The 57,671-nt window shown below is 71.3% G+C and carries 45 protein-coding genes and 2 pseudogenes (2 of these 47 cut by a window edge); 20 read left to right on the forward strand and 27 right to left on the reverse strand.

Annotated features, from left to right (window positions below; genetic code table 11):
* On the forward strand, nucleotides 1–205 hold the end of the coding sequence (locus ABD841_RS04055) for an acyltransferase family protein (RefSeq protein ID WP_344967972.1). The gene continues 833 nt to the left of window position 1, outside the view; the window shows 205 of its 1,038 coding nt (coding positions 834–1,038); the start codon falls outside the window, past its left edge; it ends in the stop codon at nucleotides 203–205.
* A 191-nt stretch (nucleotides 206–396) separates the two neighbouring features.
* Here the strand turns inward: ABD841_RS04055 and ABD841_RS04060 are convergent, their stop codons facing one another.
* The gene (locus tag ABD841_RS04060) at nucleotides 397–2,385 is read right to left on the reverse strand and encodes an NAD(P)-binding protein (protein ID WP_344967974.1); all 1,989 of its coding nucleotides are present in this window, start codon (nucleotides 2,383–2,385) and stop codon (nucleotides 397–399) included.
* A 641-nt stretch (nucleotides 2,386–3,026) separates the two neighbouring features.
* Here ABD841_RS04060 and ABD841_RS04065 point away from each other — a divergent pair.
* From ABD841_RS04065 to ABD841_RS04075, 3 genes are all read left to right on the forward strand, one after another.
* The gene (locus ABD841_RS04065; protein WP_344967975.1) at nucleotides 3,027–3,227 is read left to right on the forward strand and encodes a hypothetical protein; all 201 of its coding nucleotides are present in this window, start codon (nucleotides 3,027–3,029) and stop codon (nucleotides 3,225–3,227) included.
* A 29-nt stretch (nucleotides 3,228–3,256) separates the two neighbouring features.
* Nucleotides 3,257–4,819 carry an SPFH domain-containing protein gene (locus tag ABD841_RS04070; protein WP_344967976.1) on the forward strand — a complete coding sequence of 521 codons (1,563 nt, stop codon included), beginning with the start codon at nucleotides 3,257–3,259 and terminating at the stop codon, nucleotides 4,817–4,819.
* Between the two features lie 114 nt (nucleotides 4,820–4,933).
* A complete protein-coding gene (locus tag ABD841_RS04075; protein ID WP_344967977.1) occupies nucleotides 4,934–5,206 on the forward strand; it encodes a GlsB/YeaQ/YmgE family stress response membrane protein in 273 nt (90 codons plus the stop codon).
* Nucleotides 5,207–5,591: 385 nt separating this feature from the next.
* On the opposite strand, the gene tgmC is transcribed toward ABD841_RS04075, so the two are convergent.
* The 7 genes from tgmC to ABD841_RS04110 form a co-directional block, all read right to left on the reverse strand.
* Nucleotides 5,592–6,731 (reverse strand): ATP-grasp peptide maturase system methyltransferase, encoded by a 1,140-nt coding sequence (tgmC, locus tag ABD841_RS04080; RefSeq protein WP_344967978.1) that lies wholly within the window; start codon nucleotides 6,729–6,731, stop codon nucleotides 5,592–5,594.
* Nucleotides 6,732–7,040: 309 nt separating this feature from the next.
* Nucleotides 7,041–7,343, reverse strand: coding sequence for a hypothetical protein (locus tag ABD841_RS04085; RefSeq protein WP_344967979.1), 303 nt, complete (start codon nucleotides 7,341–7,343; stop codon nucleotides 7,041–7,043).
* Nucleotides 7,340–7,630 carry a hypothetical protein gene (locus ABD841_RS04090; RefSeq protein WP_344967980.1) on the reverse strand — a complete coding sequence of 97 codons (291 nt, stop codon included), beginning with the start codon at nucleotides 7,628–7,630 and terminating at the stop codon, nucleotides 7,340–7,342. Before ABD841_RS04090 ends, ABD841_RS04085 begins: the two co-directional genes overlap by 4 nt.
* Nucleotides 7,627–8,004, reverse strand: coding sequence for a hypothetical protein (locus ABD841_RS04095; protein WP_344967981.1), 378 nt, complete (start codon nucleotides 8,002–8,004; stop codon nucleotides 7,627–7,629). The genes ABD841_RS04090 and ABD841_RS04095 overlap by 4 nt, the downstream gene beginning before the upstream one ends.
* Nucleotides 8,005–8,184: 180 nt before the next feature.
* On the reverse strand, nucleotides 8,185–9,363 hold the full coding sequence (locus ABD841_RS04100; RefSeq protein ID WP_344967982.1) for a helix-turn-helix domain-containing protein: 1,179 nt from the start codon (nucleotides 9,361–9,363) through the stop codon (nucleotides 8,185–8,187).
* On the reverse strand, nucleotides 9,344–10,015 hold the full coding sequence (locus tag ABD841_RS04105; RefSeq protein ID WP_344967983.1) for an HAD family hydrolase: 672 nt from the start codon (nucleotides 10,013–10,015) through the stop codon (nucleotides 9,344–9,346). Before ABD841_RS04105 ends, ABD841_RS04100 begins: the two co-directional genes overlap by 20 nt.
* Nucleotides 10,016–10,219: 204 nt before the next feature.
* Complete coding sequence (locus tag ABD841_RS04110; protein WP_344967985.1) at nucleotides 10,220–11,029, reverse strand: ion transporter; 810 nt, start codon at nucleotides 11,027–11,029, stop codon at nucleotides 10,220–10,222.
* A 731-nt stretch (nucleotides 11,030–11,760) separates the two neighbouring features.
* Between ABD841_RS04110 and ABD841_RS04115 the strand changes: the two genes are divergently transcribed.
* Entirely contained in the window at nucleotides 11,761–12,786 is a 1,026-nt protein-coding gene (locus ABD841_RS04115; protein ID WP_344967986.1) for a helix-turn-helix domain-containing protein, read from the forward strand.
* Nucleotides 12,787–12,878: 92 nt separating this feature from the next.
* Here the strand turns inward: ABD841_RS04115 and ABD841_RS04120 are convergent, their stop codons facing one another.
* Complete coding sequence (locus ABD841_RS04120; RefSeq protein WP_344967988.1) at nucleotides 12,879–13,424, reverse strand: hypothetical protein; 546 nt, start codon at nucleotides 13,422–13,424, stop codon at nucleotides 12,879–12,881.
* Nucleotides 13,421–13,900: pseudogene (locus tag ABD841_RS40740) on the reverse strand (Atu4866 domain-containing protein); the annotation flags it as partial. The gene ABD841_RS04120 and the pseudogene ABD841_RS40740, both read right to left, overlap by 4 nt.
* A gap of 137 nt (nucleotides 13,901–14,037) precedes the next feature.
* Between ABD841_RS40740 and ABD841_RS04125 the strand changes: the two are divergent.
* Both ABD841_RS04125 and ABD841_RS40745 read left to right on the forward strand, forming a co-directional pair.
* Nucleotides 14,038–14,322, forward strand: a complete 285-nt coding sequence (locus ABD841_RS04125; RefSeq protein WP_344967990.1) for a YiaA/YiaB family inner membrane protein — start codon at nucleotides 14,038–14,040, stop codon at nucleotides 14,320–14,322.
* 22 nt (nucleotides 14,323–14,344) lie between these two features.
* Nucleotides 14,345–14,557 (forward strand): annotated as a pseudogene (locus ABD841_RS40745) (protein kinase domain-containing protein); the annotation flags it as partial.
* Between the two features lie 883 nt (nucleotides 14,558–15,440).
* On the opposite strand, the gene ABD841_RS04135 reads toward ABD841_RS40745, so the two are convergent.
* Nucleotides 15,441–17,498 (reverse strand): glycosyltransferase family protein, encoded by a 2,058-nt coding sequence (locus tag ABD841_RS04135; RefSeq protein ID WP_344967991.1) that lies wholly within the window; start codon nucleotides 17,496–17,498, stop codon nucleotides 15,441–15,443.
* A 224-nt stretch (nucleotides 17,499–17,722) separates the two neighbouring features.
* On the reverse strand, nucleotides 17,723–18,895 hold the full coding sequence (gene wecB / locus ABD841_RS04140; RefSeq protein WP_344967993.1) for a non-hydrolyzing UDP-N-acetylglucosamine 2-epimerase: 1,173 nt from the start codon (nucleotides 18,893–18,895) through the stop codon (nucleotides 17,723–17,725).
* 686 nt (nucleotides 18,896–19,581) lie between these two features.
* Between wecB and ABD841_RS04145 the strand changes: the two genes are divergently transcribed.
* From ABD841_RS04145 to ABD841_RS04165, 5 genes are all read left to right on the forward strand, one after another.
* Nucleotides 19,582–21,216, forward strand: coding sequence for a glycosyltransferase family 4 protein (locus tag ABD841_RS04145; RefSeq protein ID WP_344967995.1), 1,635 nt, complete (start codon nucleotides 19,582–19,584; stop codon nucleotides 21,214–21,216).
* A gap of 129 nt (nucleotides 21,217–21,345) precedes the next feature.
* Nucleotides 21,346–22,608, forward strand: coding sequence for a nucleotide sugar dehydrogenase (locus ABD841_RS04150; protein WP_344967997.1), 1,263 nt, complete (start codon nucleotides 21,346–21,348; stop codon nucleotides 22,606–22,608).
* A gap of 20 nt (nucleotides 22,609–22,628) precedes the next feature.
* Nucleotides 22,629–23,717 (forward strand): glycosyltransferase, encoded by a 1,089-nt coding sequence (locus ABD841_RS04155; protein WP_344967999.1) that lies wholly within the window; start codon nucleotides 22,629–22,631, stop codon nucleotides 23,715–23,717.
* 60 nt (nucleotides 23,718–23,777) lie between these two features.
* The gene (locus ABD841_RS04160) at nucleotides 23,778–25,601 is read left to right on the forward strand and encodes a DUF4434 domain-containing protein (RefSeq protein WP_344968000.1); all 1,824 of its coding nucleotides are present in this window, start codon (nucleotides 23,778–23,780) and stop codon (nucleotides 25,599–25,601) included.
* Between the two features lie 19 nt (nucleotides 25,602–25,620).
* Nucleotides 25,621–26,319: an NUDIX hydrolase gene (locus ABD841_RS04165; protein WP_344968002.1), complete on the forward strand. Its 699-nt coding sequence runs from the start codon at nucleotides 25,621–25,623 to the stop codon at nucleotides 26,317–26,319.
* A 9-nt stretch (nucleotides 26,320–26,328) separates the two neighbouring features.
* On the opposite strand, the gene ABD841_RS04170 is transcribed toward ABD841_RS04165, so the two are convergent.
* Entirely contained in the window at nucleotides 26,329–26,943 is a 615-nt protein-coding gene (locus ABD841_RS04170) for a Uma2 family endonuclease (protein ID WP_344968222.1), read from the reverse strand.
* Between the two features lie 83 nt (nucleotides 26,944–27,026).
* Here ABD841_RS04170 and hisC point away from each other — a divergent pair, with 83 nt between their 5' ends.
* On the forward strand, nucleotides 27,027–28,088 hold the full coding sequence (gene hisC / locus ABD841_RS04175) for a histidinol-phosphate transaminase (RefSeq protein ID WP_344968005.1): 1,062 nt from the start codon (nucleotides 27,027–27,029) through the stop codon (nucleotides 28,086–28,088).
* A gap of 168 nt (nucleotides 28,089–28,256) precedes the next feature.
* Here the strand turns inward: hisC and ABD841_RS04180 are convergent, their stop codons facing one another.
* From ABD841_RS04180 to purD, 5 genes are all read right to left on the reverse strand, one after another.
* Nucleotides 28,257–29,198 (reverse strand): EamA family transporter, encoded by a 942-nt coding sequence (locus ABD841_RS04180; protein WP_344968006.1) that lies wholly within the window; start codon nucleotides 29,196–29,198, stop codon nucleotides 28,257–28,259.
* A gap of 175 nt (nucleotides 29,199–29,373) precedes the next feature.
* Nucleotides 29,374–30,663: a GTP cyclohydrolase IIa gene (locus ABD841_RS04185; RefSeq protein WP_344968224.1), complete on the reverse strand. Its 1,290-nt coding sequence runs from the start codon at nucleotides 30,661–30,663 to the stop codon at nucleotides 29,374–29,376.
* A 225-nt stretch (nucleotides 30,664–30,888) separates the two neighbouring features.
* On the reverse strand, nucleotides 30,889–32,157 hold the full coding sequence (gene murA, locus ABD841_RS04190; RefSeq protein WP_344968008.1) for a UDP-N-acetylglucosamine 1-carboxyvinyltransferase: 1,269 nt from the start codon (nucleotides 32,155–32,157) through the stop codon (nucleotides 30,889–30,891).
* Nucleotides 32,158–32,559: 402 nt separating this feature from the next.
* Nucleotides 32,560–33,597, reverse strand: coding sequence for a hypothetical protein (locus ABD841_RS04195; RefSeq protein WP_344968010.1), 1,038 nt, complete (start codon nucleotides 33,595–33,597; stop codon nucleotides 32,560–32,562).
* 267 nt (nucleotides 33,598–33,864) lie between these two features.
* The gene (gene purD / locus ABD841_RS04200; RefSeq protein WP_344968012.1) at nucleotides 33,865–35,097 is read right to left on the reverse strand and encodes a phosphoribosylamine--glycine ligase; all 1,233 of its coding nucleotides are present in this window, start codon (nucleotides 35,095–35,097) and stop codon (nucleotides 33,865–33,867) included.
* Nucleotides 35,098–35,557: 460 nt separating this feature from the next.
* Here purD and corA point away from each other — a divergent pair, with 460 nt between their 5' ends.
* Nucleotides 35,558–36,676 carry a magnesium/cobalt transporter CorA gene (gene corA / locus ABD841_RS04205; protein ID WP_344968013.1) on the forward strand — a complete coding sequence of 373 codons (1,119 nt, stop codon included), beginning with the start codon at nucleotides 35,558–35,560 and terminating at the stop codon, nucleotides 36,674–36,676.
* Between the two features lie 59 nt (nucleotides 36,677–36,735).
* Here the strand turns inward: corA and ABD841_RS04210 are convergent, their stop codons facing one another.
* The 4 genes from ABD841_RS04210 to fbaA all read right to left on the reverse strand — a co-directional run bounded on the left by ABD841_RS04210 (nucleotide 36,736) and on the right by fbaA (nucleotide 40,695).
* Nucleotides 36,736–37,662 (reverse strand): glycerophosphodiester phosphodiesterase family protein, encoded by a 927-nt coding sequence (locus tag ABD841_RS04210; protein ID WP_344968015.1) that lies wholly within the window; start codon nucleotides 37,660–37,662, stop codon nucleotides 36,736–36,738.
* An 85-nt stretch (nucleotides 37,663–37,747) separates the two neighbouring features.
* Complete coding sequence (locus ABD841_RS04215) at nucleotides 37,748–39,031, reverse strand: adenylosuccinate synthase (RefSeq protein ID WP_344968017.1); 1,284 nt, start codon at nucleotides 39,029–39,031, stop codon at nucleotides 37,748–37,750.
* A 130-nt stretch (nucleotides 39,032–39,161) separates the two neighbouring features.
* Nucleotides 39,162–39,581 carry a DUF3151 domain-containing protein gene (locus ABD841_RS04220; RefSeq protein ID WP_344968019.1) on the reverse strand — a complete coding sequence of 140 codons (420 nt, stop codon included), beginning with the start codon at nucleotides 39,579–39,581 and terminating at the stop codon, nucleotides 39,162–39,164.
* Nucleotides 39,582–39,672: 91 nt separating this feature from the next.
* On the reverse strand, nucleotides 39,673–40,695 hold the full coding sequence (fbaA, locus tag ABD841_RS04225) for a class II fructose-bisphosphate aldolase (protein ID WP_344968021.1): 1,023 nt from the start codon (nucleotides 40,693–40,695) through the stop codon (nucleotides 39,673–39,675).
* Between the two features lie 481 nt (nucleotides 40,696–41,176).
* Here fbaA and ABD841_RS04230 point away from each other — a divergent pair, with 481 nt between their 5' ends.
* Together ABD841_RS04230 and ABD841_RS04235 are read left to right on the forward strand one after the other, a co-directional pair.
* A complete protein-coding gene (locus ABD841_RS04230) occupies nucleotides 41,177–41,590 on the forward strand; it encodes a hypothetical protein (RefSeq protein WP_344968022.1) in 414 nt (137 codons plus the stop codon).
* A 107-nt stretch (nucleotides 41,591–41,697) separates the two neighbouring features.
* Nucleotides 41,698–42,042, forward strand: coding sequence for a hypothetical protein (locus ABD841_RS04235; RefSeq protein WP_344968024.1), 345 nt, complete (start codon nucleotides 41,698–41,700; stop codon nucleotides 42,040–42,042).
* Between the two features lie 103 nt (nucleotides 42,043–42,145).
* Here the strand turns inward: ABD841_RS04235 and pyrE are convergent, their stop codons facing one another.
* Entirely contained in the window at nucleotides 42,146–42,682 is a 537-nt protein-coding gene (pyrE, locus tag ABD841_RS04240) for an orotate phosphoribosyltransferase (protein WP_344968026.1), read from the reverse strand.
* 144 nt (nucleotides 42,683–42,826) lie between these two features.
* On the opposite strand from pyrE, the gene ABD841_RS04245 reads away from it, so the two are divergent.
* Both ABD841_RS04245 and ABD841_RS04250 read left to right on the forward strand, forming a co-directional pair.
* Nucleotides 42,827–45,436 carry a zf-HC2 domain-containing protein gene (locus tag ABD841_RS04245; RefSeq protein ID WP_344968028.1) on the forward strand — a complete coding sequence of 870 codons (2,610 nt, stop codon included), beginning with the start codon at nucleotides 42,827–42,829 and terminating at the stop codon, nucleotides 45,434–45,436.
* 482 nt (nucleotides 45,437–45,918) lie between these two features.
* On the forward strand, nucleotides 45,919–47,208 hold the full coding sequence (locus ABD841_RS04250; protein WP_344968030.1) for an NYN domain-containing protein: 1,290 nt from the start codon (nucleotides 45,919–45,921) through the stop codon (nucleotides 47,206–47,208).
* Between the two features lie 394 nt (nucleotides 47,209–47,602).
* Here ABD841_RS04250 and ABD841_RS04255 read toward each other — a convergent pair whose 3' ends face one another.
* Nucleotides 47,603–48,235, reverse strand: a complete 633-nt coding sequence (locus ABD841_RS04255; protein ID WP_344968032.1) for a response regulator — start codon at nucleotides 48,233–48,235, stop codon at nucleotides 47,603–47,605.
* Nucleotides 48,236–48,238: 3 nt separating this feature from the next.
* A complete protein-coding gene (locus ABD841_RS04260; RefSeq protein WP_344968034.1) occupies nucleotides 48,239–52,414 on the reverse strand; it encodes a HAMP domain-containing protein in 4,176 nt (1,391 codons plus the stop codon).
* Nucleotides 52,415–52,624: 210 nt separating this feature from the next.
* Here ABD841_RS04260 and ABD841_RS04265 point away from each other — a divergent pair, with 210 nt between their 5' ends.
* Nucleotides 52,625–54,097: a PP2C family protein-serine/threonine phosphatase gene (locus tag ABD841_RS04265; protein ID WP_344968036.1), complete on the forward strand. Its 1,473-nt coding sequence runs from the start codon at nucleotides 52,625–52,627 to the stop codon at nucleotides 54,095–54,097.
* A gap of 49 nt (nucleotides 54,098–54,146) precedes the next feature.
* On the opposite strand, the gene ABD841_RS04270 is transcribed toward ABD841_RS04265, so the two are convergent.
* Nucleotides 54,147–55,922, reverse strand: coding sequence for a prolyl oligopeptidase family serine peptidase (locus ABD841_RS04270; protein ID WP_344968037.1), 1,776 nt, complete (start codon nucleotides 55,920–55,922; stop codon nucleotides 54,147–54,149).
* A gap of 174 nt (nucleotides 55,923–56,096) precedes the next feature.
* Complete coding sequence (locus tag ABD841_RS04275; RefSeq protein ID WP_344968039.1) at nucleotides 56,097–56,927, reverse strand: putative RNA methyltransferase; 831 nt, start codon at nucleotides 56,925–56,927, stop codon at nucleotides 56,097–56,099.
* A gap of 242 nt (nucleotides 56,928–57,169) precedes the next feature.
* Between ABD841_RS04275 and ABD841_RS04280 the strand changes: the two genes are divergently transcribed.
* A protein-coding gene (locus ABD841_RS04280; RefSeq protein WP_344968041.1) for an MBL fold metallo-hydrolase crosses the window boundary here: on the forward strand, nucleotides 57,170–57,671 show its 5' portion. Its footprint extends 245 nt past the window's final position; only the first 502 of its 747 coding nucleotides appear in the window; it begins with the start codon at nucleotides 57,170–57,172; the stop codon falls past the right edge of the window.

Genomic DNA, 57,671 nt, shown 5'->3' on the forward strand with positions numbered 1-57,671 from the left:
CCACGGCCTGGTCGTGAAGGTCGCCGAGCGCTTCTACGGCGACTGGGCCGAGACCGTGCCCGGGGTGGTCGCGGTGGCGCTCTTCGGGGTCGGCCTCGCCGCGCTGTTGTGCACCGGACCGGTCAGGAGGGTCACCCGCTGGGCGGTCGAGCCCGAGATGAGCTGGGCCTTCACCAGGATCAGGAGGCCCGCGCGGTCCGGGTGACCGCCCCGGGGCCCGGACCGGGAGCCGGCCCCGGACCGGGGGCCCGGGATGGGCCTGGACCGGGTCGGACCGGAGCGGGACCGGGGTGGGCCTGGACCGAAGCCGGCCCCGGAGCGGGGCCGGGGTGGTCCTGGACCGGGGTGGACCGGGCCTGGACCGGGGTGGGCGGGGCGGGACCGGGACCGAGGCCGTCAGGTCTGCAGTTCGTCCACCGCCCGGTAGGCGGCGGTGATCGCCGCGTCGGCGCGGGGGGCCGGCACGGAGTCCGAGTTGGCGATCGCGATCCGGCCGTGCCGCCGCCGGGCCACGGTGGCCGGAAAGGGGCCGTCGGGGTAGAAGTCGATGTCCCACGGGGTGGCGTACTCGGGCGCGTAGCCGTGGCCCCACCGGTTGACCGTGATCGCCTCGATGTCGCGGGCCGGGTCGAACCCGCCCGGCCCGAGCAACCGGGCGAGCTGCTCGCGGATGCCGTACTCCAGGCGGCTGTACGGGGTCTTGAGCAGCGCGTACCGTCCGGCGATCGAGCCGTGCGCGGGGGACATGCCCGGGACGACCGGCGTGCCGGTCAGGTGGACGAGGATCGGCTCCTCCGGCCGCCGGGGGCTCCGGTAGCGGCCGATGGCGACCGGGTCGTCGAGCTCGGCCACGCACCAGTAGGCGCCGGTGAACCGGGTCCGCCGCACCCCCAGCTCCCGCCAGGCCCGCCAGTCGCGCAGCTGGACCGTCGCGGACAGGACCGGCACCTTGACCGCCCGGTGCAGCGCCCGCCCCTGCGCGGGCGGCAGGTCGTCCACCAGGTACGGGATCATCGCGTTCCAGCAGGCCATGATCACGTTTCCCGCCTGGACGGTCCTGACCCGGTCGCCGTCGAAGTAGCCGACGGTGGCGCCGGTCGCGCGGGCGGGGGCGCCGTCGTTGGCGGCCGAGACCACCGGGCTGGACAGGCGGACGCGCACCCGGTTGCCCGGCCGGTCGAGCGCGCCGTAGTCGAACTCCGCGGTGGTGATCCCCTCCATGCCGGCGGCGGTGGCGAAGCCGGGGACCATCCGGCCGAGCATCATCCGGACGATCGCCTGGTTGCCCTCGGGGAAGTGGTGGACGCGCGGCTCGTCCGCGTCCCAGCTCTTGATCACGGTGGGGGAGTTGTACCGGGACGGTTTGTCGCGGTCGAGGCCGAGCCCCCGGAAGCCGGGGTACAGCCGGCCGCCGGCGCATCCCCAGGCGTCGATCGCGCCGAAGGCGTCCGCGCCGTAGCCCCACTCCTCGACCGGCATGGTCCGGACGAAGGCCAGGACGTCCGGATGCACCTCGCAGACGTCCCGCAGGAAGTCCGCGTAGGTCAGCCGGGCCAGCCGTTCCTGTTTCTCCTCGGCGGACAGCCCGGGGAACCAGTCGGGCGGGTCCTCGTACAGCATGACCAGATCCTTCTTCGCCCGCTCCGCGATCGGCAGCTCGGCGATCCAGCGGCGGGGGCGGGTGCCGGGCGGTAGCACGACCAGCTTGTCCGTCTCGTCCGCCGGGAAGGTCTCCCGGTCGCAGAAGACGGAGTCGTGCATGCCGAGGCGCTCGTACAGCCGCCGGTCGACGCACCTCTCGAAGTGCCGTGGCCGGATCCCGAGCTTGTCCAGCAGGTCCTTGCCCTCGGGGGTCCACACCGAGGGGTCCCGGATCGACCGCGACCCGCCGCACCCGACCAGCGGCCCCGCGCCGGCCCCGGGGGAGAACTCGTTGCGGCGGGCGTGCCCGCCGACCTCGTCGTGGTTGTCCAGGATCAGGATCCGCGCGCGGGGCTCGCGCTCCAGCCACCGGTGGGCCGCGGCGACGCCGCTGATCCCCGCGCCGACCACCACCAGGTCGTAGCGTTCCCCGGTGGGCTCGGGCGTGCCCGCGTACGGCCAGAACCGCCCGTCGCGCAGGGCGTGCGGCACGCCGATCGCCTCCGCGGTGTCGCCGCGCATCCCGGTGAAGGACGGCGGATAGGAGAGGTCGGCGGGGACCTCGAACTCGTCCGCGCCGAGGGGCCCGGGTGCGGCCTCGGCGTCGCCGCACCCGGCCAGCGACCCCAGCGCCGCGATCCCGGCGACCGCGGCCACCCCGTCGAAGAAGTCGCGGCGGGAGATGGGCCGGTCCATGCCGAGTTCCAGGGCCTTACGTCGGTTGATCGCGTGAGGATCGGTCATGGGGCGATCCTCACGATGTGAATGGGTCGCCGCGCCCGCCGCGCTGCTTTCCCGCGAACTTTTTACCCGCGCCTTGGAAACACGGCCGATGGCATCTCCTCCATCGGCTTCATGTCCTGATACATCAGAATTTGAGAGATGGTGAAAGGATAAATCAGCTACGTTTTCCGTGCTTTGTGTGGTATGCGGGAAACGCTCCTCCGGGATGGCCCTGCGGAGGAGTGGCCCCACCTCTTCCCCGGGGTGCGACCCACCTCTTCCCTGGGGTGCGACCCACCTCTTCCCCGGGGTGCGACCCGCTCCTTCCCCGGAGGTTGACGCGGCCCGTCGCCCGTTCCGCGCGGCGCGCCGCGGCGGTCCCCGACCGGGCGGGACGGGATCGGGAGTCCCCGATCGGGTGGTCCCCGGCCGGGTGGGACGGGATTGCGGCGCGTGTCCTCCGAACGCCATGACGTTCTGTGTCCTCCGAACGCCATGGCGTTCCGGCGACCGGTTCGTTACCCGGGCGAGGATGAAGCGCGTGGATTCCCGCCGACGGCGCGGATATCGCTATTCCGTACTTTAAAGGGTGGTAAAGCCTTTCGCGTCGGAGTAGCGTTCGTATTCGGGGTTCTGTCTGACGGTGGGGCGGGGAGTCTCGTGTGATCGGTAAGCAGGGCAGGGTTACCGGAAAGATCGGCCCTGGACTGGTCGGCGAGGTGATGGTGGCGGTTCGCGGGGGCGTCGAGGCGTTCTACGCCCATCCCACGGTCCCCGACGAGGAGATCGCCACCGGTTCGATCGTCGTCGTCGTCGAGTTCTTCCCGCCGCGCACGGTCTACGTCGCCCGCGCGCTCTCCTGATCCCCTCCCTTCCTCCCCTGGAGGCCGTGATGCCTGCTGAGTACCTCGCCATCGGGGGCGCCGTCCTCGCCCTCCTCATCCTGATCCTGTTGTTCAAGACCGTCTGGCGGGTGGCCGAGCCCAACGAGGCGCTGATCATCTCCGGTCTCGGCGCCAAGGGGAAGGCCGAGATGGCCGACAGTCTCGGGTTCAAGATCATCACTGGTAAGGGCACCGCCGTGCTGCCGGGCTTCCAGACCGCCCGGCGCCTCCGCCTGGACAGCCGCGCGGCCAACCTCCAGGTCTCCTGCGTCACCCAGCAGGGCATCCCGGTGGTCGTGCGGGGTGTGGTGATCTACAAGGTCGGCGACGACTTCCACTCGATCGCCAACGCCGCCCGGCGTTTCCTCGACCAGCAGGACTCCATGAACGGGGCCATCCACGAGCTGTTCACCGGGCACCTGCGTTCGATCATCGGCAACCTCACCGTCGAGGACCTCATCCTCAACCGTGAGCGGCTGACCGGCGAGACCCGCGCCTCCGCCGCCGACGAGATGATCAAGCTCGGTCTGATCGTCGACTCGCTGCAGATCCAGGAGATCGAGGACGGGACCGGATACATCACCAACCTCGGCAAGCCGCACGCCGCCAAGATCGCCGCCGCGGCCCGCATCGCCGAGGCCCAGCGCGACCAGGAGGCCACCGAGGCCGAGCAGGTCGCCGCCGCCAACAAGGCCGCCGCCTGGCGCGACTCCCAGATCAAGCAGGCCGCCTACCAGGCCGAGATCGACCAGGCCATGGCCAGGTCACGGCAGGCGGGACCGCTCTCCGAGGCGTCCGCCCGCCAGGAGGTCGTCGTCCAGGAGACCCGCGCCGCCGAGCTGGAGGCGGCACTGGCCGAGCAGCGCCTGCAGGCCCAGGTCCGCAAGCCCGCCGACGCCAAGGCGTACGAGACCGTCACGCTCTCCCAGGCCGAGCGCGACGCCCGCATCGCACGGGCCGAGGCCGAGGCCCGCGAGACCGAGCTGCGCGCCGCCGCCGAGGCCGAGTCGGTCCGGCTCCGCGGTGAGGCGGGCGCCGACGCCACCCGGGTCACCGGCCTGGCCGCCGCCGAGGCCGCCAAGGCCCAGGGCCTCGCCGAGGCGGAGGCCGCCCGCGCGAAGGGCCTGGCCGAGGCCGCCGCGATCCGGGCCCGCTCGGAGGCGCTGGCCGAGAACCAGGAGGCGGTCATCGCCCAGCAGCTCGCCGAGAACTGGCCGCAGATCGTCGGCGCCGCCGCCAAGGCGTTCGGCAACGTCGACCACATGGTGGTCCTCAACGGCGCCCAGGGCATCGAGGACATGCTGGCCAAGGCCCTCACCCTCGGCGGCACCGGCCTCGGCCTGGCCCGCTCCCTGCTGAACGGCGCCGCCCCCGGCACCGTCCAGACCGCCCAGAACGGCACTCCGCCGAACGGCACCGTCCAGAACGCCACCTCGGACGGCACCCGGAGCGCCACCCCGGAGGTCCTCCCCCCGGCCGGCGCCGTGCCCGGACCGTCCCATGGGAAGCCCGGGAATGCCGGAAACCAGGAGAATCACGAGAAGCAGGAGAAGACCACAGAACCCGCCTGATCAGGGACGTCGAGGCGGAACGCGGCGGCTGCGGCATTCCTCATGACCCGTCATGTGTTGACCCCCTTTTCTCGGGCATACGCCTGGCAGCTGAGCAAACAGGGAGTGTGCAACATGACAGTCACCGGTATCCTCACCGCCATCGTCATCGGCGCCATCATCGGAGCCCTGGGCCGGCTGGTCGTGCCCGGCAAGCAGGGCATCCCGATCTGGCTGACCATCGTCATCGGTATCGTCGCCGCCCTCATCGGCACCGCGATCGCCGGCGCGCTGGGAGTCGCGACCACGGCGGGAGTCGACTGGATCGAACTGCTTCTCCAGGTCGCCGTCGCCGCCGTCGGCGTCATCCTGGCCGTGAGCCTCTACCGCAGGCGCGGGCTGCGGTAACCCACCCGCACGGTCCGGGCCCGCAGGCCGTCGCGCCACGGGCCCGCCGACCCGGTAGCGGCTCAGGCCGGACGCGCACGACATCGTGACGGCGTACGGCCCACACGGCGGCGGCCCCGCCCGGACCCCGGGCGGGGCCGCCGCCGTTCAGCGCCCGGCCGGGCCGCCGCCCGCGGACATCCCCGGGCAGGTGAAGCACGGGGAACCCCTGGCCCCCGTGGGATCCGGGGCGGGCAGGGGTCTCCCCAGCGGGACGGCTGCGGACAGCTGAGCCGTGGATGCAACGCCCCCGGTCTCTTGGATGGCCGGCCGTCTTCCCGTCGTGCCGGGCTCAGCCGATGCGGTGCTCCACCCATGCCTGCCCGGCTGCGGTGGCGCGGGTGCGTCAGGCGGGCAGATCCCAGCTCGGCCCGTCGAATTCGCCCAGCCAGACGTGCTGGCGTTCCCTGGTGACGGTGAGACCGAATGCCGACTGATGCGGGGATCCCGCGTCCTGCCAGAGCAAGATGGCATTCTCGACCGCGTCCCACAGGCGCAGCGGGCCGTGCTGGTGAACCGTCCAACCGCCGCTCGGGTCCGGCCGGGTGTCGGCCCGAGAACCGGTGCCGACGTCCAACAGGATCGTCGTCTCGCCGCTCGACGCTCGCTGAGCGGCCGGCGCGGCGAGCTGGGCGACGAACAAAGCGGCCTCGTCGTCCAAGATCCCCGGGTCGATTCGGCTCTCCCGGGCGTCCCCGACACCCGTCGTGACCGGTGGCCGGGGCGGTGGCATGTGGGAGCGGGCCCGCATGAAATACAGATCGTCCCTCAGGAACCGTCCGCTCGCAGTGCCGTCACCGACCATGGTCAGGTGCGCGAACGCGACCCCGCCCATCCACCCCCACATGGGAGTCGTAATGGTCCCACCGGCGCGCACCTGACTCATCCACGCCGGAGGGATGGTCCGCACTGAGCAAGTGCCGATCAACCGGTCGTACGGGGCGTTGTCGTCGTAGCCGTGAAGGCCGTCCCCGACCACAAGGACGGGGGCGTACCCGGCCGCGGTGATGGCCTTCTGCGCGCGCCTGGCCACGGCGAGGTCGTACTCGATCGACGTGACGGCCTCCTGGCCGAGCCGGTGGCACATCAGCGCGGTCGAGTAACCGGTGCCAGTGCCGATCTCCAGCACCCGGTCGCCTTCACTGATATGGGCGGCCTCCAGCATTCGCACGACCAGGCTCGGGGTGGTGGACGACGAACTGGGCGAGCCCGTCACCGCGCTCGTCGCTTCTTCGGCCAGTACCCCGTCGACCTGGGTCACCCATGTCTCGTCGGTGTAGACCAGGGCCAGCCAGTCGTCCTCACCTACGTCGGCGCGGCGTATGGGCGTCCACAGGTCACCCCGGACCACGTCACGAAGGTAGGCGGCGTCGCCGACGAACAACTCGCGAGGCACCCCCTCCAGGGCTGCGCGCCAGCCAGCGGATTCCACGGTGTCCGCCAGCATGTGGCGGAGCTTCGCGGCGGCGTCGCTCACGGCCACCATCCCTTCAAGATCAGATCAGCGAAGGTGCGCGTCATCACGTCGGCATCAGGTAACCAGGCCCACTGGCCGTTGGGGTTGCATTCGATGAAGGTCCACGTCTCGGGTTAGCCGAACTGAACAGAAGATGGCGGTGCCCCCGTCGGCCCTGACGGGGGCACCGCGTTGCGACCGGTGTCCACGGTCCCTCCAGCCCGGGGATCGTCCGGTCGCGCCTGCCCCACGGGTGGCCCCTGGTCTGCGCACCACCGCTCGTGGGAGATGGACGGCGCGGCGACACGGCACGGGGGCGTCCGCGCCGCCGCGCCGGGCTCATGGCCCGAAGGTGTGCGCGGCCCGTGTCCGGTGCACCAGCTCCACCTGGGCGGCCAGTTCCTTCGCGAGTTCTTCGGCCGAGGAGCGGATGAACGTCTCGTGCACTCCGGCGATCCTCTGCCGGTCGGTGGGCGGAGTGCGCGAGATGGCGTACCAGATCGGGACGGCGAGGTCGGTCACGCAGACGATGTCCCACCCGGGGAAGTCCTGCCGCAACGTGGCCAGTTGGCGCTCGGCGCGTTCCGCCGCCTCCTCGCAGAACTGTGGCCGCTTCAGGGCGGGCTCTTCCGGGGACGTCACCGGGGAACCTCCTGCCGGGCCCGTCGTCCGGTGTCGTCGAGTCGGCGGCACAGGTCGCTCGGGCTGGGGGCGTGCAGGGTCCGGGAGCAGCCGCACCCCGGTTGCGGGCACGGGCCGGTCGCGTACCAGATGCGGTGCGCCTGCCAGATCGTCCAGCCCGGGAACGCGCGGCCGATGTACTCGGCGAGCGCGCCGGCCTGCTCCTCAGCCGTCGCCGGTACGGGGGAGGTGGAACCGTCGCCGCGCCTGCTCGCGGGGGTGTCGCATCGCCCCGGGGCCGGGCTCACGCGATGGCCTCTCGCCGGTACGGCTCGCGTCGCCGCGGTGGGAAGGTGTCCGGTGAGCGGCCCCGGCCGGGGGCGGCGGCCGTCATGGGCCGTGCGTGACGTCCGGGCCGCGCCTGGGGGACGACGGCGGGGTGGGCCTTCACCGGGCGGGCGGGGGCCGCGGCCGAGACCGGCCCGCACAGGCCCAGGCGCCGCCGCGCGGCCATGCGGGCGCACACCTGGCGGGGCGTGGGCTGCTCCCACAGGTGGTCGCGGCGGTGCGGGAGGCTGCGCGCCTCGTGGGCGTAGGGGGCGTGACCGCACCACCGGCAGCCGAGGGGCAACGGTGGGGCGTCCGCTCCCCAGCGGACGCGGATGACTCTAGGCTTGCGCACGGGTCAGGAGGACCTTCCTGATCAAGGGACCCGTACGGCGTGTCAGCGCCTGCGGGTCCCGCCTTTCGCACAGGGAAAGCGGATCGTAACGGATCGCCTACGTTGTGCTTCGGACAGTCACCATGGTGCTGCGCGGAGCATCGCGGAAGTGACACACTTTGTGTCACCCCAGAGTGATCGTCAGGCGACGCCGACCCATTCGGCGAAGCAGACCAGGCTTTCGCTGCTGGCACGGTGCAGGCGCAGCAGGGTCTCGGCATCCTCGCGAACCCAAGGGTGTTCCCGCGTGTGTTGCGGCGCGATCTTCCTGGCGGTCCTCAGGCTCTCGAAGGCCGCTTCCTTCAAACCGGCCCACAGCTGTGCCCTGGCCAGCTCGATGAAGAAGCCAGATCGGCGTTCGGCGGGCATGTCCGACGGCGGCGACCAGCTGTCGCCCAGGAAGAGAGCGAGCTGAAGGTGATGGTCTCCGAGGCTGACGGCGACGGACACCTCGTGGACGCGGACCGAACAGGGGCCGAACGCGGTCCCGTAGTAGATGTCCTCGGGGACGAGGTCACCGAGTCGCCGCGCCTCACTTAGATGGGTCATAGCGGCGTCGGCGTTGGCTGTTCGTGCTGCGATGACGGCGGCTCGCATGTGCAACGATCCCAGGACGCCGAGACGGAGACGTCCTGCGCTTTTCGGCAGGTTGTCGATCGCGGACTCGATTGCGCGTAAACCCGCGTTGTACGCGTGCACGGCGAAGAAGCTTTCGGTCCGCACATACGCCGTTGACGCGCTGAGGAGAGGATCCCCCACAACGGCTGCGGTGTGGCGCATCAATTCGATCAGCCGAGCTGACAGATCAAGGTAGCCGTATTTGTAGGCGACCGCATCGGCGGCCCGGTAGGCGGCCACGAGTAACGCCGCGATGTCGCCAGGGTTATCCGCTCTGTGAATCCCACGGATGAGCTCGCTGAGCAGTGCGGGAAGGGTCTGTGACAGCCGTACGTACTGGGCGCCCAGGCGCTTCTGGACCGCGTCGGTAACGGATACTCGAAGCGCGGGTAGGGGGCGCACCGGCCCCTCGTCGGGAACGTCGTATGCGGTGATGACCTCACGCAGCGCGGGAATCGCGTCGTGGACACGGCCGTCAAGACGGCCGGAGTCCCCCAGGAGCCGGGACGGGTCGACGCCCAGCGCTGCGGCGATGGTGTCCAGGACGGAATCGCTGGGTGCGCGTGTCCCTTGCTCGATCTTCCTGAGCATGCTGAGAGAGATGTTGGCCGCTCGGGCGAGGTCGTCCTGAGTCATGCGGCGAGCTCCACGAACAGCGGCTATGCGCCCTCCTGGACCGGTTCTAAGGGCTTTGCCGGGCATGTCTGTTCCGTTCTCCAGACAGGAGAGAAGGCAACTCCGCGATGGTGTCGATCTGCCAGTCCGCCGCGTCCAGAGCGGCCGCGTCGTTTCCCCAGAGGTGTCCCCAGGGGCCGCGCCGGATCATGCATGTGCGCAGACCGAAAGCTTTGGCGGGAATGATGTCGTTCGCGGGGTGGTCGCCGACGTAAACCGTTTCATGAGCAGGCGCCTCGGCGAGCTGGAGGACCTTGCCGAAGAATCCGGGGTCGGGTTTCGCGATGCCCCATTCCTCCGAGGTGACGATCGCGTCGGCGGGGATCGACAGCCCTCGCAGGAGATCACCGGCTTTGCGTGTCTGGTTCCCGGCGACGCAGACCCGAAGTCCCGCATCGCGCAAGGCCCGCAGACCGGACCGGACGTCGGGGTACAGGTCGGTCTCGTCGAGGTGTTCGCCCTGGCCGGCCTCTTCACGGGCTTGGCGCGCCGCGTGCAGGTCGATGCCGGGCCGGAGGATGCGAACCGCCTCTGCGTTGTCCATGCCCAGGGCTGTCACCGCCCCGACCAGAGCGGACAAGGTGTGGCGGGGGATGTTCAGCCAGTCCGCCCAGGACCCCCAGTACCGGTCATCGCGAACCAGCGTCTCGCCTATGTCGAACACCACAGCCTTGACCACACCTGGGAGGGTAGGCCAGTTCATCGCCGTCCGTAGTCCCAACTCACGCGTTCATGCACCCGGCCTACGGGTGCTTCCCGCGTACTGCGTCTCGCGTGGGATGTGGCGGTGACCGTCTGGGAAACGGAGCCGCTGCTATCGAAACGCTGAACGCCTGTCGGCTGGTGTTCTCCAGCAGCGCGCGCCTGGCGTGGTGCGGCGCCTTCAGCCGGTCAGTTCGCGCTGCGGCCGCTGCCCGTTCTGCCGGTGCCCGCCGTCCGCCGCCTGCATCGCGTCGATCTTCGCGTGCAGGCGGGCCAGTTCCTCCAGGACGGCGGTGATCTGGTCCTCGGCGCGCTGCTCCTCGGCGGAGGTGCTCTGGTCGTCCATGGCGTTGACCACGACGGCGATGAACAGGTTCAGCACCACGAAGGTCGACGTCAGGATGTAGCCGACGAAGAAGACCCACGCCCAGGGCTGCTCGTCCATGACCTTCTCGGCGATGTCCGGCCACGACTCGCCCGTCATGATCTGGAAGAGGCTGAACAGTGAGGTGGGCAGCTCGCCGAAGTACTCGGGGGCCATGTCGCCGAAGAGCTGGGTCGCCAGGACCGCCGAGATGTACATCACCAGGAGCAGCAACCCGATGATCGACGCCATGCCGGGGATGGCCGCCAGCAGCGCGGCGACCACCTTCCGCATGCTGGGCACGGCCGACACCAGGCGGAGCGCGCGCAGGATCCGCAGCGCCCGCAGCACCGAGGCCGGGCCGGACGACGGGATCAGCGCGACGCCCACGATGGCGGCGTCGAACCAGTTCCACGGGTCGCGGAAGAACGCCCCCCGGTAGGCGTACAGCCGGGCGGCCAGTTCGACGATGAAGACCGCCAGGGCCGCCCGGTCGATGACGTGCAGGAAAGTGCCGATCCGGTCCATGAGGTACGACGAGGTCTCGCATCCGATCGCGACCGCGTTGACCACGATGACGGCGATGACGGCCCGTTGGACGAGCCTGGTTTCAAGCAAGGAACGCACACGTTCGCGCCTTGGCAAGTGGTCAGCTCCCTGGGGGTCGGTGATTACCGCACACTGGCATACCCATGATCCAGTACCGGGCAATCCCCCCGTCGCCGCGCATGCCGTACCGGCCTCCGGACGCCGGTACGGCATGTGTCACGGCGAACCCTGGACTCCGCCTTGTGCGCGACGGTCTCGATGGTGCTCCTTGGACTGGGGGTGATCAACGGATCATGAGCTGTTTGCGCATTACGGTCGAGATCTGTGTGTATTTGTATTGGGGGTGGTGATTTCGGCTGTCGTCGGGAAGGAGGGTCGTCCGGGCCCGGACGAGAAGGCGCGGGCGGGGAGATCGCATCTGAAAAACCGGTGGTTCCGGCGGGTCGGCGACCGCGGGAAGAAACGCCCCTTCCGGCCTGCGAAGGCGTTGTGTCAGGGGCCGACGGGATGTCTTTCGCGGCGTCCCGATTCCGGGACTTCGTACGGCTCGTTCTCGTATGACATCGCCTGTCCGGCCGCCGTCCGGATCGCGCCTTCCGGTGTGTCGGTTGTCAAGGGCGGTGTGGGCGTCGGCGGACGCGCCTTGCCAAGTGTTCCGCTGAACACGGGAGTGACCTCCTTCTTGTCGAAGAATGGCCTCCGGTGTGGGAAATAAAAGCGGATATATCGCATTAGAGGCATATGTGGTATCTGTTGACCGTCAGTGAATACTTATTGTCATTGCGAGCAGTCGTTGAGGATGATGCGACGTGATCGAGCTGCGCAGCTCCGAGGTCCCGGCCGCCGACCGGTTCGAGTGGTGGTGCGACCTGACCGCCCGGCAGATGTTCCCCACCGCGATCAGCAGTGACCGGACCGGCGACTTCCGCGCGGCGGTGACGATCCTGCAACTCGGGCCGGTCACCGTGACGGCGCCGCGGTTCGTCGACATGAGGTCGGCGCGCACCGCCCGGCTGATCCGGCGCTCGGACCCGGAGCTGTGGACGCTGACCCTGGTCCGCGCGGGATCGATGTGGACTGAGCAGAACCGCAGCCGCGCCCAACTGGCGATCGGCGACCTGGTGCTTCAGGACACGTCCCGGCCGTTCCACTGTGAGGTGCTGTGCCAGGGCGGCCTGGCCCGTACGGTCACGCTGCAACTGCCCCGCCGGGTGCTGCCGCTGCCCGAGGAACTGTTGCGGGACCAGGTGGCACGGCCGCTGTCCTCACGGCGGGGGGCGGGCGCGTTGCTCGGCCGGTTCATGGCGGGGCTCCTGCAGCAGGCGAAGACGCTGGGACCGGCCGAACGCGCCCGGCTGGGCACGGTGGCGATCGACCTGCTGGCCGTCGTCCTCGCGGGAGTGACCGACGCGGTGCGGACGGTGCCGACGCAGACGCGGCGGCAGGTGCTCATGCGGGAGATCAAGACGTTCGTGCAGCACCACCTCGGCCGGACCGACCTGTCCCCGTCCTCGATCGCCGCGGCCCACCACATCTCCGTGCGCTCCCTGCACCACCTGTTCCAGCGGGAGGAGCGGACCGTCAGCGGATACATCCGCGAACAGCGGCTGGAACGCTGCCGCGTCGATCTGGCCGACAGCCGCCTGGACGGACGGAGCGTCGCGGAGATCGGAGCGCGATGGGGTTTCCCCGACGCCACGTCATTCAACCGGGCGTTCAGGGCGACGTACGGGATGCCGCCGGGCGAGTACAGAAAGCACGTCTCACCCGCTTCGGCGGTCCCGGCAACGGGCCGCTCCGGGCCGACCCCGGCGACCCCGCCCGCGGCCGGGTGACGCGGCTCGCCCGGCCGGCCCGCCCGATTCGGGTGTCACCGGCAGGCCGCCCGGGTTCCGGCAACGGCCCGACGGCGGCGCCGTCTACGTGATCAGGGCCGGGTGTTGCAGGTAGGGCTCCAGGAAACCGCCGGGCGGTCCTCGACGATACCCTCGGCATGGTCGACCGCCGTGGTCGAGCCGTCGGACTTACGCTCCACTAGATCAAGATGGTAGACCCTCCTTCTCATGGTCACGGTGGGGCTTCGATCGGGGCCGGTGGGCATGTAGTAGATGCAACGAGACTGGGCGTCTTTGACGACGCCTACTTTGGCGGCTGTCTTCATGGCCGTCGCGCCCTGCACGCTGTCCAGCTCGTCGGCCATGCCGTCCTGCCACTGGCCGACGGTGACGACGGCGACCGGGTACCCGCATACCTGGTAATTTCCCCAATGGCGCTCGCGGGCGCCATCGCCCGCGGCGATGCCCCAGACCGCGGTGGAACTGCAGTCCGCCGTCACGGTGGTCGTTTCCATCAGCGTCGCCCGGACGTACGTGCCGGTCGTGACGGCTGCCGCTTCCGTCGCGGTCAGGCCGGGAATCGATACTGCGACCGCCGCGGCCACGGCGGCGGATATGAGTCTTCGGTAGCTCTTCAAAGAACTCTCATTCGTCTTTCGGGTGGCGGAAGGCGGATGATCGGATCTGTCGGACTCCATCGGTGAAGTAGTGCGATCCGCCACTCTTTGTGCTGGATGTGACGCCGACCCCGGCTTGCCGTCCCGCTCCTGCCGGAAACCGACACGCATGTCTCCCCTGAGCGGGGGTGCCCGGCCTGCCGGGGGGCATGGAGAAAGGATCCCCCGGCGAGTTTGGAACGACTTTGGATGTTCCTTGGAGGGGACTTGAGAGCCGCTTCATGGACCCTTGGCGGCGATGTCTTTGCAGACGGGGTTGTTGTCCGGGCGATGCCGGATCGGCGACGGCGTCGGCCGGTGCAGCCGAGCGGCCGACGCGGGCGCATGGCGTGGCCGACGTGGTGCAGTTCCTCGCCTCGGAAGTCCCCGAAGGTCCGGAGGCCGGGATCACCAAGGTAGTCGACCCGGTCGCCATCGGTCCAGTGCCGATCCCGGTGGGCGTCCGCCCCGGGTCCCGTGGTGGCGGCCGGCGGCGGAGTGCTCCGGCTCCGGAGGCGCCAAGGTGATCGTACTCACCGGTAACTAAGTAGCCGCGCCCATGATGCGGAGGCGGATCATCGTGACGATGGTCCGTATGACACAGCCGGTGAAGACCACGACGACGACCGCCTTCTACGTGCAGGCCGCCATCTCGTTCGGGCTGTCCGTGACGGCCCTGGGGATCGGGATCGCCTACCTGCCGGTGACCACCTGGGTGCGGGCCTTCATGGGCCTCGGGCTGCTCTACGTGGTGACGTCGACCTTCACGCTCGCCAAGTGCGTCCGGGACCGGAGCGAGGAGGCCAGCGTCGTCAACCGGGTCGACCAGGCCAGGCTGGACAAGCTGCTGGCCGAGCACGACCCGTTCAAGAACGACTGACCCCGCCGTAGTTAAGCGCTTTGCTGCCGAGCTCACCGCGATCCACCAGGCCGGGGTCGTCCACCGCGACCTGAAGCCGTCCAACATCCTGCTGAGCGCGGTCGGCCCCCGGGTCATCGACTTCGGCATCGCCCGGCTGTCCGAGCCCGACGCCACGCAGTCCGAGGTGGTGTCCGGCACGCCCGCCTACATGGCACCCGAGCAGGCGAGCGTGGCCGCGGCCACGCAGGTGGTGAGCGACACCTGGACCCCGTTGCTTCCCGCCACGACCGAGCCGCGACGCCGGGCCGCACCGCTGGCGGCCGCCGCGCTGGCCGTCCTGGTCACGGCGGGCGTCTCGCTGGCGGCCTGGCGGCCGTGGGCCGGCACGGACGCGAACGCCCGGCCCACGCCGTCGGTGTCGACGGTCCTCCTGACCGCGACCGCGACCGTGACCCGGGAAGCGGCGGCCCCGGCGGATTCCACGCCCCCCGAGCGGGCGGAGATCACCACTCCGGTACGGGTGAAGCCCTCGGCTCCCACCGGAACCCTCAGGCCGGGCACGAAACAGGCAGGCGCGACATTCGTCCACGGCAACCCCTGGGGGAAGAACATCCCCGGGCACGTGCAGATCACCACTCTCGCCCGGAAGGGCGACGACCTCAGGCTTGAGGCCACGATCAGGAACACCAGCGCCGACGGCCGCATCTACCTCGACTACCTGCTGGCGAGCGGGCTGAACGGCAATCAGGTCAACGACCTGCAGAACATCCAGCTCTTCGTGCCCGGGGAGACCTTCCCGCTCCAGCCCTTCCGGGAGGGCGACAAGTGCGCGTGCACGAGCTGGGCGGCGACCACGATCCTGGAAGCGGGCCAGTCCATGCACCTGTACGCCGTGTTCCGCAAGGTTCCCGAAGACACCAGGACGGTGGACGTCATCCTGCCGACGATGGGCACGTTCAGGAACCTGCTGATCACCGGGAGGTGACGACCGGTCCTGCCGCCGGAGAGCGCGCCCGGCGGTGGTCACCCGGACGGCTTCCGCCGGGCCGCCGCCCGGACCGCCCCGCCGGGGACCGTCGCCCCCGGACCGCGACGCCGGGGTCGCGATCCAGGGCTGCCACCCCGGCCGGAGAGCGTCAGATCATCACGTGGTCCTCGGGGTGGCCGACGAAGGAGAACTGGGCGTTGCGGGTGAGCTTGATGTCGTCGGCCTGCCAGGTGTGCTTGCCCGCGTCGCCGCTGCGCCAGTAGACGAAGTTGAACCGGTCGGCGGAGTAGATCTTGACGCGGTCCTCCTTCAGACGGCGGACCAGGCGGGTGTCCTCCCCCCGGGTGACGTCCTCGAAGCCGTAGTGGCGGAACATGTCGGCCTTGCCGAGGAAGGTGCCGCCCTGGACGAGGAAGGCGTAGCGGTGCTCCAGGCCGGGCAGGCGCAGCATCGTGGTGTTGCTGCCCTCGAAGTAGGCGTAGTGGGCGCCCTTGCCGACGAGTTCGGCGTCGGAGTAGTCGAAGGCGCGGGCCAGGTCCGACAGGTAGTGCTCGCCGTACAGGTTGTCGTCGTCCATCTTGGCGATCAGCTCGCCCTCGGCGGCGGCGATGCCCATGTTGAGGCAGGCGCCCAGCGAGAGCGACGAGTCGGCGGGGAGCACGACGACGTCGGTGACCCCGGCCATGCGGGCCTTGTCGGCGACGACGACCGGGTCGATGTCGAGACCGTGCAGGACCATGATGAGCTGGACCGGCCGGTGGATCTGCTTGGCCACCGAGGAGATCGCGTGCTCGATCTGGGAGGCCCGGTTGGTGGGCAGGACGACGGAGATCGACCGGGTCCTGGGCTGGACGGGCCTGCCGAGGACCTGGAGGATCTGGTCCACGCGGTGCGAGAACAGGTGCTTGTCGAAGACCTCGCGCATGGCCAGGTGCCCCTGGCGGGCGCGGAGCTCGGGGCTGTTGACCAGGTGGAGGACCTGGTTGTACGACTCCAGCTCGTCCCGGGCGATCGGGATCAGCGACCCGAAGGTCTCCTCGATGGCCCGCGACCAGCCCGAGACGATCGAGGTCGCGCAGGCCGAGAGCTCGAAGACCCGGCGGGCGCACATGGTCGGCGAGTCGAGGACCGAGTTCACGTTGAGGAAGACCTTGTACATCTTGTACGCGGCCAGCATCTGGTCGTAGGGGAGCTCGCCCACGATGTGCGGGACGTACTCCTTCGGCCAGGCGTACTTCTCGTCGACGGTGCCGTTGCGGGCGAAGATGTGCAGGCCGAGCTCGCGGATCGGGGCGAGGACGGTCTCCATCTGCTCGCGGCGTTCGGGGTGCTTGTCCCGGAAGTACATGCCGGCGAAGACCACGTCGTGCAGGCGCCCGCGCTTGTCCTGGATCGGGTTGTGCACCCGGGGCTGGGCCGCGAACTGCAGGACGTCGACCCGGTCGTGGCCCAGCACCTCCCGGTAGCGGGGGACCATGTCGCCGTCACAGGTGAAGACGTAGTCGAACAGCTTGGCCGTGTCGATGAAGAAGTCGAAGTTCGGCGGGTCCTCCTTGTTCCAGAAGACCGTGGGGATCCCCTCGGCGCGGCACCAGTCGATCAGGGCGCGCAGCTCGGGCTTGGGGGCGTTCGTCCCGGTCATCTGGTAGCGCCAGCGGCCCTGGTTGCCGTGCCAGGCCGACTCCACGAACAGCAGCTCGGGCCGGCGCTCGGCGAAGATCTCCGGCCAGTCGCGCAGGCCGAACTCGATCTGGTCCCACTCGTACTTGAAGGCCATCCGGGAGAAGTCGTCCAGGATGACCGCGACCTTCAGGCCGGGGCGGAGGATCGGGCCGTCCGGCCACTTGACCTTGGGCACGTCGACCGCGGGCCCCCGGTTGTCGAGCTCCTCGATCACCTCGCTCACCGGCCGGGGCGGCTTGGGCCCCCTGCGCTCCTGCATCGCGGAGCGGAGCTTGCCGGGCAGCGCCGTGACCCCGGACCCCTTGGCCGCCGTCAGCGCCTCGGCCACCCGGTAGGGGCGTTGGACCTTGGTCGACTCCAGCTTCCACTGGGCGTACTCGGCCTTGGCCTCGGCGATGGCGAGCCGCCGCTCCAGGTCCTGGACGCGCTCCTCGAAACGCTCGATGACCTTGCGCTCCTCGGGCAGCCAGTTGACCGGCCCGAGACGCTTGAACTTCGGCTCTTCAGGGGTCTCTTCGCTCATGGGGATCGCCTTTGTCCGGGTCGTGACATGGTACGGCCGGAGCAGTACCTCAATGGCCGCTTTACGGAGATTTGGGCAGTATGGATCGTGCCGCGGATGATCGGGACGGCCTGCGCCGTGGACGTACGCGTACGGGGATACGCGGCCCGCGTGGGGACGGGCGCGGCCCCGGGGCGGACGCCGCCGCGGGAGGCCGGGGGCGGAACCGCGGGGCCGGTGGGCGCCTACTCGGGCCGGGGCCGCACGACCCCCTGCGCGGCCGGGGAGAGGTTGCCGCCGCGGAGCCAGGTCTCGATCACCCGGGCGATCCGCGGGCCCGCCTTCCCGTCCCAGAGCGGGGGCAGCTCGCCCGAGGGCGTCGCGGCGCCGTCGGCCAGCGCGCGCTCGGCGGCGGCGGGCAGCTGCGCCGGGGTGACCAGCCGGTTGGTGCCGTGGCTGACGGTGATCGGCCGCTCGGTGTTGGGGCGGACCGTGAGGCAGGGGACGCCCAGCATGGTGGTCTCCTCCTGCACACCGCCGGAGTCGGTGACGACCAGCGCCGCGCCCCGGACCAGGGACAGGAAGTCCACGTAGCCCAGCGGGTCGATGATCGACAGGTTCTCGCCGTCCACCAGGCCGGCCTCGGCCAGGCGGGTCCGGCCGCGCGGGTGGAGCGGCACCACGATCGGCAGCCGCTCGCTCACCTGCCGTACCGCGTCGACCAGTTCCTTGGCGGAGGCCGGGTCGTCCACATTGGCGGGGCGGTGCAGGGTGGCCACGCCGTACCGCTCGCCGAGACCGAGACGGGTCCGGACCGGTGCCGGGTCGAGGCGGTCCAGCGCGGAGAACAGGCTGTCGATCATCGGGTTGCCGACCAGGTGGACCCGGGCCGGGTCGACGCCCTCGGCGGCCAGGTGCGACAGGGCGTCGGGCGAGGTGGCGAAGAGGATGTCGGAGAGGGCGTCGGTGACGACCCGGTTGACCTCCTCGGGCATCTCCCGGTCGAAGGAGCGCAGGCCCGCCTCGACGTGCGCGGTCGGGACGTGCAGCTTGGCGCAGACGAGGATCGCGGCCAGCGTGGAGTTCACGTCGCCGTAGACGACGACCAGCGCGGGCTGCTGGGCGAGGACCACGTCCTCCAGGCCGGTCAGCAGGGCCGCCGTCTGGCGGGCGTGCGATCCGGACCCGACGCCGAGGTTGGCGATCGGCTCGGGGAGGCCGAGGTCGGCGAAGAACACGTCCGACATGAGCGCGTCGTAGTGCTGGCCGGTGTGGACGATGCCTTGCCGCACGCCCAGTTCCGCCAGCGCCCGCACCACGGGAGCGGCCTTCACGAAGTTGGGCCGCGCGCCGAGCACGTGCAGGACGAGGGGATTTTCGGGGCCCGGAGCAGCGCCCGGACGGGCAAAGTCCCTCATTGACCTCGCCTTTCATGCGGCAGTGGGGCAAACGTTGCCTATGGTACGGTCACGGCGTGGTTTCCGACGCCAACAGACCAGAGTCCCCCTCGGTTCCGGCGGAGCCCTCCGGTCCGGCGGCACCCGCGGGTGCGGGGACGTCCCCGACACCTCCTGAGCCGGCGAAGTCCCCGGCCCCGGCGACACCTCCCGGGCCGGTGAAGTCCCCGGCCCCGGCGACGGACGCCGAATCTTCCGGGCCGGTGGAGCCCCCGGCCCCGGCGGCGGACGCCGATCCGGTGACGCCCCCGGCGTCAGAGACACCCCGGGCCGCGCCCGAGGCGGAGGCGGCTTCCGCCGCGCCGGACGCGTCCGGGACCGCACCGGAGACGCCCGACGACGCCGCGCCTGACACGGCTCAGAGCGCACCGGATCCCGCCCCGGCCGTACCGGACGCGGCTCGGAGCGCGGGTCCGGATCCCGCCCCGGCCGTACCGGAGACATCCCAGGCCGCGCCGGATCCGGCCCCGAGCGCGCCGGACACCTCCCAGGCGCCCCCGGCCTCGGCATCCGCAGACGCCCCCGACACCTCCAAGGTCTCCTCACCTCCCACGACCGTGACCGCGTCCCCCGCCCCTGGAACACCGGCCCCTGGAACACCGGCCCCGGTGGGCGGGACGGGCGGTGCGAGCAGGGCCCGGCGCCCGATGTCGGCCGCGAAGGCCCGCGCCGGGCTACGGGGACTGATCAAGGGGTTCCTCCAGCATCCGGTGGTCGTCTCCCGGGTGGTGGCGACGAAGGTCAAGTCCGACCCGGTGCGCGTGGCGCAGGCGGCGGCCGAGACGCTCCCGCCGAAGCTCCGCCCCATGGTGGGCCGCTTCGCGTGGCCGGTCGCGCGCCGCGCCAAGGTGGTCGTCCGCAAGCTCGGCATGCGCATGGTCAAGGGCCCGTGGGCCGAGGCGAAGGAGCACTTCGACGCGGGCCGGATGAGCGAGGCCGTCGCCGCGCTCCAGAGCCACACCCGCTACCCGTTCATCAGGCGCCGGGCCGCCTACTACGCCGGTGAACTGGCCGCGATCCAGCCGAACCCGATCCCGCCCAGGGAGAAGGTGATCGTGGGCGAGCGGCTCCGGGGCCGGGTGCTGCACTGCGTCACCAACGCCCTGCCGTACACCCAGGCCGGATACACCGTCCGCACGCATCGGATCGTCACCGCGCAGAAGGCCGCCGGGCTGGACCCGCACGTGGTGACCAGCTGGGGCTGGCCGATGATGCAGGGCTACGCCGACGCCACCCCGTACGAGGAGATCGACGGGATCCCCTACCACCGGCTGATCCCCTCGGGCGGCGAGGTGCCCTTCGAGAGCCACGGGCGGATGATCAAGGGCGCCGCCGAGGTGACCGAGCTGGTCAGGACGCTCCGGCCGCAGGTGCTCCACGCCGCGACCGACCACCGTAACGGCTCGGTGGCGCTGGCCGTGCGCGAGCGGACCGGTACGCCGATGGTCTACGAGGTGCGGGGCTTCCTGGAGGAGACCTGGGCCTCACGCGACCCGAAGCGCGTCGGCAGCCAGCGGCACGTGCTCCAGCGCGACCGCGAGGCGTTCATCATGCGCTCCGCCGACGCCGTGGTCACCCTCGCCGAGACCATGGCCGCCGAGATCGTCGAGCGGGGCGTGCCCAGGGAAAAGATCTACCTGGCGCCCAACGCGGTGGACGACTCGCTGCTGACCGCCGAGTACGACGGGTCTGCCTTCCGCGCCGCGTACGGCATCGAGCCCGGCGACATCGTCATGGGCTCGGTGTCGAGCATCGTGGCCTACGAGGGTTTCGCGACCATGATCCGCGCCGCCGCGCTGCTCCGGGACGGGGGCGCACCGGTCAAGGTGCTGCTCGTCGGTGACGGCGCGGAGCGGCCGGCGCTGCTGGAGCAGGTCGAGGAACTGGGGCTGGGCGACATCGCGATCCTGCCGGGGCGGGTCGGCCCGGAGGAGGCCCTGCAGGCGCAGTCGGCCATCGACATCTTCGTCTGCCCACGCGAGGACCTGCGGGTCTGCCGGCTTGTTACGCCATTGAAACCTGTCGAGGCGATGGCCCTCGGCAAGCCGGTCGTGCTGAGCGACCTGCCCGCCCTGTCGGAGCTCGTGGGCTCCGACGGAGCCGGGCTTCTGGTGCCCGCGGGCGACGCCGAGAAACTCGCCGAGGCGGTCGCCGGGCTGCGCGACGACCCCGAGCGCAGGGCCGCGATGGGCGAGGCGGGACGGGCCGAGGTGGCGGCGAAGCGCACGTGGAGTCGGGTCGCGGAGACGTACCGTGAAATCTACCGATCGATTGCTGGTTGATGGCCCTATGTTGGTAACTGACAACCCAGCCGTTTGTGATGCGTTCAATCGCATTAGGCGTGGCTCGTTCGGACTTGAGATAGCCTTTGCGACCATGAAGTGTTGTTTCCGGCTTTCCAAGGTCATCCAGTGACTGCCTACGACCTGGCTGTCATCGGACTGGGCTACGTCGGCATGCCCCTGGCCAAGGAGGCCACGGCGGCGGGCCTGCGGGTCGTCGGCTTCGAGGTCGATCCCACCAAGGTGGAGGCCCTGAACGCGGGTCACTCCTACATCGACGACCTGACCGACGCCGACCTCGAGCACATGCTGGCAGGCGGTTTCAGCGCCACGCTGGACGAGTCCGTGCTCGCGGACAGCCGGACCATCGTCATCTGCGTCCCGACCCCGCTGGACGAGGACCACCGTCCCGACCTGTCGGCCGTCGAGGGCGCCACCACCACCGTCTCCCGCAACCTGCGGGCGGGCACGCTGGTGGTCCTGGAGTCCACGACCTGGCCGGGCACCACCGACGAGGTCGCCCGTCCCATCCTGGAGACCTCGGGCCTCGTCGCGGGCGTCGACTTCCATCTCGCCTTCTCGCCCGAGCGCATCGACCCGGGCAACCCGAAGTACGGCCTGCGCAACACCCCGAAGGTCGTCGGCGGCTACACGCTCGCCTGCCGGGAGCGCGCGGTCGGGTTCTACTCCCAGTTCATCGAGCAGGTCGTGCCGGTCAGCGGCACCCGCGAGGCCGAGATGGCCAAGCTCCTGGAGAACACCTACCGGCACGTCAACATCGCCCTCGTCAACGAGATGGCGATCTTCTGCGACGAGCTCGGCGTCGACCTCTGGGAGGCGATCGAGGCGGCGGCCACCAAGCCGTTCGGCTTCCAGAAGTTCCTGCCCGGACCCGGCGTCGGCGGCCACTGCATCCCCGTCGACCCGTCCTACCTGTCGTACACGGTCCGCAAGCTGGGTTACCCGTTCCGGTTCGTGGAGCTGGCCCAGGAGATCAACGAGCGGATGCCGGCGTACGTGGTGGCCCGCGTGCAGCGCCTGCTCAACCGGGACCGCAAGGCCGTCAACGGCTCCAGGGTGCTGCTGCTCGGCGTCACCTACAAGCCCGACATCGCCGACGAGCGCGAGACTCCGGCGCTGCCGGTCGCGCGGGCGCTGCGGGAGCTGGGCGCCGATCTGGTCTTCGCCGACCCGTACGTCAAGGAATGGCGGGTGGACGGCACACCGGTGCCGCGGGAGGAAGACCTCGCCAGGGCGGTCGCCGAGGCGGACGTGACGCTGCTGCTGCAGCAGCACTCCGCCTTCGACCTGTCGATTGTCGAGGATCACGGCAAGCTCGTGCTCGACACCCGAGGCGTGCTCGCCGAGGGTGAACGCGTCGAGCGGCTCTAGCGACGAAAGGGCTGCGCGCAGTGCACGTGCTCGTCATGACGGTGGTGCATCACCCCGAGGACGCCCGGATCCTGCACCGGCAGATCCGCGCGCTCGTGGATGCCGGTCATGAGGTCACGTATGCCGCGCCGTATACGGCGCGGGGCGTCATGGCCCGCCCCTGGGTGAACGCCGTCGACCTCCCCCGGGCCGCCGAGCGCAAGCGCCTGGCGGCCGTGCGCGCCGCGCGCAAGGTCTTCAAGCGCATGCGCGACCAGGTCGACCTCGCGGTCATCCACGACCCCGAGCTGCTGCTCGCCGTGGCGGGCGTGCGCAGGCGGCCACCGGTGGTCTGGGACGTCCACGAGGACACCCCGGCGACGCTCTCGCTGAAGCCGTGGCTCCCGGCGTTCCTGCGCCCGCCGGTGCGGTTCCTGGCCCGGCTGCTGGAGGGCACCGCCGAGCGCCACCTGCACCTGCTGCTGGCCGAGACCGCCTACGCCGGGCGGTTCCGCCAGACCCACCTGGTGGTGCCGAACGAGACCTGGGTGCCCGACGAGGTGACCGCGCCGGGCGACGACCGCGTGGTCTACCTCGGCTGGCTCTCGGAGGCGCGCGGGGTGCGCGAGGCCATCGAGGTGGCCCGGCTGCTTCAGCCGTACCGGGTGGCGGTGGAGCTGATCGGCTACGCCGACCCGCAGTCACGGCCGACGCTGAACGAGGCGGTGGCCGAGGGCGTGCTGGAGTGGCGTGACTTCATGCCGAACGACGAGGCGCTCAAACGGCTCGACGGCGCGCTGGCCGGGCTCTCCCTGCTGCACGACGAGCCCAACTACCGGCACTCCATGCCCACCAAGATCGTGGAGTACATGGCCCACGGGATCCCGGTGATCACCACTCCGTCGCCTCGCGCGGTGGAGCTGGTCGAGCGGTACGACAGCGGCATGGTCGTGCCCTGGAACGACCCCAAGGCCGTGGCGCAGGCCGTGCTGTACCTGCGCGACGACGTCCGTGAGCGGCATGCCCAGGGCGCCCGTGGGTATGCGGCGGCCCGTGCGAATCACCACTGGCCCAACTCGGCACGCCGGTTCGTCGCCCAGCTGGAGGCGTGGGCGAGCGCCAAGAACTGACCTCTTGTATGGCGAAACGGTTTATGCCCGCCTGATCACAAGAACGGTAGTGTCCTGAACGTGCGCTGGCTCATCGCCTTCCTGGGTGTGGCGATCATCGCCGCGGTGGCGGCGGTCGTACTGGTCGTACCGATCGGGGAGAGCACCCCGAGCAGCGGGAGCTCTCCGGTCGCGTCGCCCTCGGGGTCCGCCGCGGTGCCCGTTCCGAAGTCGACCGAGTTCACCGACCCCTGCGGGACGTTCGACACGGCCATGCCGTCGCCGTACGCGGTCACCGGCTACTGGCTCATCCCCACCACCGACCACTGCACCTGGCGGCGGCAGTTCGGCGCCATCCACCGGGTGGGCGGCGACACCGTGATCCGGATCGGCTGGGGTCTCCAGGCCCGCCCGCTCGACTCCGAGGGGCGCATCCTCGACAGCGAGAGGAACGTCGACCCCCGCTACGAGCCGTGCCAGGAGAACGGCGTGCCGTGCGCCGCCGCGGCGGAGAACGACCTCAAGGCCGCCAATCCCGGCAACCGGGTGAGCTGGACGTTCGTCTACCGCACCGACGAGGCCTTCGGTCCCGGCCTGTTCCGCTGCCCCGAGTTCGAGCGGAAGATCACCGTCGGCAGGACGGTCTTCTACCGGATCGTCGCCCCCGACGACGGCAGCGACGACGCGGGCTGCGAGAACATCAGGAACAGGGGCCGCGGCTACCACGTGATCCTGATCGCCGGAGCGCGGGACGACAGCCTCACCGAGCTGCTCGACCTCGGTGATCAGTTCGGCGTGAAGGTCTTCCCCGCGCTGCCGCTGGCCCCGCGCGACCCGGCGCAGAAGACCCGGGCCTCCAAGAAGGGCACCGACACCCTCACCACGCTGACCCGGCGGATCATGCAGGACTACGGCGACCGGTTCCGGGACCGGGCCTCGCTGGGCGGTTTCTACCAGCCGTTCGAGCTGCAGATGCGCGACATGAAGTACACCGGGAACGCCGAGGACGACCACCCGACGCTCAAGGTCTACGCCTCGCAGCACGAGATCGTCGAGCAGGAGATGCCCGGTCGGCCGATCCTGGTCAGCCCCTATCTCGACGCCCGCAAGCGCCTGCCGTTCAGCGCCACCCCGAAGCAGGTCGCCCGGGGCTTCGAGGCCCTCGCCAGGACCGGTGTCGGGATCATCGCGCCGCAGGACAGCCGGGGCACCGGCAAGGTCGGCCTGTTCTGGCCCGACGAGCGCGAGGAGAAGGTCGACGAGCGCCTGCGGCCCGTCGTCGGCGAGACGACCAACGACACCGCCTACCACGGCTCGACCCGCGACTACTACCGGGAGATGTCCGTCGCCCGGGACAAGATGGTCGAGCAGGGTTTCAACGTGCAGCTCTGGGCCAACGTGGAGGCGTTCGAGCCCTCCGACCAGGAGTTCTGCGCCGAGCGGGCGGGCACCCGCGGGCGCACCGACAAGGAGCGGCTCGACCGGGCCGTGGCCATGGTCGGGCGGTACGTCTCCAAGGTCGTCTCCTACATGTGGAGCGACTTCTACACCTGCGGCTCCCCGTCCCTCGCCGACGAGATCGCCCGCGACTGGAACCGGCCCATCGCGGTCGACGCGGTCCGCATGGGCCGCGACATCCAGGACGGGATCGAGATCCGCGGGTACAACATGCCCATGGGCTCCAAGGTCACGATCACCTGGGAGGGCCAGGACCAGCCCCGGGTCGTCGACGTGGCCGGGGTGAACCTGACGACCCCGCCGCCCAACCTGCCCGTCCGGATGGAGACGGCGTGGATCCCGTTCGACTGGACCCAGGTCCCCGGGGACACGTGGGTCCGCATCTCGGTCGCCGCCCCCGACGGACGCGCCGCGGCCGAGCCGCTACACGTCCGCATACAACTCTGACCGGTGTAACGTGCCTGCCATGGTCCCGCGCATTCCCGTCAGCGTGGATCTGGTCGTGCTCACGGTGCGCTGCCAGAAGCTGTGCGCGCTCGTCTGGAAACGCGACAAACCGCCGTACGAAGGACGCTGGGCGCTGTCGGGCGGTTTCATCCAGCTCGACGAGGACCTGCCCGCCGCCGCGGCCCGGGTTCTCGCCGAGCGGGCGGGCCTGCCCGGCGCCCCCGTGCACCTGGAGCAGCTCCAGACCTACGGCTACCCCGACCGCGATCCGCGTCAGCGCGTGCTCAGCGTGGCCTACCTCGGCCTCGCCCCCGACCTGCCCGCCTCCACCGAGGCCCACATGAGCTGGCAGCCGGTCTCCGCGCTGCTGCGCGAGATGGCCTTCGACCACCGGCGCATCATGGTCGACGGCATCGAGCGCGCCCGCGCCAAACTGGAGTACACCCCCCTGGGCGCGGCCTTCTGCCCGCCGGAGTTCACCGTGGCCGAGCTGCGCCGGGTCTACGAGATCGTCTGGGGCCGTCCGCTCGACCCGCGCAACTTCCACCGCAAGGTCACCAAGGCCGAGGGCTTCCTGGTGCCCACCGGCGGCACCACCACCCGCGACGGCGGCCGCCCCGCCAAGCTCTACCGCCGCGGCCCGGCGGTGCTGCTGCACCCGCCGATGCTCCGCTCCCTGAAGGAGGAGCCGGGCCGGGCGGCGGCCGGTGGGCCCTGACGGCCGCCGCTACCTGCCGGGTGTCCGCCGGGGCCTGTCGATCTCGGTCAGATCGATGTCGATGTCGAAGGGCAGGGTGAGCTTCAACCGGTCCCGATGCATGCCGGTGAGCGTGTACGCCCTGGTCGCCGGGTGCAGCTCGTAGACGTACACGGTGGGGTGGTTCTCAACGTTCTCGACCCGCCAGAAGTGGGGGATACCGGCCTCGGCGTACAACTGGGGCTTACGGTTGCGATCACGTTCTTCGGATTCCTCGGAGACGACCTCGACGGCGAGGAACACGTCTGCCGCCTCGTAGAAGGTCCGTGACAGGTCGGAGGGCGCGTGCGCGTGCAGCAGCACGAGATCCGGCTCGGGCCGCTGACGCCGTCCCAGCTTCACCGTCATCTCCCGCTCGACCCGGAGGTGATCCGGTGCCGCCTGGTCGAGCTCTCTCTGCAGGAGGAAAAGCACGAGGGCGTGAAAGCGGGTCTGGGGGCTCACGAAGACGAGAGTGCCATCGATCAGCTCGGTGTGCGGAGGAATCCCCGGAAGGCGGTCCAGGTCATCGGCGGTGAAACCACCTTGGGGGGGGATTGCCCAGTCGGGTAGGGGCTCCGCGTCGGCCAGCGGTGCGATGCTCATGTCGTCCTTCCGGTCGGGCACGCCTCTCACCTCCAGTCTTCCAGGATGATGCCCCATCCGCCCGCTGCTCATAAAGTAAGGCCATGCCTCGTTTCCGCGCGATCCTGGACACGATGCCCGCCTACAAGGCGGGCAAGGCCGTGGTGTCCGCCGACGGCCGGTCCTACAAGCTGTCCTCGAACGAATCCCCGTACGACCCGCTCCCCTCGGTGGTGGAGGCGGTCGCCAGGGCCGCGACCACGATGCACCGCTATCCCGACCCCGCGGCGACGGAGCTGACCCGGGCGCTCGCCGAGCGGTACGACGTGCCGGCCGAGCACGTCGCACTCGGCGCCGGTTCGGTGACGGTGGCGCAGCAGCTGTTCGAGACGGTCGGCGAGCAGGGCGCCGAGGTGATCTACGCCTGGCGGTCGTTCGAGGCGTACCCGCTCCTGGCCGACCTGGCGGGGGCGACCTCGGTGCGCGTCCCGCTCCTGGACGAGACGCACCACCTGGACGCCATGGCCGACGCGATCACCCCGCACACGCGCATGATCTTCGTCTGCAACCCGAACAACCCCACCGGCACGGTCGTCCACTCGGCCGAGCTGGCGGCCTTCCTCGACCGGGTCCCGGAGAACGTGCTCGTCGTGCTCGACGAGGCCTACCGCGAGTACGTCAGGGACGCCGACGTGACCGACGGGCTCACCGTCTACCGCGAGCGGCCGAACGTGGCCGTGCTGCGGACGTTCTCCAAGGCGTACGGCCTGGCCGGTCTCCGGGTGGGCTACCTGATCGGTGACGAGCCGGTGGCCGCCGCAGTCCGCAAGACGATGGTGCCCTTCGCGGTCAACCACCTCGCCCAGGCCGCCGCGGTCGCCTCGCTGGCCGCCGAGAACGAGTTGATGGAGCGGGTCGACACGGTGGTCAAGGAGCGCGACCGGGTCCGCGAGGCCCTGATCGCCCAGGGCTGGACGGTGCCCGCCACCGAGGCCAACTTCGTCTGGCTCCGGCTGGGCGAGCGCACGCTCGACTTCGCCGAGGCCTGCGCGGTCGAGGGCGTCGCCGTGCGGCCCTTCGCCGGGGAGGGCGCCCGGGTCTCCGTCGGCGCCCCCGAGGCCAACGACACCTTCCTCGCCGCCGCGGCGGCCTTCCGGAACGCCTGAGCCTCCGGGAGCGCCTGAGCGTCTCGAAACGCCTGAACCCTCGGGAGCGCCTGAGCCTTCGGGAGCGCCTGAGGTTTCCGGGCGTCCGGGCCCTTCGGCGCGGCTGGAGGGGTTCTCGGCCCGGCTGAAGGTTTCGGCCGGGCCGAGGGTTTCCGGGGCGCTCCCCGGCTACACGGCCGCGCGTTCCTCCTCCGGTGCCGGCGCAGGTCTCCTGCGCCGCTCGGTGGAGACCACCAGCGCCACGCCGAGGACGATCACCACACCCGCCGCGACCATCGGGCCGGTGACCGGCTCGCTCAGGATGAGCGCGCCGAGCACGACCGCCACGACCGGGTTGACGTACGCGTACGTGGACACCAGGGAGATCGGGGCGTTGCCCAGCAGCCACACGTAGGCCGTGAAGCCGACCAGGGACCCGACCAGGATCAGGTAGGCCAGCGCGGCCCACGACCGTCCGGAGACGACGGCCGGATCGAGGCGTTCGCCCGTGGCCAGGGCGGTCAGCACCAGCCCGGCGCCGCCCGCGGCCATCTCGACCGCGCTCGCGGCGAAGGGGTCCCCGGGCATCGGGATGCGGGCCGAGAGGAACGAGCCCACCGACCACGACAGCGACGCCAGCAGGATGACCGCGATCCCGGTGCCGTCACCCGCGGCGCTCCCGCCGGTCAGCGAGAGCACCGCCACCCCACCGAACCCGATGAGCACCCCGGCGAGCGTCAGCACCCGGGGCCGGTCGCGGGTGAGCACCCGGAAGATCACGAGCCAGAGCGGCACGGAGGCCACCAGCAGCGCCGCCAGCCCGCTGGAGATGTGCTGCTCGGCCACCGCGACCATGCCGTTGCCGCCGGTCAGCAGCAGCAGGCCGACCAGGGCGGCCCCACCGGCCTGTCTCCCCGTCATGCGGAAGGCCGCACGTCCCTTCAGCAGCCACACCGCGGCGCCCAGGACCAGGGCGGCCGTGATGAAGCGTACGGCGCCGCTACTCAGCGGGGGGATCGTCTCGATCGCGATCCTGATCGCCAGGTACGTGGAACCCCACACCACGTACACGATCACCAGCGCTCCCCAGATGAGGAGCGACGTGCGGCGGTCAGCAGTGTCATGACCCATAGCTCATGACAATAGCCGTTGGACCCGACATTTCACTCGCGGGGTTCGGACACGGAACCGGGAGCGGTCCGCCGTGACCTGGGAGGTCCCCCGCGACGGGCACGGGAACCTCCAGGTCGGCGACGACGCCCGCGCGGCAGACCCGGTGGGTGCCGGGCTTCTCCGCGCGGGAGATTCAGCGGGTGCCGAGTTTCTCCACGATCAGCCGGTAGAGCTGGCGCGGGCGACCCGGCTGCGGGGTGCGGTTCGGCGGAAGCGGCCACGCGAGTCCCTCGTCCACCAGCGTGCGCAGCAGCCGCCGTGCCGTTCGCGGTGTGACGCCGAGCATCTTGCCCGCGCTCTCCGCGTCCACCACCGTGTCTCCGCCCTCAAGCTTGGCCGCCAGGCGTGCCAGCACCTCGACGCCCTTCGGCTTCAGCGGCCCCGCGCCCTGGGGAGGCATCCTGGGCGCGGGAACCAGCGCCCGGCCCTCGCGGTCGACCGCGAAGCCCTGCGCCTGTTTGCCCGCCTGGGTACGCGCCAGCGCGGCCCTGGCGTGCGACTCGGCGTCGTGGGCGGTACGGCCCATGCCGACGCCCACCTCGACCGCCAGGCCCAGCTCGTCCCGGATGCGTGCGGCGAACGGCAGGACCCGGAAACCCTCGGTGGCCGCGGCCACCGAGCCGCGGGTCGCGGTGATCATGTAGCTGTGGTCGTCGACCGCGGTGACCGAGGCGTTGATCCGGTTGGCCTCCTGCACCAGCAGCCGGTGCAGGGACAGGCGCAGCTCGTCGCGCCAGTAACGCGGCGCGGCCCGGCGGACCGGCTCACGGAGCGTCGGCACCTCCACCAGGACCACGGTGAGCTGCGACTCCTCCAGCCGGTGATGCGCGCCCAGCAGGGCGGCCGTGTGCAGCGCGGTGCGCACCGCGGCGGAGGTGGGCCGGATTCTGATCACCGGCACTCCGGCCGCCTGGAGGCGGTCGGCGACCGAGGGGAGACAGGTGAGCGCCCCGCTCGTGGCGCCCTGGCGGACGAGGCGTTCGTGGAAGGTCGCGATCGTTCCGGCGGCCCCCGGCTCGTCGCGGCTCTGCACATCCCCGAAGGGGAGATTCAGATCGGTGTACGCCTCCTCGACCTCCGCCCTGCTCAAGACGTCGATACTGACCCTCCGCGGGTCTATCCGGTCGTCCAGCGCGGCTCTCGCCAGCGCCGCGATCAACGCGGCGCCCCCGAGCTGGACGTACGTCGCGGGCATCGTCAGCACCCCCGACCGCCTGGCCAGCTCGTAGGGGACCGGGCTGGCGAACAGGCAGGCGTCCACCCCCGCCCCCAGCCGGGTCACCTTGTCGGCGGCCTCCTGCTCGTCGCGGTATGCCGCCGCCACCAGGCGGCAGGGTAACGGGGCGGCCGCGTGCCCCATCAACATCACCCGTTCGACGAGGTCATGGGGGCCCACCACACCGATAGTGAGGTCCGGTGTCATGGCACCCGGGCGTGACACTCGTGGCGCTTCTTCGGCCCGCTCGACCAATGTTCGTCCCATCATGCCGTCCGTTTGTTTTCGGCTCTCTTTTGGAACGATCGCTCGCCAGGGCCGTAATGTCACGCCCGATTTGCGGCCAATTCCGGAACCCACTTCCGGGCTAAACCCCTGACTTCACCTGTTTATACAGGTCAGAGCGGTTTTTGAGTGGCTCAAACCCGCTGATTATGAAGGTGAAATCTCTCGCCGCACATCAGCTCCCAGGGCCTGCATACGCTCGGCGAGATATGAGTGACCGCGGTCGATGAGATATCCCGATCCGATCACGGTCTCCCCTTCGGCGGCGAGGCCGGCGAGCACGAGAGCGATTCCCGAACGCAGATCGTGAGCGGTCACCTCCGTTCCGGTGAGGGGAGTGGCCCCGCGGACGATCGCGCTGTTCTGTTTCACCTCGATGTCGGCGCCCATCTTGTTCAGCTCGGCGGCCAACGCAAACCGGCCGTCGAAGATGCGCTCGTGGATGTAGCTGGCACCGTCGGCGAGGCAGGCGACCGTCATGATCGGCGACTGGAGGTCGGTGGCGAAGCCCGGGTAGGTGTCGGTGATCACGTTGATCGGGCGGAGCGGGCGGTCACGGCGCACGTGGAGCACCGCGCCGTGGTCGGCGAACTCCACCCCCATCTGCTCCAGCTTGTAGCGGACCACGCCGAGGTGGTCGAGGTCGGCGCCGACCAGGTTGACCTCGCCGCCGGTGATGGCCGCCGCCATGGCGAACACGCCCGCGTCGAGGCGGTCGGGCATCACGGTGTGCTCGACGGCCTGGAGCTCCTCGACGCCTTCCACCGTGATGAATCCGGTGCCGCCGCCGCTGATCTTCGCGCCCATCCGGGTCAGCATGTCGATCACGTCGAGGACCTCGGGCTCCAGCGCCGCGTTCTCGATCACGGTGGTACCGCGCCCGAGGGCCGCGGCCATGATCAGGTTCTCGGTGCCGGTGTGCGAGGGGGTGTCCAGGTACAGTGTCGCGCCGGTCAGGCCGGACGACTTGACGTGGATGACGGCGTCGCCCTCGTCCACGATCGCGCCCAGACGCTTGTAGCCCAGGTAGTGGAAGTCGAGGTTGCGGCTGCCGAGATTGCAGCCGCCCACGCCCTCGATGACCGCCTCGCCGAGGCGGTGCAGCAGGGCCGGCACGAACAGCACCGAACCGCGGAAGCGGCGCGCGATCGCGGCGGGCAGCACCGGGCTGGTCAGCGACGAGGCGTCGATCACCAGCGTGCGCTCCGCCTCGTGCAGCTCCACCTTGGCGCCGACCGTCTCGGCCAGCTCGACCGCGCGGCGTACGTCCTCGATGATCGGGACGTTGCGCAGGACCGTACGGCCCCTGGTCGCCAGCAGGGCCGCGCCGATCATGGGCAGCACGGCGTTCTTGGCGCCCTGGATGAAGGCGGTCCCACGAAGTGGGTTGCCACCTCGCACGCGGTAACGGACCATGCGTGGTGCTCCTTGCAAGTGTGGTTGCGGTGTCATTCTGCGGCGCGGGCGACAGCCGGGACTATCGGCCAACAGTAGCCGGTTGGTGCCCTTGAGCCGGCCGGTTCGCGGGGGAACTACCCGCCGGGCGGCCGGTGAGTCATCCCTCGCCCGGATGGGGGTCCGGGCGGCGTGCTGCCGCGGGGGGCGGGCTGTGCCAGGCTACGTGAGACCGGGCGGTATCCGTCCCACCCGGGCGCACCCGGGAGCGGCGGTGCCGGCGTCGGTGCGGTGCGGTGCGGCGCCGGGTGGGGCGGTGTGATGCCGGGCGGTGTGATGCCGGGTGGCGTGGTGCCGGCTGATGTGGCGTGGCGCCGACGTGGACGGTGTGATGCCGGGTGGGGCGGCGCCGGGTGGGCGGTGTCAGGCGGCGCGGGCTCCCCCGGCCGCGGGGGTGAGGGGCGAGGCGGCGACCAGGAGCGTGTCGGCCCGCTGGTCGACGAAGCGGGTGACGACCTGCTGGCCGTACCCGAACACCATGGCCCAGACCAGGATCGCCGGCTGCGAGCCGAGCCCGGCGAACCCGGGGACGAAACCGGAGTTCAGGATCAGCAGGCCGAGCACGGAGGTGGCGACTCCCGCCGGTGCCTTGAGCAGGTTCTGCACCACCGCCAGCGAGTAACGGGTGGACAGCTCCGAACGGGTCGACAGCGAGGCCGCGGTGGCCAGCGCCGCGCCCAGCATGCCGACCAGGGCGACGAGCGGGACGTCACCGCGACTCGGTTCCAGGCCGCCGGCCGGGCAGATCCGCGCGGGCATCAGCCCCTGGGTCCGGATCACCGACCGGTCGCCGCACATGGGGACGGCGTCCGGCCAGATCACGCCGACGGCCACCACGCCCAGCACGATCAGGGTCAGCATCACCACGCCGCCGAGCAGCAGGTTGCGGAAGCTCCGGACCCGGCCGGTCTCCAGCGCCTGGGCGGTGTAGGCGGCCCGCAGCACCGACTGCATCAGCGGCCGGTCGTTCTCGCCGAGGTCGCCGGCCGCCAGCCGGGTCTGCAGGTGCACCAGCCGCGGGTCGTCACCGGGCAGGTAGGCCCGGCCGATCGCCACCACCTCCGGGGCCCGCGCGCACAGCTCCGCGGTGGGCAGCACCCCGTACAGCATCACGGTGGCGCTGTTGACGTTGGACCAGGCTCCCTCGACGGCCTGACCGGTCAGCCACCGCCGGATGCCGTGCTTGCTACGCGCGTACGTCTCCGCCCGGGCCAGATGCGTGCCGATCCCCTCACCGACCGAGACCAGCTGTCCCGCCCCGTCGCGCATCGTCAGCGCCCGCTCGGCGTCCGCCCTGATCTCCTCGCTGCGCGTGGCCACGTACACCCGCCAGGTACCCGGCCAGCGCAGCACGCCGGTGTCGCCGATCCGCTCGGGCATCACGACGGGATCGGACGACATCGTTCCTCCGTGGGGGCGCGGACGGCCTGGTACGGGCAGGGACTGCCCCAGACTTATCGCGACATGCCGATCAAGCGCTACGCCCCCGCGGCGTCCGGGCGCCGCTCAGGCCGTCCCGCGGCACCCGGGTGCCGCGTCGGGCCGTCACCGGAGGCCGCGGTGGCCGCCGCCCCCGCGATGTCAGGTGTCGCGCCAGGGCGGCGACGTCACGTCCACGCGGTGTTCAGGTGTCGCGCCAGGGCGGCGACGGTCGCGTCTCCGCGGTGTTCAGGTGTCGCGGCCCGCGATGTCGGTGCGGTGGTGCGAGCCGCGCATGCGGATGCGGTCGACCGCCTCGTAGGCGGCCGCACGGGCCGCGGGAACGTCGGGGCCGGTGCCGACCACGCTGAGCACCCGGCCGCCGTTGGAGACGATCCTGTCGCCCTCGAGGGCGGTTCCGGAGTGCAGCACGTAGGCGTCCTCGAACGGGTCGGACAGACCCTCGATCGCGTCGCCCTTGACCGGGTCGCCCGGGTAGTTCTCCGCCGCGATCACCACGGTCACCGCGGCGCCGTCGCGGTAGGAGATGGGCCCGAACTCGCCGAGCGTGCCGTTCGCGCAGGCGAGCAGCAGGCCCGCGAGCGGCGTCTGCAGCCGGTCGAGCACGACCTGGGTCTCCGGGTCGCCGAACCGGGCGTTGAACTCGATCACCTTCGGCCCCTTGGACGTGAGGGCGAGCCCCACGTACAGCACACCCGTGTAGGGGATGCCCCGCTTGGCCAGCTCGGTGACGGTCGGGATGACGGTCTCGGCCATCACCTGGTCGGCGAGGTCGTCCGGGGCCCACGGCAGCGGCGTGTAGGCGCCCATCCCGCCGGTGTTGGGGCCGCGGTCGCCGTCGTAGGCGCGCTTGTGGTCCTGGGCGGGCTGCAGCGGCACGGCGGTGGCGCCGTCGCAGAGCGCGAACAGCGACACCTCGGGGCCGTCGAGGAACTCCTCGATGACGACCCGCCCGCAGGCGGCGGCGTGACGCAGCGCCTCGTCGCGGTCGTCGGTGACCACCACGCCCTTCCCGGCGGCCAGGCCGTCGTCCTTGACCACGTACGGCGCGCCGAACTCGTCGAGCGCGGCGGCGGCCTCCTCCGGCGTGACGCACGTGCGAGAGCGCGCGGTGGGCACGCCCGCGGCGGCCATGACCTCCTTGGCGAAGGCCTTGGAACCCTCGACCTGCGCCGCCTGCCGCGACGGCCCGAAGCAGGCGATGCCCGCCTGCCTGACCGCGTCGGCGACCCCGGCGACCAGCGGCGCCTCGGGGCCGATCACGACCAGGTCCGAGCCGAGCTCCCGGGCCAGCTCGGTGACCGCCTCGGGGTCGGTGGGGGTCACCGGGTGCAGGGTAGCGACCTGCGCGATGCCGGCGTTGCCGGGAGCGCAGTGAACCTCGGTGACCTGTGGGTCTGCCGCCAGCGACCGGCACAGGGCATGCTCACGCCCGCCGGATCCAATCACAAGAACGCGCACTTGTCAGAGCCTATCGGCCTCCGTCCCCGGCTCCCGCAGCCCACCTGCGCCAACGGCGACCCGGAGAGGGCCGGGGCACCCCGGGGCAACCCGGTGGAGCCATTAGTCCACAGGCTGTGGACGGATCCGGCGTCCGCGGCACGCCGACGCGCGGAATGCGGCCGTAAACGGCCCATGAATTTTGTCGGGGTATGCATGATCCCTCTTGAAGCTGGCAGTAAGCTGAGAGAGATCCCCACGTTTGTGTTAGTTTTGGGGGGCTTTGCGTGCCTACAGCTGATTGGAGGTGGTTCGGGATGTCCTCTGGCGATCCCAGCAGTACGTGCCCGCGCACGTGCTCCGTGCGCACTCTCGACCACTCCACATCGGTGCCCGACCGGCTCCGCACGCTTCCCCGTTTCCCGGCGGGGTGACATAGCGCTGCGTGCGATCCCGCCAGGTTGGGCGGGAAAGGCTTGTCATGCGCTCTTCGCTCCTTTTTCCCCGGATCAGGCACGCACGCACGATCCGAGCCGCGCACGCCCCCGCTGTCCCGCTCCGGGCGAGGACGACCGGCGTCTGCATCCCGCCGAGCGACTCGCTCGTCGACTACGCCGCCTACGTCGGCGGCAAGAAAGTCGAGGCCCTGGGCATCCCCGACGCCCTGGAGCTGGTCCGCGAGCACAACGCGGCCGCTGAGAAGCCGAACGCCTTCGTCTGGGTCGGCCTGCACGAGCCCGACGCCCCCGAGGTCGAGTGGCTGGCGGAGGTCTTCGCCCTGCACCCGCTCGCCGTCGAGGACGCCGTCAAGGCTCACCAGCGGCCCAAGGTCGAGCGCTACGGCGACTCGCTGTTCGTCGTCCTGAAGACGGTCGCCTACCTCGACCACGAGGTGCTCACCGAGACCAGCGAGATCATCGGCACCGGCGAGATCATGGTGTTCGTCGGCCCCGACTTCGTGGTGACCGTGCGGCACGGCAAGCACTGCCCGCTGTCGGAGGTGCGCGACCGCCTGGAGGACAAGCCCAAGCTCCTCAACCGGGGCCCGACCGGCGTCCTGCACGCGATCGCCGACCACGTCGTCGACAGGTACCTCAACGTGGCCGACCAGATGCAGGCCGAGCTGGAGGACGTCGAGGCCATGGTCTTCGCCGACGTCAGCGCCCGCGACATCGGCCGGATCTACAACCTCAAGCGCGAGATGATCGAGATGAAGCGGTCCGTCACGCCGCTCCAGTCGCCGATGGCCACCCTCGCCCAGCGCCGGATGATCCCCTCCGAGATGCGCGAGTACTTCCGCGACGTCGTCGACCACCTGGCCCGCGTCTGCGAGCAGGTCGAGTCGTCCAACGAGCTGTGCAACTCCATCCTGCAGGCGGCATTGGCGCGTTCCAACGCGCTCGCCAACGAGGACATGCGGAAGATCTCCTCGTGGGTCGCCATCCTGGCCGTCCCCACGATGATCGCGGGCATCTACGGCATGAACTTCGAGCACATGCCCGAACTCGAATCCGTCTTCGGCTACCCGATCGTGCTGTGCGTGATGGTCGTCGCCTGCTCGCTGCTCTACCGGGGCTTCCGCCGCAACGGCTGGCTGTGATCCCCCGGGTGATCCCGGTGTGATCACGGCGTGACCTCCGCGCGCCGGCCGCGCCGTACCTACGCGCTCGCCCGGCGCGCCGGGGTGACCGGCGCGGGCACCCGCATGCCCCGCTCGGCCCACAGGGCGCGCATGCGGTCGGGATAGTCGGTGACGATCGCGGCCACCCCGAGGTCGAGCAGCTCGGCCGCCCGGCCGGGCTCGTTGACGGTCCACACCGCCAGCGGCAGCTCGGCCTTCTCCGCCCGGCGCGCGAGCTCCTCGTCGACCAGCACGTGATCGGGGGAGAGCGTGGTGCCCCCGGCCTCGACCGCAGCGGCCGGGAGGTCGTCGCCGAAGTCGGCGAGGTGAAGGCCGTCGAGCCAGACGCTGTCCATGGTGGCCCGCTCGATCAGGGCGTACCGCCGGGTCGCCGGGGCGAGCGCGCGGGCGACCCGCAGGACGCGCCAGTCGAAGCTGAGGACGGCCGCCCGGTCGAGCATGCGGTGCCGGTCGAGCTCGGCGATCACCATCTCGGTGAACACGCGGGGGTCGGCACTGAGCTCGGGCCTGGTCGGGTCCGACTTCAGCTCCACGTGCACCCGCACGTGGTCGGCCCCGTAGGCGTCCACCACCCCCAGCGCGGCGCCGAGGGTCGGCATCCGGGTCTCCGGCACCGGGACCTGGGTGGGGGCGAACCGGTCGTCGTCGCGACGCGGCCTGCGCACCCCGCACTCCAGGGTGCGTAGCTGCGCCAGCGTGAGCTCGCCCACGGGCCTGCCCACGTACGGGTAGAGGGGGTCGCCGGGGAAGGCCGGACGGACGTCGGCGCTGGTGACCGGGGACACCGTGAGGTCGTGGGTGAGGACCAGCCGCCGGTCGGCCGTCAGCGCGACGTCGAACTCCAGCGCGTCGACGCCCAGCTCCAAGGCGTGGGCGAGGCCGGGCAGCGTGTTCTCGGGACGGAGCCCGCGCGCCCCGCGGTGACCATGAATCTCGGCATGCACAGGGGGACTTTATCCACCCCGCGCGCCGATCCCCGGTTGCGGCTCGCGCCCCGCGCGACGGGGCGCGAGCGGTGACCGGAGGAAACTAGATCAACGGGTGGATCTGGAGCGTCTGGGTGCGGCCGGGGCCGACGCCGATGGCGGAGACGCGGGCGCCGCTCAGCTCCTCCAGGGTCTTGACGTACGCCTGCGCGTTGGCGGGCAGCTCCTCGAAGCTCCTGGCGCCCGTGATGTCCTCCTCCCAGCCGGGGAACTCCTCGTACACCGGCTTGGCGTGGTGGAAGTCGGTCTGGGTCATCGGGATCTCGTCGTAGCGCACCCCGTCGACCTCGTACGCGACGCAGACGGGGATCTTCTCCAGGCCCGACAGCACGTCCAGCTTGGTCAGGAAGTAGTCGGTGACGCCGTTGATCCTGCTGGCGTAGCGGGCGATCACCGCGTCGAACCAGCCGCAGCGCCGGTTGCGGCCGGTGGTCACGCCGTACTCGCCGCCGGTGGTGCGCAGCCAGTCGCCCATCTCGTCGTCGAGCTCGGTCGGGAACGGGCCCGATCCGACGCGGGTGGTGTACGCCTTGAGGATGCCGATCACCCGGGTGAGCCGCGTCGGCGGGATGCCCGATCCCGCGCAGGCGCCGCCGCTCGTCGGGGAGGAGGACGTGACGAACGGGTAGGTGCCGTGGTCGATGTCCAACAGGGTGCCCTGGCCGCCCTCCAGCAGCACGACCTTGTCCTCGTCCAGAGCCTTGTTGAGGATCAGCGAGGTGTCGGCGATGTGCGGCTTGAGGCGCTCGGCGTAGCCCAGGTACTCCTCCAGGACCTTGTCGCCGTCGATCATCCGGCGGTTGTAGATCTTGGTGAGGATCTGGTTCTTCTCGTTCAGCGCGACTTCGATCTTCTTCTGCAGGATGCCCGGGTCGAGCAGGTCCTGGACCCGCACGCCCATCCGGTAGATCTTGTCGCCGTACGCGGGGCCGATGCCGCGCCCGGTCGTGCCGATCTTGGCCTTGCCGAGGTAGCGCTCGGTCACCTTGTCGATGGCCTTGTGGTGCGGCATGATCAGGTGCGCGTTGGCGGAGATCAGCAGCCGCTCGGCGGAGACCCCGCGCGCCTGGAGGCCGTCGATCTCGCCGAGCAGGACCCCCGGGTCGATGACGACACCGTTGCCGATCACGGGGACGACGTTCGGGGAGAGCACCCCCGTCGGCAGGAGGTGCAGGGCGTACTTCTGGTCGCCGATGACGACCGTGTGGCCCGCGTTGTTGCCTCCCTGGTATCTGACGACGTAGTCGACCTGGTCGCCGAGCAGGTCGGTCGCCTTACCCTTGCCCTCATCGCCCCACTGGGCACCAACCAGAACGACAGCCGGCATCGTGAATCTCCCACCGCAAAACTGAAAACCCCTGGCGCAATCGCGACAGGGGCTCTTGCGTGGAGAGAATACCCGACGACCGTCCGTTATGGGGATCTCCCATCTGGCGGAGGGAGATCCCCACCGCTGGTCAGCCGCCTGCCAGCTCCTTGGCGGCCTCGGGGCTGGAATCCTTCAGGAACTGCGCGCACCGTTCGGCTTCGTCCTTCTCCCCGATGCTCTGGGCGGCCCGGGCCAGCGCGTGCAGGCATCGCAGGAAACCACGGTTGGGGACGTGCTCCCAGGGGATCGGTCCGTGCCCCTTCCAGCCCGCCCTGCGGAGCTGGTCGAGGCCGCGATGGTAGCCGGTGCGGGCGAAGGCGTACGACGTCACGGCGTGACCCGCGGCGAAATACTCGTCCGCGAGGGCCGCCCACGCGCCGGAGTACGCGGGGAAGCGCGCGGCGACGTCGGATGCTTGGACGCCGGACTCCAGTGCCTCACGGGCCTCGGGCACGTCCGGCAGCAGGGTGGGTGGTGGGCCGGCGAGAAGGTTCTCGTGCGATTCCATAGCCACAGTCCTACCCGCTCCACCACGGTCAGGCCAAGATCGGCTCCCGGGAAGTTCCCCGGGAACTTCCCGGGAGCCGGCGGGGCCGGACCTAGGAGAGCTTGGTGCCGGCGGACTTCAGGTGCTGCGCGGCCTCGACGATGCGCGCCGCCATCGAGGCCTCGGCGGCCTTGCCGTAGGAGCGCGGGTCGTAGGTCTTCTTGTTGCCGACGTCGCCGTCGACCTTGAGCACGCCGTCGTAGTTCTTGAACATGTGGTCGGCGATCGGGCGGGTGAAGGCGTACTGCGTGTCGGTGTCGATGTTCATCTTGATGACGCCGTACGAGATGGCCTCGTGGATCTCCTCCAGCAGCGAGCCGGAGCCGCCGTGGAAGACCAGGTCGAACGGCTTCTCCTTGCCGTACTTGGCGCCGACCGCCTCCTGGATCTCCTTGAGCACGCTCGGACGGAGCTTGACGTGCCCCGGCTTGTAGACGCCGTGCACGTTGCCGAAGGTCGCCGCGAGCATGTAGCGGCCCTGGTCGCCGACGCCCAGGGCCTCGGCGGTGGCCAGGGCGTCCTCGGCGGTGGTGTAGAGCTTCTCGTTGATCTCGCCGACGACACCGTCCTCCTCGCCGCCGACCACGCCGATCTCGACCTCAAGGATGATCCTCGCCTGGGCGGTCTTCTCCAGAAGCTCCTTGGCGATCTCCAGGTTCTCCTCCAGCGGCACCGCGGAACCGTCCCACATGTGCGACTGGAACAGCGGGTCCTGCCCCTTGGCCACCCGCTCCAGGGAGATGTCGAGCAACGGTCGCACGAACCCGGGCAACTTGTCCTTGGGGCAGTGGTCGGTGTGCAGCGCGACCGTCACCGGGTACTTGGCCGCGACGACACGGGCGTACTCCGCCAGGGCCACAGAACCGGTCACCATGTCCTTGACCGTGGTGCCCGAGAGGAACTCGGCACCGCCGGTCGACACCTGGATGATGCCGTCGCTCTCCGCCTCGGCGAAACCTCTGAGCGCGGCGTTGAGGGTCTGGGAGGAGGTCACGTTGATGGCCGGGTAGGCGAACCCGCCTGCTTTGGCCCGGTCGAGCATCTCGGCGTAGACCTCTGGAGTCGCGATAGGCATGGGTGTCATCTCCCTGGAGACGGCTGTGAACAGCTGGCGCGGGGCTATGGAGACACTGCCCGTGGGCCAGTATTCCGGGTTCCTTCCCAGGCGGGTAGCTCCGCCAACCCTTCAGGCCGCGCGATCTCTCCTCCCGCCGCTCCTTCCGGGTTTCCTCCCGCCGGTCCTTCCGTGCTTCTCCGCGCGGTCCTTCGGGGTTCCCCCGCGCCGCTCCTTCCGGGTTTCCTCCCGCCGGTCCTTCCGTACTTCTCCGCGCCGGTCTCGCGGGACCGTGCTCGCGGCCCCGCGTGGCTCCTCCTCCCGCGAGATCGGGGGACTCTCCCGAAGCTCCTTCCCGGCCTGCGTGAGGCTGTTCCGGGCAGCTTCTCCCGGCCCGCGCGGGGCTCTTCCCCGGGCCGTGGGGCTTCTTGCCCGGGCCGGTCGTGAGATCTCCTCACGAACCGCTACCCTCCACTGTGTGGGACGCCACAGGTCTGACCCGATGGGTATCGCCCGCCTGGCCCTGGCAGGTCTGGGAGTGCTGGCGCTCGTCGCCCTGATCGTGGTCGGAGTCCTCTCGCTGATCGGAGCCCTCGGCTCTGATCCCGCCGGCCCCAGATCCGCCGCGTCGCCCGTTCCCACGGCCGCCGCCTCCTCCACCGGCCCGGAGCGGGTCCCCACGGTCCTCATCGAGTGCCTGCGGGAGAACTGCCCCACGGTCTTCCTCAAAATCACCGGGGGCGACGTGATCCTCGACCGGGAGATGGCCAAGGGGGAGCAGGTCCAGTCCTTCGATCCCAAGGTCGACGTGGTCCTGGCCGACTCCGCAGCCGTCCGCGTGCTGGTGAACGGGGACGTCCGGGAGCCGGGCGAGGCCGGGGAGCGCCAGGAGTTCACCGTCTCCCGCGAAGACTGACCAGAAGGCGATCACCGGGAAGACCGCGGGCGCGGGCTTCCTCCGTGCCGCCGGAACCGCACACCCGGCGCTCCGGGCACCTCGCCGGGGTGCGGACGAGGAAGAGGATGAACCAGATAGATTTCCGCGGCACGATCGATACCAACGACGACAAGCTCGTCGCCGGGCTGCTCCGTGACTGGCTGAAGACCGATGCGCTCCACGTCAAGATCAGAATTTTTGGCGAGGAGATGAGGTACGAGGACGACACGACCTATCTGTACTGCTACGGCCTCGGCAACCCGCCCTTCCTGCTGGAGGGCCACACGGGCGGCACGCTGGACGAGGCGGTCGCCTGGCTGCGGCAGTTGAAGGACCTGTTCGCGGACCGAGGCGTCACCTGCTTGATCGACTACGAGGAGGTCGACGAGGAGGGCACATCGGTGAGTGGCGAGTTCAAGCTGGACTACTAGCGGCCCGGCTCGCCGCCGGAGTCGTTCGCGGCCGGGCCGGGTCCGGCGCCCTCCGGGCCCTGCTCAGACAAGATCAACCGGCGGCGGCCCGGCACGGGGCCGCTCAGGCCAGGCCGAGGTCGGCCAGGGTGTAGGCGGTCCGGTACGGCAGGCCGGCGGCGGCGATCGCCGCGGCGGCCCCCCGGTCGACGATCGTGGCCACCGCCACCACCTCGGCGCCCGCCTCGCGCAGCGCCTCCACCGCGGTCAGCGGGGAGCCGCCGGTCGTGGACGTGTCCTCCACCGCCAGGACCCGCCGTCCCGCGACGTCCGGCCCCTCGATCCGGCGCTGCATGCCGTGCGCCTTCTGCGCCTTGCGCACCACGAACGCGTCGAGCACCTTGCCCCGGGCCGCCGCCGCGTGCAGCATGGCGGTCGCCACCGGGTCGGCGCCCAGCGTCAGGCCGCCGACCGCCTCGTAGTCCAGATCCTCGGTCAGGTCCAGCATGACCCGGCCCACCAGCGGCGCGGCCCGCCCGTCGAGGGTCACCCGGCGCATGTCCACGTAGAAGTCGGCCTCCATCCCGGAGGACAGCACGACCTTGCCGTGCACGACGCCCTTGCCCTTGATCTCGGCCAGCAGGTTCTCGCGATCGCTCATGGTGACAAGCCTAGGGGCGGCCCGCGCGGCGCCCGGACCGGGTCCGCGTGACGTCCTCCGGCGGCAAAAGCGCGATACGGGTTTAGTCGCGGCGCCGACTGCGGAATCATCGGGCAGGCAACCCCGGGTAATCGTGAGGTCACAATGAGTGTGAAAGCCTCCCAAGGTGACGCCGAGCTGCTGGCCGCGACCAGGAGCGGCGACGCCGCCGCCTACCGGTGGCTCCACCTGCGGCACGTGTCCGCGGCGCGGGCGCTGGCCCGGTGGCTCGTCCCGGGCGAGGCCGAGGCGTCGCGGGTGGTCGAGGAGACCTTCGTCAGAGTTCACCACGTCATCACCCGGGGCCACGGTCCCGAGCAGGCGTTCCGGCCCTACCTGCTCACCGCGCTGCGCCGTGCGGTCCGCGACCGCGCCGACCGCGCCGACCTCCCTGACCTCCCCGGCCGCCCGGAGGCCGGGGAGGTCGAGCTCTTCGACCCCGGGGTGCCCTTCGTCGATCCGGCGCTGGCGGGCCTGGAGCGCTCACCTGTCGCCAGGGCCTTCCTGGCCCTGCCCGAGAGGTGGCAGCTCGTCCTGTGGCACGTCGACGTCGAGGAGGGCGGGCCCGCCGACGCCGCGCCCCTGCTGGGCCTGACGGCGGACGGCACGGCGGCGCTCGCCCACCGGGCGCGGGAGGGCATGCGCCAGGCCTGTCTGCGCGCCCACCTGGCCGAGGCGCCACCACCGGAGTGCCGCCCCTCGCTGGCCAAGCTGGGCCCGTACGTCCGGGGCGACCTCGCCCGGGAGCAGAGCCGGGCCGTGGACGAGCACCTGGACGGCTGCTCCGGTTGCCGCCAGGTCTCCACCGAGCTGGCGAACGTCACGCGGAGCCTGCGCGCCGTCGTCGGCCCACTCGTCGCCGGTCCCGCGTTCGCCGCATACCTGGCGGCGCTCCGCGGGGCGGGCGCCACCACCGGGGGCGGCCGGATCGCCCGGTGGCGACGGGCGTCCAGGCCGGTGCGGCGGGCCGTCGCGGCCGGGGCGGCGACCACGGCCGTCATCGTGTCGGCGGCGCTCGTGCTGGCCTCGGCCGGGGAACCGGCACCCCCGCCGCTCGTCGCCCCCGAGCCGATCGTCGTCGCCCCCGCCCCGGAGCCCCCCGACCCCGTCGGGCCCGGGGGAGACACCGGCGCGCAGAAGCGTCCCGGTGCCCTTCCGGTCCCGTCCCGGGACGGCGACCCGGGCGGCGGACCGGGGTCCGGACCCGCGGATCCCGCGGGCACCCCGGACGCGGCCGACTCCGGACCCGCGCCCGGTGAGGGCGCCGATGCCGTCCGCGGCGCGGGCCCGGGACCCTCAAGCGCGGGCCCGGGGTCTTCGGGCGCGGATCCCGGCTCTCCCGGTGCGGATCCCGGCCCTTCGGAGACAGAGGCCGACCGCGTCCCGCAGGGGAGTTCCGGCCAGGTCCCGCCGGGAGGGGCCGAGGCCGCGCCCCGGCTGGTCGCCCGGATCGACGCGCTGGGCGCGCTCGTCAGGTCCGAGGCCGGCATCGTGGCCGTACGCGTACGCAACGCGGGCCGGGTGAAGAGCGGCGAGGTCGTCGCCGACGTCACCCTGCCGCGCGGGGTGACGCCGCTGGTGGGCACCGGCCGGGGACGGGCCGCCCCGGGCGGTGTCGCGCCGGTCGGCACGGTCGACGGCTGGTCCTGCCGGGCCCGGGACCGGGGTGCGCGGTGCGTCCGCGGCCCGCTGGAGCCGGGCCGGGCCACCGTGGTCTTCCTGAGGGTCCTGGTCTCGGCCGCCGCGGCCGCGGGCGCGGCGCCCTCGGTCCGGGTCTCCGCCGCGGGGACGCGGGTGACGGCCGGGTCGCGCGGCGGGGTCCGGGCGCACGGCGCTCCCGCGAGGTTCGCCACCGACGGCAGGGTGGCCGTCTCGGCGATCGGCAACACCCTGCTGAGCTGCGCGCCCGCCCGGCCCGGGTGCGAGCGTGCCCGCGCGCGCAAGGGCGGCGGACGTGACAACGACCGCTGGGAGATGCGCCTCCTCGACCGCGACGGAGACCCCTCGACGAGCAGTTCGAGCGCCGCCCGGCTGCGCGTCCCGGCGTCGAGCAAGGTGGTCTGGGCAGGGCTCTACTGGTCGGCGAGTGCGCCGCCCGGCGGCCGGATCAGGTTCAGGGCACCGGGAGAGAAGCGGTACCGCCAGGTGAAGGCGTCCCGGGTGACGGAGAGGAGACTGCCCGCGGGCCGGGCCTACCAGGCGTTCGCCGACGTGACACGGCTGCTCGGCAAGGTCCGGGGGACGTACTGGGTGGCCGATCCCGCGCTGCGGCCCGGTGTCTCGCGGCACGCCGGATGGAGCCTGGTGGTCATCACCGCCGATCCGCGCCGGCCGTACAGCCGGACCGTGGTCGTCGACACCGCGGCGGTGCTCGACCGGGACCGCCGCTCGCTGCGCGTTCCCCTCGACGGGCTGGACTCCGCCGGGGCACCTGCCCGCCTGACCCTGGTGACCTGGGAGGGCGACGCGGGCGTGTGGGGGGACCGGGTGGCGCTCGGTGGCCGACCCCTGCGGCCCGTCGGCGGCGACCGCGACCCGGGCAACCCCTTCGACGGCTCCGCCGCCGGATCGGTGGACACACGCATGACCTTCGGCACGGACGTCGACCGCTTCCGCGCGCCTCTCGGCCGTGACCCGGTGCTGCGGCTCAGCACCCGCCGGGACGTCCTGCTCTTCGGCGCCGCCGTGGTGAGCGTCCCGGCCCCCGTACGGTGACGGTCCGGGGTCCACGCCCTCCGACGGTGCCGGTCAGGGGTCCGGGCGCCGACCCGGTTCCCGGTGGGGCGGGTCGCTTCTTCCGGCGGCCGGTTCCGACGCCGGCGGGCCCGACTCCCGGGGCGACGGCCGGGTCGCCGGGGGTGGTGGAGTGGGTTCCCGGGAACGGCGGGCAGGCCCGGGGGCGTCCTCAGCTTCCCGGAGGGGTGACGGCCGGGTCGCCGGGGGTGGTGGAGTGGGTTCCCGGGAACGGCGGGCAGGTCGGGGTGCCCTCAGCGGGTACGGTCGTGGAACGGGACGAACTGGTACGGTCTGCGTGAACAGTCTGGCTTATGGTCGGGCGCGGGTGGAATCGTCGGGATTCACCCTCGGACGATCAGCTGCTTGACTACCCTGAGGAAGGGCCGTTTTCCGGGCTGTCGGAGGCTCTTTCAAGCCTGTCTGAGCCGAAGGGTCGGGCCGCGGAGGAAGGGCGGTGTCGCGTGGATCGCTGCGCGCTGTTCGTGGACGCAGGCTACCTGCTGGCCGACGGCGCGATGGCCGTGCACGGAACCCGCCATCGCGAAGCCGTCTCTTGGGACTATCCGGGCCTGCTCCGCCTGCTCAACAAGCTCTCCAAGGAGCGCACCGGCCTGCCGCTGCTGCGCTGCTACTGGTACGAGGCGACCGTGGAGGGCCGCCGCACCCCCGAGCACGACACCCTGGCCGACCTCCCCGGCCTCAAACTGCGGCTGTCGCGCATCCGCCCCGGCCGCCGTGAGGGCGTCGACGCCCAGGTGCACCGTGACCTGATGACGCTGGCCCGTAACGGCGCGGTCTGTGACGCGGTCGTGGTCAGCGGTGACGAGGACCTCGCGCAGGTCGTCTGCGACGCCCAGGATCTCGGGATCCGTGTCACTGCGGTGCACATCGCCGCCGACGGCAGCTGGGCCGTTTCCCGCACGCTCCGCCAGGAGTGCGACGACCTGATCGAGATCGGCGCCGACCAGCTGCGGCCCTACGTCAGCCTGGTCGGCGGCGAGGCGCCGGCCCTGACCAACGGCCGCCGGCCGTCCGCCGACAGCCAGATCGCCCCCTCGCTCGGTACGGGCACCTCCCCGCGCGGTTCCTCACTCGGCAACGGCACCGGTCTCCTCGACGCCGGCACGGCCAACGGCTCCCCGGTCACCGACCCCGTTCCCGCGGTCCAGACCTCCCGCGCGGCCCACGCCCAGTCCGCGCCGCCCTCCTCTTCCGCCTACTCCGGCTATCCCCAGGAGTCGCCGGTCACCCCGGCCGCTCCCGTGACCCCGGCCCCCCAGACACCCCCGGCTGCCGCCGCCACGCCGTCGCACGCTTCCACGCCGTCGCATGCCGCCACGCCGTCGCACGCCGCCGCCGGCGGCCCGACCGGCCCGCTCCCGCAGTACTCCCTGGGTAACAACACCGCGGGTGTGCCGGGCTACCAGCAGTCGCAGGCGAGCGCCTCCTACACCGGCCCCCAACCGGCTCCGGTGCCGACGCAGGCCTCGATCAACGGCGCCGCGACGACCCTCTCCGACGCGGTGAAGGCCGCCCACAAGGAGGGCCACGACTTCGGCGAGTCCGTCGCCAAGGACGCCCCCGCCCTGTGGCTGGAGGCGGTGCTCGCCCGCAAGCCCCGCATGCCCTCCGATCTGGAGGCACGCCTGCTGCAGGGCTCGTCCCTGCCGATCGACTTCCTCCTGCACGACGAGGTCCGTCACGCCCTGCGCCGCGGTTTCTGGGACGCCCTCGAACGCGCCCGCCGCTGAACGACCCCGCCGGGGAGGCTCTCGCGTCCGGGCCTTGACCTGACGCCTCCGAGCCGCGGTGTCCGTACGGACCGACGACCGTCCCTCATCCGATTCGGCGTGGGAGAGGACACGGCGACGACGGTCGGTGCGGTCTGTGACTCACGGTTCTTCCGAGGGGGTCACGATCGAGCCCTTGCCGGGGATGCTCCATGGGGGCACGCGGCGGACACCGGGTGTTGCGTGCCGCGGGGACACGCCGCCGGTAGGTACGGGTGCCCCGCGGGGAACACCCGGCGGTCACCGGGCGCCGCCCTCTGCGCGGAGCCGCCGTGACCGACCGGACGTCCCGGGCGGGGGACGCCCGGGGGTGAACGTCCGTGAGGGGGCGCCGGCGGGTGGGCCGGCGTGCGGGTCAGGAGAGCGCGTCGAACCCGGCGCGCAGGTGGTTGACGCGTTTGGCCAGGTCGGAGACCGCGCCGGTGAGGGAGGGGTCGGTGCTGCCGAGGGCCAGCTCGGTGACCCGGCCGAGTTCCTCCTCGACCGCGGTCAGGCGCCTGGACAACTCGGGCAGCACGGCCGCCTGGTCGGTCGGCTCGCCGGGCGGCAGCTCGGCGGTGAGGCGTTCGCGGAGCATGGCGGCCTGCTCGGCCAGCCGGCGGTTCATGTTGTACAGCTCGACGAAGACGGCGACCTTGGCCCGCAGCACCCACGGGTCGAAGGGTTTGGCGAGGTAGTCGACGGCGCCCGCGGCGTAGCTGCGGAAGGCGTAGTCGGGCGCGCTGTCGACCACGGTCAGGAAGATGATGGGGATGTTGCGGGTACGCTCGCGCCGCTTGATGTGCGCGGCCGTCTCGAACCCGTCCATGCCCGGCATGCGGACGTCGAGGAGGATCAGCGCGAACTCCGTGCTGAGCAGCGCCTTGAGGGCCTCCTCGCCCGACCGCGCGCGGACGGGGATCAGATCGAGCGAGCTGAGGATGGCCTCAAGCGCGATCAGGTTCTCCTCGCGGTCGTCGACCAGGAGGATCTTGGCTCGTTCCGGCATTGATCACACGCCTTCGTTGGAGTCACCGGCCGGCTTGCCCCGCGCCAGCCAGCCGCGCAGCCTTTCCAGCAGGCGGTCGACGTCGACGGGCTTGGGCACGTAGTCGGAGGCGCCGGACGCGATGCTCTTCTCCCGGTCACCCCGCATGACCTTAGCGGTCAGCGCGATGATCGGCAGATCCGCGAACTGCGGCATCCGGCGGATCGCGGAGGTGGTGGCCCAGCCGTCCATCTCCGGCATCATGATGTCCATCAGGACGAGGGCGACGTCTTCGTTCCGTTCGAGCTGCTCGATGCCCTCGCGGCCGTTCTCCGCGTAGACCACGGTGGAGCCGTACCGTTCCAGCACGCTGGTCAGTGCGAACACGTTGCGGATGTCGTCGTCCACGATCAGGATTTTGGCACCCGTCAGCGGATCGTCGCCCTGCCAGGTCTGGGTCTCGGCCTGCGCGAAGTGGGGCGCGGGCAGGTCGTCGGAGATCGGGATCTCCGGCAGCTCGTCGACGGCCTCCAGCGCCCCGGCGAGCCCCGGGTCGCGGGGGGCGATGCTGGGCGCGGCCGCTCCGCCGTCGCGGGAGGACAGCGGGCCACCGTAGGCGGGCGGCAGGTAGAGGGTGAAGGTGCTGCCCTCGCCGACCTTGCTCACCACGTGGATCTCGCCGCCCAGCAGGCGGGCGATCTCACGGCAGATCGACAGGCCCAGGCCCGTACCGCCGTACTTGCGGCTGGTGGTCCCGTCGGCCTGGCGGAACGCCTCGAAGATGACCTCGAGCTTGTCCGCGGCGATCCCTATGCCGGTGTCGATCACCTCGAAGGCGAGGATGCCGTCGGCGCCCTGGAGGGTGTCGTCGACGAACGCCACGCCGTGGTCGGCGTGGATCACCCGCAGCCGCACCTCGCCCGCGGGGGTGAACTTGATCGCGTTGGAGAGCAGGTTGCGCAGCACCTGCTGGAGGCGCTGCTCGTCGGTGCGGATCTCCTGCGGCACCGACGGGTCGACCTCGACGGCGAACGACAGGCCCTTGTCCTGTGCCAACGGGGCGAAGGTGGCCTCGAAGTAGTCGACGAGCTTGGGCAGCGAGATCTGCTGCGGGTGGATGTCCATCCGCCCGGCCTCGACCTTCGACAGGTCCAGGATGTCGTTGATCAGCTGCAGCAGGGCCGAGCCGGCGCCGTGGATGGTCCTGGCGAACTCCACCTGCTGGGGGGTGAGGTTGCCCTCGGTGTTCTCGGTGAGCAGCTTGGCCAGGACCAGGAGGCTGTTCAGCGGGGTGCGCAGCTCGTGGGACATGTTGGCGAGGAACTCGGACTTGTAGCGCGAGGAGACGGCCAGCTGCTCGGCGCGCTCCTCCAGGGTGCGGCGGGCCTGCTCGATCTGGAAGTTCTGGATCTCGATGGCCCGGTTCTGCTTGGCCAGCAGGGCGGCCTTGTCCTCCAGTTCGGCGTTGGAGCGGCGCAGCTCCTCCTGCTGGCGCTGGAGCTCGTCGGAGCGTTCCTGGAGCTCCGTGGTGAGGCGCTGCGACTCGGTCAGCAGGTCCTGGGTCCGCGAGTTGGCGATGATCGTGTTCATCGTGACGCCGATGGTCTCGACGAGCTGGTTCAGCAGGTCGTGGTGGATCTCGCTGAACTCGCTGAACGAGGCCAGCTCCAGCACGCCCAGCACCTGGGTCTCGAACAGGACCGGCAGCACGACGATCTGCGCGGGCGTCGAGGTGCTGAGGCCGGTGTCGACCGTCAGGTAACGGGCGGGCACGTTGCCGAGGATGATCTTCTTGCCCTCCAGCGCGGCCTGGCCCACCACGCCCTCGCCGGTCGCGAACCGCTGGCGGGGGCTGGCGCCGGGGCGTACGCCGTAGCCGGCGATGAGGACGAGGTCGTGGCCGCCCGAGGGCTCGGCGAGGTAGAAGGCGCCGTAGTGGGCCGAGACCAGCGGGGTGAGCTCGCTCATGATGAGCCTGGCGACCTCCATCAGGTCGCGGTGGCCCTGCATGAGCCGGGAGATCCTGGCCAGGTTGGACTTCAGCCAGTCCTGCTCCTGGTTGGCGGTGGTGGTGTCGCGCAGCACCGCCACCATCATGTTGATGTTGTCCTTCAGCTCGCCGATCTCGCCCTCGGCGTCGACGGTGATGGAGCGGGTCAGGTCGCCGGTGGCGACCGCGGTGGTCACCTCGGCGATGGCGCGGACCTGGGTGGTGAGGCGGGCGGCCAGCTCGTTGACGTTCTCGGTGAGGCCCTTCCAGATGCCCTCGGCCCCCTCGACGCGGGCCTGGCCGCCGAGCTTGCCCTCCGAGCCCACCTCGCGGGCCACCCGGCTCACCTCGGCGGCGAAGGACGACAGCTGGTCGACCATCGTGTTGATGGTGGTCTTCAGGGCGAGGATCTCACCCTGCGCGTTCACGTCGATCTTGCGGGTCAGGTTGCCCTTCGCGACGGCGGTGGTGACCTCGGCGATGTTGCGTACCTGGTAGGTCAGGTTGTTGGCCATGGAGTTGACGTTGTCGGTGAGGTCTTTCCAGACTCCGGAGACGCCGCGGACGCGGGCCTGGCCGCCGAGCTGGCCTTCGGTGCCGACTTCGCGGGCGACGCGGGTGACCTCGTCGGCGAACATCGACAGCTGGTCGACCATGGTGTTGAGGGTGTCCTTGAGCTGGAGGATCTCGCCCTGGGCGTCGGCGGTGATCTTCTTGGACAGGTTGCCCTGGGCCACCGCGGTGGACACCGCCGCGATCTGGCGGACCTGGGTGGTCAGGTTGTTCGCCATGACGTTGACGTTGTCGGTGAGGTCCTTCCAGGTGCCCGAGACCCCGGGCACCTGCGCCTGCCCGCCGAGCTGGCCCTCCGAGCCCACCTCGCGGGCCACCCGGCTCACCTCGGACGCGAAGGACGACAGCTGGTCGACCATCGTGTTGATGGTGGTCTTCAGGGCGAGGATCTCACCCTGCGCGTCGACGTCGATCTTGCGGGTCAGGTCGCCGTTGGCCACGGCGGTGGTGACCTCGGCGATGTTGCGTACCTGGTAGGTCAGGTTGTTGGCCATGGAGTTGACGTTGTCGGTGAGGTCTTTCCAGACTCCGGAGACGCCGCGGACGCGGGCCTGGCCGCCGAGCTGGCCTTCGGTGCCGACTTCGCGGGCGACGCGGGTGACCTCGTCGGCGAACATCGACAGCTGGTCGACCATGGTGTTGAGGGTGTCCTTGAGCTGGAGGATCTCGCCCTGGGCGTCGGCGGTGATCTTCTTGGACAGGTCGCCCTGGGCCACCGCGGTGGACACCGCCGCGATGGCGCGGACCTGGGTGGTCAGGTTGCCCGCCATGACGTTGACGTTGTCGGTGAGGTCCTTCCAGACACCGGAGACGCCCCGCACATGCGCCTGGCCGCCGAGTTTGCCCTCGGTGCCGACCTCGCGGGCGACGCGGGTGACCTCCTCGGCGAACGCCAGCAGCTGGTCCACCATCGTGTTGACGGTGTTCTTCAGCTCGAACATCTCACCGACCGCGTCGACGGTGACCTTGCGGCTCAGGTCGCCCCGCGCGACCCCGGTGGTCACCGCCGCGATGTCGCGGACCTGCGCCGAGACGCGGCTGGACATGGTGTTGACGGCCTCGGTGAGGTCGCGCCAGCTTCCCGACATGCCCCGCACGTTCGCCCGGCCGCCCAGCCGGCCCTCGGTGCCGACCTCGCGCGCCACCCGCGTCACCTCGGAGGTGAACAGCGAGAGCTGGTCGACCATGCCGTTGATCGCCTTGCCGAGGCGGCGCACCTCGCCCCGGGCGCTGCGATCCAGATCGATCCGCTGGGACAGGTCACCCTTGGCCACCGCGTCGATCACGTCCGCGGCCCCGCTGACCGGGCCGACGAGCGCGTCGATCAGCGCGTTGACGGAGTCGACGCTCTCGGCCCACGAGCCCACCCCGGGGCCGGGGGTGAGCCGCTCGCCGAACCGGCCCTCCTTGACCACCTCGCGGCGCACCCGGTGCAGCTCGTTGGCCAGATGCTCACGCCGGTCGGCGACCTCGTTGAGCAGCAGGCGGATCTCGCTTAGGATCCCTGGCGGAGCGTGCGGCACCCGGCGGCGGAAGTCACCGTCGCGCCAGGTGATGAGCGTCTGAAGGATCGGTCGCAGGTCCGACTCGCTGTAACGTCGGTCCTCGACGTCGGGCACGGTGTTGACCGTGGTCATTTGACCTCCTTGACTCCCGGGGGCGCAGCCGTGAGTCATCCCAGTCTGTCACGGTGCGCAATGCGTAGTCCCACCTTCGATTGACCCCACGTGGACGGGAAGTGTGGTAGTCACGGAACAGTGACCAGTGCTTCCCGCGCCGTCCTGGCAGCGACCTTCGCTCCCGGAGAGACGGCGGTCCCTGCCGCCAGGCGGTTCACCAGAGAGGTGATGACCGCCTGGGCCGCCGCGCCTGTGCTCGCATCGGCCGAGCGACTGGCGGCGGAGCTGTCGGCACAGGTGACCGACGTCCCGTTCGAGGTGGTCTGGCGCCACCTGGGAGACGGCCTCCAGATCGAGGTGCGTCAGAAGCAGGCCTCCGACGACGACCTCGACGCCCCGCCCGCACCGGTGAAGGACGCCCCGTCCGTGCCGGTGGAGGAGTGGGGTGTCACCTTCGCCGGCCGGCGGCGCACCCAGTGGGCCCGCATCGCGCTGCCCGACTCGTCGGGGCGTTCGCCCGAGGAGTGGTCAGCCGAGGAGCCCAGTCGCGGGCCGCTCTGGATGGGGTTCCTCGCCGACGCCAGCGACCTGCTGGCGGGAACCCTCAACCCGGACATGGTGCCCGCGATCATCTCCCAGATCGTGGTGCCACGGCTGGCCACCTGGTGTGCCGTCTACACGTGGGGCGACGGCGGTGGCCCGCGCCGCCCAGCCTACCTCTGGCACACCGATGAGCGGCGCATCGACGAGTTGCGCGAGGAGCTCGCCGCCGTCCAGATCCCGCAGGGCGGCGGTTCCCTGCAGCTCGGCGACTCGCACGTGCTGGTGTTACCGCTGCTCGCCCGGGGCCGGACCCTGGGCGCGATGTGCCTGGGCCGGCCCGACCGGTTCGCCGACGACGTCTTCCAGTACGCCGAGGACATCGCCCGCCGCGCCGCCCTCGCCCTGGACAACGCGCTGCTGTACGCCACGCAGGCGGCGGCCAACCGGGCGCTCCAGCGCAGCCTGCTCCCGCCCGACGAGCCCGGCGAGATCCCGGGCCTCGACCCCGCCGTGGTCTACGAGCCCGCGGGGGAGACCAACGAGGTCGGCGGCGACTTCTACGACCTGTTCGCCGCCGGCGGTGGCTCCTGGCGGTTCGCGGTGGGTGACGTCTGCGGGACCGGCCCGGAGGCCGCCGCGGTCACCGGCCTGGCCCGCCACACCCTGCGCCTGCTGGCCAAGGAGGGGTACGGCGTGGCCGCGGTTCTCGGACGGCTCAACCAGGCCATCCTGGACGAGGGCGACCGCGCCCGCTTCCTGACGCTGTTGCACGGGGAGATCAGGCCCGTGGCGAACGGGCTGGACGTGTCACTGGTCTCCGCGGGCCACCCCGAGGCCCTGCGCCTGCGGCCCAGCGGCGTCGTGGAGACCGTGGTGACCTCCCAGTCCCTGCTGGGCGTCTTCCCGGAGGCGTCGTTCGAGGCCGAGCTCGTCCACCTCGACCCGGGCGACGTGCTCCTCGCGGTGACCGACGGGGTCACCGAGCGCCGCCGCGACGGGCGGCTCCTCGACGACGACGGGGGCCTGGCCAAGCTGTTCGCCGAGTGCGTGGGCCTGTCGGCGCGCGCCGTCGCCGAGCGCATCCGCCGCGCCGTCCAGGACTTCGCCCCGGAGCCGAGCGCCGACGACATGGCGATCGTCGTCCTGCGCGCCCGCTGAGTCCCGTCCCGGGGCGAGCGCGGGGGCGGCCGGAGCCGGGGACGAGCCGTCAGAAGGCCTGCGTGTCGGTCTTCACGTGCTTGCGGGCGAAGTCCAGCTGCACCGCCATCTGGGCGATGCGCTCGGAGACGACCAGCGAGCCGTGGCCCGCGTCGTACCGGTAGACCTCGTGTTCGTGGCCGCGTCCGGCGAGCCGGGCCACGTACGCCTCGATCTGGCCGATCGGGCAGCGCGGGTCGTTCTCCCCGGCCAGGATCAGCACCGGGGCCTCGACCTGGTCGACGTAGGTGATCGGGGAGCAGGCGACGTAACGCTCCGGATACTCGGCGGGTGAGCCGCCCATCAGCGCACGGTGGTAGGAGCGCAGCGCCTCGGTCTCCTCCTCGTACGTGGCCGCGTGGTCGGCGATCGGCACCGCGGCGATGCCCGCCGCCCACGTCTTGGGCTGGGTGCCCAGACCGAGCAGGGTGAGGTACCCGCCCCAGGAGGCACCGGCCAGCACCAGCCGGTCCGGGTCGCAGACGCCGCGCTCGACCATGGCGTCCCTGACGGCGGCCACGTCGGACAGCTCGATGTGCCCGACGTCGCCGGACAGGGCGTCGCGCCAGGTCGAGCCGTACCCGGTCGAGCCGCGGTAGTTGACCCGCACGACCGCGAAGCCGAGGTCCACCCAGGCGGCCACCTGCGGGACGAAGGAGTCGTCGTCCTGCGCGGTGGGCCCGCCGTGCAGCAGGAAGACCGCGGGGAACGGACCCGAGCCGCGCTCGGGGCGGGAGACCAGCGCGTGGATGCGGCCGCCCGGCCCTTCCACGTCGACGTCCTCGACCGGGACGGACGGCGGCGAGGTCGGACCGCCGTGGTTCATGACCACGTGGCCGCTGCTCGACCGGATCACCGGCGGGTGGGCACCGCTGGACCAGGAGTACTCGACGGAGCCGTCCGGGCGGGGCGCGGCGGCGTCGATCACGCCGTGCCGGGTCTCGATCGGGTGGAGCGCGCCGCCCGCGAGGTCGTAGCGGGTCAGGGTGGTACGGCCGCGGTGGCCCCGGACGACGAGCAGGGACCGCCCGTCGTCGTACCAGTCGGCGGTGATCTCACCCGGGTCGCGCAGCCAGATCTCCCGCTGCTCGCCGCTCTCGGGGTCCCAGACCAGGGGTTCGCGGCGGCCCCTGCGCTCGTGCAGGGCGAGCAGCCGCCGGTCGCCCGCCACGGGCGCGAAGCGCACGCCCACCACGCCCCTGCCGGGGCCGTCGTACAGGTCGCCGACGGTGTCACCGTTCCGCCGGAGCACGCGCAGCGCGGGATGCCGGGAGTCGCCGTGCTCGCTGTGGCCGATCGCGATCAGGGAGCCGTCCAGGGAGACGGCGGAGACGGAGACGGCCTCGGTGTGCTCGTAGATCGTGCGCGGGGGCTCGCCCGGCCGGAGGAGATGGACCGTGAAGCCCCGGCCGGGCCTGGCTACGCCGATCACGGCCTCCCCCGTCGAGGCCAGCCCGATCCCCGCGGGGAAGCCGGGATCGAGGTCGACCGGCTCGTCGGGGCCCCCGCCGAAGGGCTGGCGCATCCACCGGCCCCACTCGTCGCCGTCGGTGTCGGAGAACCACCAGATCCACCGTCCGGTGGGGTCGATCGCGGCGTGCGAGGTGCCCTTGGGTCTGGAGGTGGCCTGGCGTACGGACCCGGCCACGCGGTCCCAGGCGTAGATCTCCCAGGCTCCCGAGGCGTTGCTCCGGTAGACGGCCCTGCCGGGCGCCTGGCGCGCCCATACGGGCAGCGTCACGCGCGGCGCGCGGAACCTGGCCTGCCAGCGCTCCTCCGCCTTCATATGGCGCTTCCCTCCGTCAAGGCAGTGGCTTCACGCGTCCAGACGCGGGCTCGCCGGATTGCGGTCCAGTATGTCGCCTTCAAGAGCTAATTGCTTGAGTAATGTGTGGAATTCAGGACTAAATGCCACACCAGTAACACTGGTCCCAGAGAGGGTGTCAAGCGCGTCGCTTGCTTATCGGCGGCGCTTAAAGATAGACATACGGAAAGAAGCTGTTACAAGGCTTGTCTCAGGAAGATCTTCGATCTTTCTCCGCATAACTTCCTTATCCAGATGCCAGGCGCTGGGGCCCATGCCCACCACGGCCTCGACCGCCTCGTGCCCGAGGGCCGCCTCGAACTCCAGGGTGCTCCGGCCGGTCTCGACGAAGTGGTCGCTCAGGCTCTCCGCCACCCGCCGCTCCTTCGACTCGTCCACCGACAGCAGCCCCAGCCGCTCCACCAGCGGGACGAGGTGCCGCGAGGTGGGCGTGACCACGATCAGTTCGCCGTCCTCCTTGAGCACCCGGGCGAACTCCGCTCCGTTCCGGGGGGCGAACACGTTGAGAAGCACATCGACCGTGCCGTCTCCCACGGGGAGCGGCCGCCACACGTCGGCCACCACCGCTCCCAGCCGGGGATGCGCCCGCGCGGCCCGCCGCACGGCGTTCTTGGAGACGTCCAGCGCGAGCCCGACGGCCTCCGGCAGCGCGTCGAGCACCCGGGCGAGGTAGTACCCCGTCCCCGCCCCCGCGTCCGCCGCCACCTTCGCGTCGTCGCGGCACGCGCCGGTGACGGCCTCCGCCAGCGGGCCGAAGTGCCCGGCGCCGAGGAACGCCTCCCGGGCCGCCACCATCGCCGCGCTGTCGGCCGTGCCCGGCGCCTGCGACCCGGTCAGCAGGCTGACGTACCCCTGCCGCGCCACGTCGAAGCCGTGGCCCAGCCCGCACCGGACGACCCGGCCGTCCAGGTCCAGAGCGCCCGCGCAGACGGGGCAGCGAAGGTAGGCGACGACATCGACCAGCATTCCCCCATCATCTCGCGGCCCGCCGTCGCTCCGGGGACGGCAGCGCGCCGGCCAGGCCGGATGATCATGCTCTACCCTGGGGCGGGAGGACGTGGTGCTCCGCCGCGGCCGGCGCACTGCCACGTCGACGTCTTCCAGGCCGAGACCGCCGCGGCCGGTCGCGCCCCTCCGGCGCGACGGCCGGCAGCGCGTCACCTCCGGACCGCCCGGAGCACGGTCGACCGATTCCGAACGGGAGAGCGATGTCGCACCAGTCCGCAACGGTCGCCGGGGTCGAGGTCTTCCCACTGTGCGACGCCGTGGGCCCGATGGGCGACGCCATCCGGCGCCCGCTGCCGGAGATGTTCCCCGGCGGCTGCCACGGCGAGTCCGGCGAGTGGATCCTGCACTTCCACTGCTACCTGCTGCGCGACGCGGCCGGCCGCGCGGTGCTGGTCGACACCGGCATCGGCCCCGCGGACTCGCCCGCGTCGAGCTGGGCGCCGGTGCCCGGCAGGCTGGGCGCCGAACTGGCGCGCGTGGGGGTGACTCCGGAGGAGGTGGACGCCGTGGTCATCACCCACCTGCACAGCGACCACGCGAGCGGGGCGGTGGCCGGCGGGGCGCCGGTCTTCCCCAACGCCCGGCACGTCCTGCAGCGCGCCGAGCTGGACGCGGCCACGGAGGCCGTCCTCGACCACGTCGTCCGGCCGCTGGGCGAGCGGGTGCAGGCGGTGGACGGCCGGGCCGACGTGCTGCCCGGCA

The sequence above is a fragment of the Streptosporangium fragile genome, assembly GCF_039534445.1.
GTDB lineage: Bacteria > Actinomycetota > Actinomycetes > Streptosporangiales > Streptosporangiaceae > Streptosporangium > Streptosporangium fragile.

What these genes read in the sequence shown, in the direction of transcription:
- ABD841_RS04220 (WP_344968019.1), bottom strand. Translation starts at nt 39,581, where the DNA reads ATGGAATCGCACGAGAACCTTCTCGCCGGCCCACCACCCACCCTGCTG.
- ABD841_RS04230 (WP_344968022.1), top strand. Translation starts at nt 41,177, where the DNA reads ATGGGTATCGCCCGCCTGGCCCTGGCAGGTCTGGGAGTGCTGGCGCTC.
- ABD841_RS04125 (WP_344967990.1), top strand. Translation starts at nt 14,038, where the DNA reads ATGACACAGCCGGTGAAGACCACGACGACGACCGCCTTCTACGTGCAG.
- tgmC (WP_344967978.1), bottom strand. Translation starts at nt 6,731, where the DNA reads ATGGTGGCCGTGAGCGACGCCGCCGCGAAGCTCCGCCACATGCTGGCG.
- ABD841_RS04145 (WP_344967995.1), top strand. Translation starts at nt 19,582, where the DNA reads ATGTCGGCCGCGAAGGCCCGCGCCGGGCTACGGGGACTGATCAAGGGG.
- ABD841_RS04070 (WP_344967976.1), top strand. Translation starts at nt 3,257, where the DNA reads ATGCCTGCTGAGTACCTCGCCATCGGGGGCGCCGTCCTCGCCCTCCTC.
- ABD841_RS04170 (WP_344968222.1), bottom strand. Translation starts at nt 26,943, where the DNA reads ATGAGCATCGCACCGCTGGCCGACGCGGAGCCCCTACCCGACTGGGCA.
- ABD841_RS04260 (WP_344968034.1), bottom strand. Translation starts at nt 52,414, where the DNA reads ATGACCACGGTCAACACCGTGCCCGACGTCGAGGACCGACGTTACAGC.
- ABD841_RS04245 (WP_344968028.1), top strand. Translation starts at nt 42,827, where the DNA reads ATGAGTGTGAAAGCCTCCCAAGGTGACGCCGAGCTGCTGGCCGCGACC.
- ABD841_RS04060 (WP_344967974.1), bottom strand. Translation starts at nt 2,385, where the DNA reads ATGACCGATCCTCACGCGATCAACCGACGTAAGGCCCTGGAACTCGGC.
- wecB (WP_344967993.1), bottom strand. Translation starts at nt 18,895, where the DNA reads ATGAGGGACTTTGCCCGTCCGGGCGCTGCTCCGGGCCCCGAAAATCCC.
- ABD841_RS04165 (WP_344968002.1), top strand. Translation starts at nt 25,621, where the DNA reads ATGGTCCCGCGCATTCCCGTCAGCGTGGATCTGGTCGTGCTCACGGTG.
- ABD841_RS04265 (WP_344968036.1), top strand. Translation starts at nt 52,625, where the DNA reads ATGACCGCCTGGGCCGCCGCGCCTGTGCTCGCATCGGCCGAGCGACTG.
- hisC (WP_344968005.1), top strand. Translation starts at nt 27,027, where the DNA reads ATGCCTCGTTTCCGCGCGATCCTGGACACGATGCCCGCCTACAAGGCG.
- fbaA (WP_344968021.1), bottom strand. Translation starts at nt 40,695, where the DNA reads ATGCCTATCGCGACTCCAGAGGTCTACGCCGAGATGCTCGACCGGGCC.
- murA (WP_344968008.1), bottom strand. Translation starts at nt 32,157, where the DNA reads ATGGTCCGTTACCGCGTGCGAGGTGGCAACCCACTTCGTGGGACCGCC.
- ABD841_RS04275 (WP_344968039.1), bottom strand. Translation starts at nt 56,927, where the DNA reads ATGCTGGTCGATGTCGTCGCCTACCTTCGCTGCCCCGTCTGCGCGGGC.
- ABD841_RS04180 (WP_344968006.1), bottom strand. Translation starts at nt 29,198, where the DNA reads ATGGGTCATGACACTGCTGACCGCCGCACGTCGCTCCTCATCTGGGGA.
- ABD841_RS04215 (WP_344968017.1), bottom strand. Translation starts at nt 39,031, where the DNA reads ATGCCGGCTGTCGTTCTGGTTGGTGCCCAGTGGGGCGATGAGGGCAAG.
- ABD841_RS04075 (WP_344967977.1), top strand. Translation starts at nt 4,934, where the DNA reads ATGACAGTCACCGGTATCCTCACCGCCATCGTCATCGGCGCCATCATC.
- ABD841_RS04195 (WP_344968010.1), bottom strand. Translation starts at nt 33,597, where the DNA reads ATGTCGTCCGATCCCGTCGTGATGCCCGAGCGGATCGGCGACACCGGC.
- ABD841_RS04135 (WP_344967991.1), bottom strand. Translation starts at nt 17,498, where the DNA reads ATGAGCGAAGAGACCCCTGAAGAGCCGAAGTTCAAGCGTCTCGGGCCG.
- ABD841_RS04255 (WP_344968032.1), bottom strand. Translation starts at nt 48,235, where the DNA reads ATGCCGGAACGAGCCAAGATCCTCCTGGTCGACGACCGCGAGGAGAAC.
- ABD841_RS04270 (WP_344968037.1), bottom strand. Translation starts at nt 55,922, where the DNA reads ATGAAGGCGGAGGAGCGCTGGCAGGCCAGGTTCCGCGCGCCGCGCGTG.
- ABD841_RS04235 (WP_344968024.1), top strand. Translation starts at nt 41,698, where the DNA reads ATGAACCAGATAGATTTCCGCGGCACGATCGATACCAACGACGACAAG.
- ABD841_RS04100 (WP_344967982.1), bottom strand. Translation starts at nt 9,363, where the DNA reads ATGCCCGGCAAAGCCCTTAGAACCGGTCCAGGAGGGCGCATAGCCGCT.
- corA (WP_344968013.1), top strand. Translation starts at nt 35,558, where the DNA reads ATGCGCTCTTCGCTCCTTTTTCCCCGGATCAGGCACGCACGCACGATC.
- pyrE (WP_344968026.1), bottom strand. Translation starts at nt 42,682, where the DNA reads ATGAGCGATCGCGAGAACCTGCTGGCCGAGATCAAGGGCAAGGGCGTC.
- ABD841_RS04185 (WP_344968224.1), bottom strand. Translation starts at nt 30,663, where the DNA reads ATGACACCGGACCTCACTATCGGTGTGGTGGGCCCCCATGACCTCGTC.